Origin of the sequence: Nostoc sp. (assembly GCF_036917355.1) — a bacterium.
Lineage (GTDB): Bacteria > Cyanobacteriota > Cyanobacteriia > Cyanobacteriales > Nostocaceae > Nostoc.
In genome coordinates, this window is the sequence record NZ_JBALDP010000069.1 from 57672 (window position 1) to 115342 (window position 57671).

42 protein-coding genes (1 of these 42 only partly in view) are annotated in these 57671 nt (G+C 41.8%); 14 read left to right on the forward strand and 28 right to left on the reverse strand.

What is annotated here, in order from left to right; all coding sequences use genetic code 11:
* Positions 1 to 194 precede the first annotated feature (194 nt).
* Together V7K53_RS22285 and V7K53_RS22290 are read left to right on the forward strand one after the other, a co-directional pair.
* Positions 195 to 488 carry a DUF433 domain-containing protein gene (locus tag V7K53_RS22285; protein ID WP_104909407.1) on the forward strand — a complete coding sequence of 98 codons (294 nt, stop codon included), beginning with the start codon at positions 195 to 197 and terminating at the stop codon, positions 486 to 488.
* Between the two features lie 104 nt (positions 489 to 592).
* A complete protein-coding gene (locus V7K53_RS22290; RefSeq protein WP_335199821.1) occupies positions 593 to 748 on the forward strand; it encodes a DUF5615 family PIN-like protein in 156 nt (51 codons plus the stop codon).
* 171 nt (positions 749 to 919) lie between these two features.
* Here the strand turns inward: V7K53_RS22290 and V7K53_RS22295 are convergent, their stop codons facing one another.
* The 3 genes from V7K53_RS22295 to V7K53_RS22305 form a co-directional block, all read right to left on the reverse strand.
* Positions 920 to 2806, reverse strand: a complete 1887-nt coding sequence (locus tag V7K53_RS22295) for a S9 family peptidase (protein WP_335199729.1) — start codon at positions 2804 to 2806, stop codon at positions 920 to 922.
* Between the two features lie 489 nt (positions 2807 to 3295).
* Positions 3296 to 4753, reverse strand: coding sequence for a RecQ family ATP-dependent DNA helicase (locus V7K53_RS22300; protein ID WP_335199730.1), 1458 nt, complete (start codon positions 4751 to 4753; stop codon positions 3296 to 3298).
* Between the two features lie 276 nt (positions 4754 to 5029).
* Positions 5030 to 5773: a metallophosphoesterase gene (locus V7K53_RS22305; protein WP_335199731.1), complete on the reverse strand. Its 744-nt coding sequence runs from the start codon at positions 5771 to 5773 to the stop codon at positions 5030 to 5032.
* Between the two features lie 408 nt (positions 5774 to 6181).
* On the opposite strand from V7K53_RS22305, the gene V7K53_RS22310 reads away from it, so the two are divergent.
* On the forward strand, positions 6182 to 8638 hold the full coding sequence (locus V7K53_RS22310; protein ID WP_335199732.1) for a HEAT repeat domain-containing protein: 2457 nt from the start codon (positions 6182 to 6184) through the stop codon (positions 8636 to 8638).
* Between the two features lie 146 nt (positions 8639 to 8784).
* Here the strand turns inward: V7K53_RS22310 and V7K53_RS22315 are convergent, their stop codons facing one another.
* The 4 genes from V7K53_RS22315 to V7K53_RS22330 form a co-directional block, all read right to left on the reverse strand.
* Entirely contained in the window at positions 8785 to 9465 is a 681-nt protein-coding gene (locus V7K53_RS22315) for an ester cyclase (RefSeq protein WP_335199733.1), read from the reverse strand.
* A gap of 186 nt (positions 9466 to 9651) precedes the next feature.
* Positions 9652 to 10158 (reverse strand): GNAT family N-acetyltransferase, encoded by a 507-nt coding sequence (locus V7K53_RS22320; RefSeq protein WP_442940507.1) that lies wholly within the window; start codon positions 10156 to 10158, stop codon positions 9652 to 9654.
* Positions 10159 to 10338: 180 nt separating this feature from the next.
* The gene (locus V7K53_RS22325; RefSeq protein ID WP_335199734.1) at positions 10339 to 11943 is read right to left on the reverse strand and encodes a 2-isopropylmalate synthase; all 1605 of its coding nucleotides are present in this window, start codon (positions 11941 to 11943) and stop codon (positions 10339 to 10341) included.
* Between the two features lie 102 nt (positions 11944 to 12045).
* The gene (locus V7K53_RS22330) at positions 12046 to 12567 is read right to left on the reverse strand and encodes a LabA-like NYN domain-containing protein (RefSeq protein ID WP_041565194.1); all 522 of its coding nucleotides are present in this window, start codon (positions 12565 to 12567) and stop codon (positions 12046 to 12048) included.
* Positions 12568 to 13305: 738 nt separating this feature from the next.
* Here V7K53_RS22330 and V7K53_RS22335 point away from each other — a divergent pair.
* Positions 13306 to 15660 (forward strand): CHASE2 domain-containing serine/threonine-protein kinase, encoded by a 2355-nt coding sequence (locus V7K53_RS22335; protein ID WP_335199736.1) that lies wholly within the window; start codon positions 13306 to 13308, stop codon positions 15658 to 15660.
* 298 nt (positions 15661 to 15958) lie between these two features.
* Here V7K53_RS22335 and gorA read toward each other — a convergent pair whose 3' ends face one another.
* Positions 15959 to 17305 carry a glutathione-disulfide reductase gene (gene gorA / locus V7K53_RS22340; protein ID WP_335199737.1) on the reverse strand — a complete coding sequence of 449 codons (1347 nt, stop codon included), beginning with the start codon at positions 17303 to 17305 and terminating at the stop codon, positions 15959 to 15961.
* 332 nt (positions 17306 to 17637) lie between these two features.
* Positions 17638 to 19938 carry a tetratricopeptide repeat protein gene (locus V7K53_RS22345; protein ID WP_335199738.1) on the reverse strand — a complete coding sequence of 767 codons (2301 nt, stop codon included), beginning with the start codon at positions 19936 to 19938 and terminating at the stop codon, positions 17638 to 17640.
* A gap of 274 nt (positions 19939 to 20212) precedes the next feature.
* Between V7K53_RS22345 and V7K53_RS22350 the strand changes: the two genes are divergently transcribed.
* The 4 genes from V7K53_RS22350 (at position 20213) to V7K53_RS22365 (ending at position 25210) form a co-directional block, all read left to right on the forward strand.
* Positions 20213 to 21064, forward strand: coding sequence for a peptidoglycan-binding domain-containing protein (locus tag V7K53_RS22350; RefSeq protein ID WP_335199739.1), 852 nt, complete (start codon positions 20213 to 20215; stop codon positions 21062 to 21064).
* A 457-nt stretch (positions 21065 to 21521) separates the two neighbouring features.
* A complete protein-coding gene (locus tag V7K53_RS22355) occupies positions 21522 to 22052 on the forward strand; it encodes a pentapeptide repeat-containing protein (RefSeq protein WP_335199740.1) in 531 nt (176 codons plus the stop codon).
* A 672-nt stretch (positions 22053 to 22724) separates the two neighbouring features.
* Positions 22725 to 24302: a DUF1565 domain-containing protein gene (locus tag V7K53_RS22360; protein ID WP_335199741.1), complete on the forward strand. Its 1578-nt coding sequence runs from the start codon at positions 22725 to 22727 to the stop codon at positions 24300 to 24302.
* Positions 24303 to 24433: 131 nt separating this feature from the next.
* Positions 24434 to 25210: a hypothetical protein gene (locus V7K53_RS22365; protein WP_335199743.1), complete on the forward strand. Its 777-nt coding sequence runs from the start codon at positions 24434 to 24436 to the stop codon at positions 25208 to 25210.
* Positions 25211 to 25242: 32 nt separating this feature from the next.
* Here V7K53_RS22365 and V7K53_RS22370 read toward each other — a convergent pair whose 3' ends face one another.
* Positions 25243 to 27312, reverse strand: coding sequence for a tetratricopeptide repeat protein (locus V7K53_RS22370; RefSeq protein ID WP_335199745.1), 2070 nt, complete (start codon positions 27310 to 27312; stop codon positions 25243 to 25245).
* Positions 27313 to 27797: 485 nt separating this feature from the next.
* Between V7K53_RS22370 and V7K53_RS22375 the strand changes: the two genes are divergently transcribed.
* Complete coding sequence (locus tag V7K53_RS22375; protein WP_194043036.1) at positions 27798 to 28058, forward strand: hypothetical protein; 261 nt, start codon at positions 27798 to 27800, stop codon at positions 28056 to 28058.
* A gap of 9 nt (positions 28059 to 28067) precedes the next feature.
* Here the strand turns inward: V7K53_RS22375 and V7K53_RS22380 are convergent, their stop codons facing one another.
* Together V7K53_RS22380 and V7K53_RS22385 are read right to left on the reverse strand one after the other, a co-directional pair.
* Positions 28068 to 32546, reverse strand: a complete 4479-nt coding sequence (locus V7K53_RS22380; RefSeq protein ID WP_335199747.1) for an NACHT domain-containing protein — start codon at positions 32544 to 32546, stop codon at positions 28068 to 28070.
* A 374-nt stretch (positions 32547 to 32920) separates the two neighbouring features.
* Positions 32921 to 35260 carry a PhoX family protein gene (locus V7K53_RS22385; RefSeq protein ID WP_335199749.1) on the reverse strand — a complete coding sequence of 780 codons (2340 nt, stop codon included), beginning with the start codon at positions 35258 to 35260 and terminating at the stop codon, positions 32921 to 32923.
* A gap of 265 nt (positions 35261 to 35525) precedes the next feature.
* Between V7K53_RS22385 and V7K53_RS22390 the strand changes: the two genes are divergently transcribed.
* Both V7K53_RS22390 and V7K53_RS22395 read left to right on the forward strand, forming a co-directional pair.
* Positions 35526 to 36479, forward strand: a complete 954-nt coding sequence (locus V7K53_RS22390) for a glycosyltransferase family 2 protein (protein WP_335199750.1) — start codon at positions 35526 to 35528, stop codon at positions 36477 to 36479.
* Between the two features lie 196 nt (positions 36480 to 36675).
* Positions 36676 to 37545 carry a class I SAM-dependent methyltransferase gene (locus V7K53_RS22395; protein WP_335199752.1) on the forward strand — a complete coding sequence of 290 codons (870 nt, stop codon included), beginning with the start codon at positions 36676 to 36678 and terminating at the stop codon, positions 37543 to 37545.
* Between the two features lie 166 nt (positions 37546 to 37711).
* Here the strand turns inward: V7K53_RS22395 and recG are convergent, their stop codons facing one another.
* From recG to V7K53_RS22430, 7 genes are all read right to left on the reverse strand, one after another.
* Positions 37712 to 40255, reverse strand: coding sequence for an ATP-dependent DNA helicase RecG (recG, locus tag V7K53_RS22400; protein ID WP_335199754.1), 2544 nt, complete (start codon positions 40253 to 40255; stop codon positions 37712 to 37714).
* 67 nt (positions 40256 to 40322) lie between these two features.
* Positions 40323 to 41186 carry a hypothetical protein gene (locus V7K53_RS22405; protein WP_335199756.1) on the reverse strand — a complete coding sequence of 288 codons (864 nt, stop codon included), beginning with the start codon at positions 41184 to 41186 and terminating at the stop codon, positions 40323 to 40325.
* Positions 41187 to 41429: 243 nt separating this feature from the next.
* Positions 41430 to 42374, reverse strand: a complete 945-nt coding sequence (tsf, locus tag V7K53_RS22410) for a translation elongation factor Ts (protein ID WP_335199758.1) — start codon at positions 42372 to 42374, stop codon at positions 41430 to 41432.
* A 238-nt stretch (positions 42375 to 42612) separates the two neighbouring features.
* On the reverse strand, positions 42613 to 43407 hold the full coding sequence (rpsB, locus tag V7K53_RS22415; protein WP_190913288.1) for a 30S ribosomal protein S2: 795 nt from the start codon (positions 43405 to 43407) through the stop codon (positions 42613 to 42615).
* A 217-nt stretch (positions 43408 to 43624) separates the two neighbouring features.
* On the reverse strand, positions 43625 to 43792 hold the full coding sequence (locus tag V7K53_RS22420) for a hypothetical protein (RefSeq protein WP_335199759.1): 168 nt from the start codon (positions 43790 to 43792) through the stop codon (positions 43625 to 43627).
* A gap of 365 nt (positions 43793 to 44157) precedes the next feature.
* Positions 44158 to 44919 (reverse strand): Uma2 family endonuclease, encoded by a 762-nt coding sequence (locus V7K53_RS22425; protein ID WP_335199760.1) that lies wholly within the window; start codon positions 44917 to 44919, stop codon positions 44158 to 44160.
* Between the two features lie 50 nt (positions 44920 to 44969).
* Positions 44970 to 45767 carry an HAD family hydrolase gene (locus tag V7K53_RS22430; protein ID WP_335199761.1) on the reverse strand — a complete coding sequence of 266 codons (798 nt, stop codon included), beginning with the start codon at positions 45765 to 45767 and terminating at the stop codon, positions 44970 to 44972.
* 105 nt (positions 45768 to 45872) lie between these two features.
* Between V7K53_RS22430 and V7K53_RS22435 the strand changes: the two genes are divergently transcribed.
* Positions 45873 to 46697: a hypothetical protein gene (locus tag V7K53_RS22435; protein ID WP_335199762.1), complete on the forward strand. Its 825-nt coding sequence runs from the start codon at positions 45873 to 45875 to the stop codon at positions 46695 to 46697.
* A 74-nt stretch (positions 46698 to 46771) separates the two neighbouring features.
* Here the strand turns inward: V7K53_RS22435 and V7K53_RS22440 are convergent, their stop codons facing one another.
* From V7K53_RS22440 to V7K53_RS22455, 4 genes are all read right to left on the reverse strand, one after another.
* Positions 46772 to 47479 (reverse strand): DevA family ABC transporter ATP-binding protein, encoded by a 708-nt coding sequence (locus V7K53_RS22440; RefSeq protein ID WP_335199823.1) that lies wholly within the window; start codon positions 47477 to 47479, stop codon positions 46772 to 46774.
* 128 nt (positions 47480 to 47607) lie between these two features.
* A complete protein-coding gene (gene devC / locus V7K53_RS22445; protein WP_335199763.1) occupies positions 47608 to 48762 on the reverse strand; it encodes an ABC transporter permease DevC in 1155 nt (384 codons plus the stop codon).
* A 164-nt stretch (positions 48763 to 48926) separates the two neighbouring features.
* Positions 48927 to 50351 (reverse strand): HlyD family efflux transporter periplasmic adaptor subunit, encoded by a 1425-nt coding sequence (locus tag V7K53_RS22450; protein WP_335199764.1) that lies wholly within the window; start codon positions 50349 to 50351, stop codon positions 48927 to 48929.
* Positions 50352 to 51277: 926 nt separating this feature from the next.
* Positions 51278 to 52015: a phycocyanobilin:ferredoxin oxidoreductase gene (locus tag V7K53_RS22455; protein WP_335199765.1), complete on the reverse strand. Its 738-nt coding sequence runs from the start codon at positions 52013 to 52015 to the stop codon at positions 51278 to 51280.
* A gap of 201 nt (positions 52016 to 52216) precedes the next feature.
* Between V7K53_RS22455 and V7K53_RS22460 the strand changes: the two genes are divergently transcribed.
* A complete protein-coding gene (locus tag V7K53_RS22460; RefSeq protein WP_335199766.1) occupies positions 52217 to 52447 on the forward strand; it encodes a hypothetical protein in 231 nt (76 codons plus the stop codon).
* A gap of 35 nt (positions 52448 to 52482) precedes the next feature.
* Here V7K53_RS22460 and V7K53_RS22465 read toward each other — a convergent pair whose 3' ends face one another.
* The 5 genes from V7K53_RS22465 to V7K53_RS22485 form a co-directional block, all read right to left on the reverse strand.
* Positions 52483 to 53079: a Maf family protein gene (locus V7K53_RS22465; protein WP_335199767.1), complete on the reverse strand. Its 597-nt coding sequence runs from the start codon at positions 53077 to 53079 to the stop codon at positions 52483 to 52485.
* 95 nt (positions 53080 to 53174) lie between these two features.
* Positions 53175 to 53720: a photosystem II reaction center PsbP gene (gene psbP / locus V7K53_RS22470; protein WP_335199768.1), complete on the reverse strand. Its 546-nt coding sequence runs from the start codon at positions 53718 to 53720 to the stop codon at positions 53175 to 53177.
* 323 nt (positions 53721 to 54043) lie between these two features.
* Positions 54044 to 54373 carry a ribulose bisphosphate carboxylase small subunit gene (locus tag V7K53_RS22475; RefSeq protein ID WP_069072884.1) on the reverse strand — a complete coding sequence of 110 codons (330 nt, stop codon included), beginning with the start codon at positions 54371 to 54373 and terminating at the stop codon, positions 54044 to 54046.
* Positions 54374 to 54418: 45 nt separating this feature from the next.
* Positions 54419 to 54826, reverse strand: a complete 408-nt coding sequence (gene rcbX, locus V7K53_RS22480; protein WP_335199769.1) for a RuBisCO chaperone RbcX — start codon at positions 54824 to 54826, stop codon at positions 54419 to 54421.
* A gap of 177 nt (positions 54827 to 55003) precedes the next feature.
* Positions 55004 to 56434, reverse strand: a complete 1431-nt coding sequence (locus V7K53_RS22485) for a form I ribulose bisphosphate carboxylase large subunit (protein ID WP_163930558.1) — start codon at positions 56432 to 56434, stop codon at positions 55004 to 55006.
* A gap of 907 nt (positions 56435 to 57341) precedes the next feature.
* Here V7K53_RS22485 and V7K53_RS22490 point away from each other — a divergent pair.
* Positions 57342 to 57671, forward strand: partial view of a ligand-binding sensor domain-containing protein gene (locus V7K53_RS22490; RefSeq protein WP_335199770.1) — the 5' portion only. Its footprint extends 777 nt past the window's final position; the window shows 330 of its 1107 coding nt (coding positions 1–330); its start codon is at positions 57342 to 57344; the stop codon falls past the right edge of the window.

The following is a 57671-nucleotide window of genomic DNA, read 5'->3' on the forward strand; positions in this document are numbered from 1 at the left end:
TTAGTGTCATTCACTAACCACCATGCGTGAGACTTTATTTAACTATTCCTGAATGACCGGGGATATCTGCCAAAGGTTTAAATCTTCCACCTAAGTATTTGGCGAGAAACTCTTCAGCGATCGCACCAGCCTTCTGCTAACCAAAACTATTGGTAAACTAGAGGCAACGCCAGTTCTGCTGAGTGATTTGTTCTATGTTCGCTGAAACCTCCTCACGCTACGTTACCCGTAACCCTGAAATTTTGAGTGGAGAGCCAATTATTATAGGTACTCGGACATCTGTTCGTGCCATTGTCGGTTTGTGGCGATTGGGGATTATGCCAGAAGAAATCCTGAACCATTTGCCACATCTGACGCTGGCACAAGTGTTTGATGCCTTGAGTTTTTATCTCGATCATCAAACCGAAATTAATGAATATATTGAGCGAAACCGAGTACCCGATGAATTAATACACCCATCTGTAAAAGCTATATTGGGCACATCGTGACGATTTTTGCTGCACTTTACAGTGATGAGGATATGTCAGCTTTGGTTGCTAGATTGTTGCGTAAACGCAAAGCGGTTTGTCGCTAGACATCGCGCGGTCTGGATATCACAACTGTTGCTGAACAAGCAACCCTCGGCAAAACTGACCGCGAGCAACTTGAATTTGCAACTTCTGTAGGCAGATGTATTCTGACACATAACCGTGTCGATTTTGAGCGGTTACATCTCCAGTATATAAATGAGAATAAAGAACATTTTTGAATTATCGTTGTGCCTCAGAAAAATGCTTATGAAGTCGCGCAACGGATTGGCATTCTGGTCAGCACACTAACGGCTGATGAAATTAGGAATCAGTTGTTGTATGGATAAATTCTTCCAAATTAAAAATATTCAGGTGGTCAGTGAATTACACTAACCACCATGCGTGAGACTTTATTTAACTATTCCTGAATGACCGGGAATATCTGCCAAAGGTTCAAATCTACCATCTAAGTATTTGGCGAGAAACTCTTCTGCGATCGCAAAAAAGTGCAACCGATTTTCTGGTCTGGCAAAACCATGTCCTTCATCTGTATAAAGTGCATATTGCACAGGTAAACCAGCTTGCTGCATTGCGTTGACAATTTGATCGCTTTCTGATTGTTTCACTCGCGGATCGTTTGCGCCTTGACCGATGAGTAAAGGTTTTTGAATTCGGTCAGCAAAAAATAAAGGCGATCGCGATTTCAGAAACTCCTCTTCTGTCTCTAAATTACCAACGCGATGATAAAGCATTGCCTTCAATGGTTCCCAATAAGGCGGTATAGTTTCTATCAGCGTAATTAGGTTACTTGGTCCAACAATATCCACGCCAGCCGCAAATATTTCTGGTGTAAAAGTTAATCCTACTAGAGTGGCGTAACCTCCATAAGAACCGCCCATAATCGCAATCTTTTGCGGATCGGAAATACCTTGTTCCACCAGCCAGTTAAAACTATCAATTAAATCATCGTGCATTTTGCCAGCCCATTCCCGATTCCCAGCATTCAAAAATGCTTTACCGTAGCCAGTAGAACCGCGAAAGTTGACTTGCAGCACGGCATAACCTCGGTTAGCTAGCCATTGCGTTGTGGGAGAGAAACCCCAAGTATCCCGCGCCCAAGGACCGCCGTGAACCAGTAGTACTGTTGGGAGATTCTGCGTAGGTATTCCTACAGGGGTTGTCAGGTAACTGTGAATAGTTAAGCCATCCCGCGCTTCGTAAGAAATCGGTTGCATTGAAGCTAACTGCAACGTTTCGAGTTTGGGTTGGTTACTAAAGAGGAAAGTGCTAGTTTTGGACTCTCGGTTGTAGGCATAGTAATAAACTGGGCCATCGTCAGTTCTATAAGCTACTAACCAAGTTTTATCTTCCAAATCGCGGCTAATTATGGAGAATTCTCCAGGACGCACCTTAGCGATTTCGTCAAAATCAGTGGTGATACTGCGATCAATTACCTGCCATTCCTGTTTATCTTTGTAGAAAGAAACTGCTTGGATAACTCGCGTCAATGGGTGAATAATTATCCCCACGACATCATACTGCTCATCTTCAGCAATGACAGTTTCTTGACGGCTATCTAAGTCAACAGCTAGCAGACGTTTGGCATTAGCATCGTGATTGCCTTGAATATAAAGGGTTTTACCATCATCTGAGAAGCTAACAGAATTCCCTTCTTCTTCCGCTCCCCAGTGGCGAAGAATTTCCCACTGTTTATCTGGTTTCTGTAACAACAAATCGTAACCACCATCGGGTGTGCTAGCTGTAGCTGCACGTATTTGAAAATCAGCGTCAGATGTCCAGCTGATAATATTACCGGGGTTATCGGTGTCGAACTCAACTGCACCATTTTTAAGGTTGATGCGGTAAACGTCAAACTTTTGAGGATTGTTCAAGTTCAACGCTACCAGCACTTGATCTGGAAATTTCGGTTCCAGTTCCACAAGTTCTGCTTTTACACCCTGGAATGGCGTTAAGTCACGCACAATCTTGGAGTGAATATTAACCAAGTGGAGGTGAAAGTTCTCGTCGCCATCTGAGTCTTGCATATAAATCAACTGGTCGGCGTTATAAGTCCAGAAGAAAATGCGGATACCGCGCTTTTTATCGGCAGTTAGTATCTGGTCGTCTTCTTGTCCTATAGTTCGCAACCATACCTGCAAGACATTTTTTTCATCAGGGGCGATATATGCCAAGTACTTGCCATCAGGGGAGAGTTGTGGGCTAGTTTTTTCGGGATTCCCAAACAGAATTTCGCGCGGAATCAACGGTGGTAGGGAGGGGGCTTGAGCAGATGACATCTTTTTATCCTCTACTTAACTACCTTATTGTCACTTGGTGGTGAAAATGACAATTCATCCTATTGGATGAACCTCATTGGAGAACAAGGGATAAGGTATTGATCTCCTGAACAAGTCTTTGATACTCATAAACGAGGCTTTTAGCTCCGTTCATCCACCTTTTATACTCGTGAACGAGGCTTTTAGCTCCGTTCATCCACCTTTTATACTCGTGAACGAGGCTTTTAGCTCCGTTCATCCACCTTTTATACTCATGAACGAGGCTTTTAGCTCCGTTCATCCACCTTTTATACTTGTGAACGAGTCTTTTAGCTCCGTTTATCCATCTTTGATACTCGTGAACGAGTCTTTTAGCTCCGTTCATCCACCTTTTATACTCGTGAACGGGGCTTTGATACTCATTGACCAGAAATAAAAAGGTACAGAGCAGGTAAATTTATTTATGAGGTTCAAAATTTTTGACTTTTGACACTTCGACTCTGCTCAGTGTTAATTTTTAAGGGGCTGACGGCAATTGTCGCAATGTCCGCAACGCAGGTTAGCTGCTTCTTTGTCAAAACCAAAGGCATTTAACAAAAACTGCCAACGACACTGCTTAGTTGTTAGGTATTGCTGCATCTGTTTAGCAGCGTGTAATTGCGTCGGTGGCTGATTTCCGGCTTTTTGCCCAATGCTGTAATGGAAAGGATCGAGCCAGTTTAGCTGACCGTTGCTATGGAGTAAAGCTAGTGCCGTTGCACCTTCGGGAAATTGTCGAGTTACTGCATTCACTTCTCCCTGTTTTGGTAATTTTTTCACAAGTTGCTGCGCTATTTGTTGTTGCGATCGCATTTGTTCTTGAAAAAACTCCTGTCTTTGCTTATCCCCTGAATCTAACCACCCCGTAGGTTCACTCACCAACGTTAACGCTTCGGCGGGTTTCCCATCCCTTCCAGCGCGGCCAATTTCTTGCACATATTCAGATAGCAGATGCGGCGCGTGAAAATGTGCTACCCAGCGAACGTCGCTTTTATTTATCCCCATACCAAACGCACAGGTACACACAACAAAGGGGATTTTGCCACTTAACCAGCTTGCTTCTACTTCACGGCGTTCTGTTGCACCCAATCCTGCATGATAACTAGCTGTAGCGTAACCCATCTCTGCTAACCATTGGGCTAAATCTTCACTATCTCTCCGAGTGCGAACATAAACTAATCCCGATTGTTGCGGTCTATTTTGAATAAACTTTAATAATTGTTGTTTCCTACCTCGTGGTGTCCAAGCGATGCGAACGCTGGGATGTAAGTTCGGACGGTAAGGATTCAAGCGAAAAATCTCTGGTTGCTGTAATTGTAAAACTGTTTGAATAATTTTTTGGGCTGAGGGGTCAGCAGTCGCGGTAAAAGCGGCGATGCTAATTTTTGTTCCTGGTGGTTTTGATTTGAGCAATGCCGGACGCACTGCCCCTAATCTGCGATAAGCTGGGCGAAAACTATCACCCCACTGCACCAAACAATGAGCTTCATCTAAAATCAAACCATTAATTTGCAATTGCGGGTGGCATAATCTTTCCCACACTGGGACACTTAGCAAAGTTTCGGGCGATAAATAAAGTAATCTTAGCTGTTGGCGTTCTAAAGCTTGCAGAGTTGCACGGCGTTGAGATGAAGATAATTCACTATGTAAAAGTGCTGCTTTTTGGTGGCTTTGTAGTAATTCCTGAACTTGGTTTTCCATTAACGCCACCAAAGGCGAAACTACCAAAGTTAATCCTGTTTGTAGCAATGCGGGAAGTTGAAAACAAATCGACTTACCGCCACCTGTGGGCATAATAATCAGCGCATCTTTCTGTGCCAATAAACTGCTGACAATTTCTCCCTGTGGTGGACGGAAATCTTCATAACCCCAGATTTTTTTAAAAGCAGTGCGGACTTCTTGCCAAGATTTTGTTGTAGGCTGATTCATAATCAATAACTAGATGCACCCATATCATTAGACTTCTTGCAGAAGAGGGGAAAAGGGTAAGGGGTAAAGGGTAAAGGTATGGAATTTTCCCTTACCCTTTAACCTTTTCCCTTTAACCTTTCCCCAACATCTTGCAAAAGTAACTAACTTTTGCAAGATGTCTATTGAATGCTGAATATAGCCTTTGTTATCCAGCTAATGGTTCAGTAATTTCATCATCTTAACTAAACTGTATTGAGGTAGAAAGCGGGTTCCTCCTGGCTCCTGAACTGTTTATTAAATCTCTACTGATAATCCTGGATTGAAATAATTATTTGGTTCATCTGGATAACCACGCGGATTACAAATAACGCGAGTCAAACCGATTTGATAATCTAATTGATTGTGAATGTGGCCATGAATCCATAATAATGCTCCAGACTCCTCAACTAAAGTATCAAGATTTGAAGCATAAGCAGCACTTAAAATATCTTCTTGATATTGAAAAGGTATAGACTTTGCACTAGGAGCATGATGACTGATAATTACATTTTTCCCAGACAAGCCAGATAATGTATTTTTTAACCAATTAACTGATTTTTTACAAATTAGAGCTGTGTCAATAGTTCTTAACTTTGAGTATTGAGGACTTAATCTAATTCTCTTGTAATCGTTCATGACTTGACTAGCTTCTACACCTGCCATACGTGGCTCACCAAACAGTTTAAAATCAGTCCATAAAGTACAACCTAAAAAATTTACACCCTCAATGGTAACTAAATCATTCTCTAGAACATGAACATTAGTTCCTAATGAATAATCTTTCAGCTTCTCAACAAGCCTTGGATAAGCACTTCCATAGTATTCATGATTACCTAATACATATATCACTGGTTTATTGGGAATGTTTTGAATTGCCCATTTAATTCCTCTTTCTCTTAAATCAATATCTCCAGCTAAAACAACAATATCTGCATTTATATCAGGAGTGTTAAAGGGTTTAAATTCAAGGTGCAAATCACTTAATATGTGAATTTTCATGCTAATTCCATAAGTGAATAATTACTCATTCAGCAGACTCCTCAGCAATTAGACGGTAAACCGCAATTGTATTTTGTAATTGCTACCCATAACCATCGATATTTACTTTCCTCGTACCAAGGTGTTTCGTCAAGGTGTTGTTAGGCACAAACAAAAGATGCTCATGGACTTTATCGACGTTATGGATTTAAAAATTTGACAGAACCAGAGAAAATTACGATGCGTTTAAATCCCAATGCTAACCAAGCTTGAGCAAAGCGGGGGTAAACCAGTGCGTATGCGTAGCCCGCACTTCGACAAGCTCAGTGACCATCGTAGACATCGCTAACCCACATTGACAGTTAGATTACAATCTTAGGTATAGTTTCTCTGACTGGAGTTGTTCATCGGGTGATTCAATCCGATTCAATGACAAAGCATACCAGACAAGTATTACTTAGTGCGCTCAAAGTAGTTGTCTTATGCCTGACACTGTTCCTACTATGCACAAGCAATAGTTGGGCGCAAATCACTACTGACAGCAAAATTGCTCCCCTGATTGAGAAGCTGATAGATAACGATGCCCACATCAGAAGCCTTGCAGCAGATGCATTAGTTAATATCGGTTCGGCAGCAGTGCCATCTCTGATTGAAGCTTTGAAAAATCAGGATATTAATCTTCGTTGGCACGCCGCTTCGGTTTTAGGAGATTTGGGTGCAGAAGCAGCACCAGCCGTTTCTGCTTTAAGTGCGGCATTACAGGATGAAGATGGACAAGTCCGCCTGTACGCCACTTTAGCTTTAGGAAATATTGGTACAGCAGCCAAAGCAGCAGTTCCATCGTTGATGGCGGCATTACAAGATAAGGAGCAATTCGTTCGCATTTATGTTCCTTCTGCACTCAGAAAAATTGGTGTAGAAGCGAAAGTAGCTGTCCCAGTATTAACTGCTGCCTTAAAAGATAAGAACCCCACTGTACGTTACAATTCTGCCTACGCTTTGGGTGCAATGGGTACAGAAGCAGTATCTTCTGTCCCGAATTTAATTGCCCTGTTGAATGATAGCCAGTTTTATGTGCGTTTAGGTGCTATCAAAGGTTTAGGAGGAATAGCGGCAGGCTTTCAAGACAAAGCAAATGCTTTACCTACCTCCAAGTTGCAGAAAGTCATCTCAGACTTTGAAGAGGTATTGGCAACTATACAAAAATACAAAGATAAATTCACAGAGACGGACATTAGGCTGATACGTCGCCCTCTCAATGCCCTGAAAGCAGAAAAAGAAACTCGCCTCTTTGATAGAGTTCTAGAATCGCTATTTAAGCATAAATTACTCTTGGGAATTGCCGCTTACCTTATCTTATTGCCTTCTATTTGGTTAATTCTCTTGCGGATAGCCCCTTTATGGTTGTTGAAAATTAACAACGCCCTCAAACCTTACACAGATTTTTCTCTCCCATTTATCAGTGTTAATGTACCTCTGCGATATGTGCTATTTGTTGGCTGGTTTCATTACCATCCCAGAGTATTAGATGCGTGGGTAGCTAAATATATCAAAGCAGCCCGCGAACAATTTCCCAAAAAGGATACAGTTAGCAGTCGCGCCTGTTACATTCCCATTCCCGTTGTTCTGGATGGTACAACAGTTCCCCAACTGATGAATGAGAATTTGCGCTCAACTTTTGAGAAACAACGTAGCTGCCTAGTAATTGGTGGGGAAGGAGGTGTAGGTAAAACCAGTTTAGCGTGTCGAATCGCTGGGTGGGCAATGGCTGAGGATGAAGACCAACAACTCTGCAAACATTTGATGTTACCTGTGCTTTTAGAAGAAGAATTTCGGGTAACTGAAGGTAAGTCGCCGCTTTTAGAAGCTATCAGAGGACAGTTGCAAGCTTTAATAGATGAACCAGAGCCGATTTGTCAAGAATTACTGTTACGTTTGTTAAGAAAGAAACGCATTCTAGTAATTGTAGACCGGTTCTCAGAAATGAATGCCACTACACGAGAAGCAATTGAGCCGGAGTCGCCAGAGTTTCCGGTGAATGCGTTAGCGATCACTTCCCGAATTGAGGAAAAGCTGGGGCGGGTTAATAAGACGATAATTAAACCCTTGCGGATTGAGGCGAATAAACTATCGTCCTTTATGGAAGCTTATCTCATGCAGCGAGGTAAACGCGATCGCTTTACCGATCAAGAATTTTTTGACGCTTGCAACCGCCTATCTCTCATGGTCGGTCAAAATAATATCACTGTCTTGCTAGCTAAACTTTATGCTGAACAGTTAATTGCCAGTAAAGACGTTACATCTAATATTTCTGCGTTACCAGAGAATATTCCTAATTTGATGCTGGGTTATATCAATGAACTCAATCGTGATGTTACAGACAATCAATTTGATGACCGCACTGTTCATCAAATTGCCAAAACCATAGCCTGGGAATGCTTGCAGCAAAGTTATCAACCAGGAACCGCCAAGCGTGCAGATGCGGTTGCTGCATTAGCAGCTTTGGGTATTGATGACCCCGAAGCACACCTCAATTATCTGGAAAAGCGCCTGCACCTGATTCAAACTATCGGTTCTGCCAAAGACAGAATCCGTTTTTGTCTCGATCCTTTAGCTGAGTATCTTGCAGGTTGGTATTTAATCGAATTGTATGGCAATAACGATGGCAAATGGCGATCGCATTTTTTCAAAAAGGCAGACGATTTAGTTAAAACAGGCGCACCAGATGCCATCAAAGGCTTGTTGTTGGCAGTGCGAGATTGCTACTTATCTGAGGTTCAAGGTAGCAAAGAAACGGACTTTGTACCCCAAAAGTCGGGTAAACTGGCTGGATTTACACCTTCACTCAATACACCAGCTACTACTGTGCAAACACCAATACCATAAACGACATTTTTCAATTTATTAAAATTTCTTCGCATTCCCTTCTATTGCAGACTTTCGATGATTATAATCACACAATCGGCACTCACTGCTGTTTGCTAAGAGCGCCGATGAGCGTGCTATTCGACAGACTTATAACTCAATCAAAATTAGTGATTATTCTGATTTTGAGAACGGAAAGGACAACCACCTGCCGTTAATTTCTGAAGAAAGATATTATTATCAAAATAATGCTCTAAAGACTCAATCTTCAAATCATCAGTGACGCGAGCAATACTAACTCCGACAATTTCGATTGTTTCACCTGTGGGTGCATAGTCCTTATAGGAACCATTAAATGTTCCCCAATGTCGCCACTTAAAGGTAACATTAGGCGGCCCCGAAAGGACTTCTGTTAATTCCCAAAGGAAGCCATTAGGAAAGGCTGTATGAAAAACTTGAAATGAAGATTCAAAGGTTTCTGTTTCAGAGTCATATTGCTCAGTTTTACCCAAAAACAGGTTATAAGTACCTTCATCTGCAACATCCTGAGCAGTGAATTGTTGTCCGCCATTGGTACTCATCTTAAACTTATCAGCAACAATCGAAAGCCACTGTTGAGGATTAGATTTATTAGAAGCTTCCATCTCAAAAGTGCGGACTAAGTTTTGAGCGATCGCTTCTAAAGAACCTTCTGGATGTTGAAATTTACTCTCTTGATGAAGAAATTCATTGGTGTATGAATAATCCGGGCGTTTTCCTTCTCGCCACTGTACTTCTTCATCATGAGCAATGACTATATCTCTATCTTGTACCCAGAGTGGCAATTCTGTAGTTTTTTCGCTACTCATACAAGCTGACTGATTATAAACATCGTTTCTCAGAATAAAGTTTTATGCTTATCAAGTAAATCAAAAAATCCAAAAAATTAAACAATATTCATAATTAAATCAATATTGCACAAATGCGAACACAAGCAACCACAGATCCATATTGAGCTAGAAACTTAACAACTACAAGGCAAAAAATTGCTGTACTTAAATCAAATCTAATTGCATTGCATTCCCTTCAGAAAAACCAAGGCTGGAGTAAACTGGTTTACCTAATGGCGAGGCGTTAAGAACTACTCGCGTACAACCGATCGCTTTTAAATATTCAATTGCTCTATTAGTTAGCGATTTGGCAATTCCTTTTCTGCGATAAGACTCTTCGACATAAACGCCCCAAATATATCCAAATTTGCGGTATTCATCTTTTAAAATATTCGGGTATAAACCTGCAAACAGTTGACAACTTACAGAACCCACAATTGTATTATCCATCTCTGCAATAAAAGCCTGATAAAATAAATTTCGACGTGCTTCTTCTATAAATTGGAGGGTAATATTCTGCCACTCCAGAAGAATATTACTCTCATCAACTCCAATATCTAGCCACATTTGGTAAAAGTGTTTTACAATCAGTGAATCTTCTTTGGTGGTGGCTTCTCTGATAGTTATATGTTTTTCTGTTAGCATAATTTCTAACAAATTTTTGGAACTCACAAATAACACCAATTTGAAAAAAGAATGCGACAGATACATACGGACATACCTTTGTTCTGTCTGGCTTTCTTAATTTTTTAATTTTTAATTTTTAATTTTTAATTGATATAACTCCTCCCCAAAGTTGGAGAGGAGTTTGTTAGCATCAGCTAAAAACTGGCAGTTTCACAGATTCCGATCTCAGACTTTCTGTGCAGTTACTTCCTCTGGCTTTTCTTGAGTTTGCAAAGATGCATACAACCTATTCAACGCATTTACATAAGCTTGTGCGGATGCCACGATGATATCTGTGTTCGCTGCATGACCAGAAAAGACTTTAGATTCATAACGTAAACGAATCGTCACTTCGCCAAGGGCATCAATACCGCCTGTTACTGACTGCACAGAAAACTCAATCAACTGGTTGGGTACATTCACCACACGGTTGATGGCTTTGTAAACTGCATCCACTGGCCCAGTACCGATCGCAGCATCGGTTAATTCTTCACCTTCTGGGGTACGCAGGGTAACTGTAGCAGTAGGGCGGGCGTTGCTACCGCAGGAAACTTGCACCAACTCTACCCGGAACAAATCGGGTGCTTGTTGGATTTCATCATTAACGATCGCTTCCAAGTCCCAATCAGAAATATCTTTCTTTTTATCTGCTACTTCTTTGAATCTAACGAAGGCTTTATTTAATTCAGTATCCGACAGTTCAAAGCCCAATTCTTTCAACCGAGTACGGAAAGCATTTCTCCCTGAATGTTTGCCCAAAACTATTTGATTGTCTGTTAAGCCAATCAATTGGGCATCCATAATTTCGTAAGTGAGTTTGTTTTTTAACACACCATCTTGGTGAATTCCAGACTCATGGGCAAAGGCATTCGCCCCCACAATCGCTTTATTTGGTTGTACCAACATTCCCGTTAAATTAGAAACTAAGCGTGAGGTTTTATAAATTTGTCGGGTGTCGATATTTGTCAGCGATTCTTGAGAACCTTCTGGTCTGCCGAGATAAGGGTTAAAATATTGCCGCCGCACGTGCAACGCCATTACTAATTCTTCTAGTGATGCATTGCCGGCACGTTCGCCAATGCCATTGATGGTACATTCTAGTTGCCGTGCGCCGTTTTTTACGGCTTCTAAGAAGTTAGCAACTGCCAAGCCTAAATCATTGTGACCGTGAACGGAAATAATCGCTTGGTCGATGTTGGGGACATTTTCGATAATGCCCTTAATCATTGCTCCAAATTCGCTAGGAGTTGTGTAACCAACAGTATCGGGGATGTTAACTGTTGTTGCACCAGCTGCGATCGTTCGCTCTAACACTTGGTACAGAAATTCTGGATCGGTACGAGCCGCATCCATCGGCGAAAATTCGACATCTGTCATGAAGGATTTAGCATAAGCTACCATTTCTTCGGCGATCGCTAGCACTTCTGCCCGTGACTTTCGCAATTGATACTCTAAATGAATATCAGAAGTCGAAATAAATGTGTGAATTCTGGCATTAACTGCTGGTTTTAATGCTTCCGCAGCCGCTTCAATATCTGCTTTAATCGCTCTTGCCAAACTACAAATTACCGGGCCATTTTCTGTCCCGACAATTTGAGCAATTTTCTTGACTGCTTCAAAATCTCCAGGACTAGCAAAGGCAAAGCCTGCTTCAATTACATCTACACCTAGACGCGCTAATTGCTTGGCAATAACTAGCTTTTCGTCTATATTCAAAGTCGCTCCCGGACACTGCTCTCCATCTCGCAATGTTGTATCAAAAATGATGATTCGATCTGTTTTGTTTGTCATTTGCCGTTTGGTGTTTGGTGTTTAGTGTTTACTTTTGGCTTAATATATCTTCAACCCTAGTTTTTCTTTTACTCTTATTTTTGTAAATAATTGTTAAAGCTACTAACCTTCAGTTTTTTCTATTTGATCTCTGATATCATTTAAATCTATATATCTATCAGTAGCATTGCGTAGTTCTCTAGCAATCATTCCTTCAGTTGATACTACCGTAATATGTGTATTTTTTGAGCGTAATAGTTCGATTGCTCTTTCAAAATCTCCATCACCACTGAATAATACTACTCGGTCATACTGGTCTACTGTATTAAACATATCTACAACAATTTCAATATCTAAATTCGCTTTTTGCGAGTAACGACCGGACGTATCATCATAATATTCTTTCAGAATTTTAGTTCGTACTGTATATCCTAGACTAATTAAAGCGTCTCTGAAACCTCGCTGGTCTTGTGGATCTTTTAAGCCAGTGTACCAGAAGGCATTAATTAAAGTTGTTTCTGATTGCTCATGTTTGAAGTATTCTAAGACTCGTCGCGGGTCAAAAAACCAGCCATTTTTTTGTTGAGCATAGAACATATTGTTTCCATCTACAAAAATAGACAGACGATTCATTGGAGAACCCATACAAATTTACACCTAATAATATATATGAATTTAGATGGAACAATAGATTATAGCAATTTTCAAATGCCTTGTTTGCTAATATCTATAACGTAGTTCTTTATCTATAGCTTTTATCCTACCTCTTTCAAGACATAAAAACGCCTGCAATATTGAAGTTGAGATCCTGGGTGTTAACCTGATTCACCTCCAGCACTGCAAGAGCCACTCGGCATCAAAATCTACCCATAAAATTGACCCAGTAACAGCATTCATCGCTGCATAACACTAAAGTTTACTCCTAAAGAGGTATAACATAGGCTTAAGGTAAGATATAAATGAATGCCTATCTTTCGGTAAAACTGTCAGTATCAGAACACGCTTTCTGGAGATTACCAACATTGCACCAGAGACAGAAGACAGCCTTGGGACTGCTTCTGGTATAGCACCCAGTTAGTAACGTAGTTGTTGGTTAGGTAAGGGTAAAATCTTGCCACAACCAAATTCACAGGTAGAGTATATCCGGCTCCGATCTATGAGACAATCACTACTTGTAACTCATTCAACAGAAAAAGAATAAATTAAGTAGTGGTTGAGTAAGAATTTATTAGGGGCTGGCTCTGCCAATAAAAATTTGTTGATGAATAGAAGATACTTTACAAATGTATAAGATTATCATTTAAGTCTTATTTCAATGTGCTTACACTAAAATGCGGTCTGAATAAATAAAAGTGTTGGACTAAAATCAATCAGTAACACGATATGGCAGAAGAACCTACATCTACCTTAACTAAAAACTATGTCTCTACTGCCAATAGACTGTCAAGTAAACCAACAAAAGTGACTTCAACAGCATCTGCTCGCCACTCCCGGTGGATGGTTCGCTTAGGTCATCTACTGGCAGGTACTTGGGCAATTGGGGGCGCACTATTGAGCGCTTCTGGTGGAGAATTGGTTCAATTGATGGAAAATCAGGTGCTTTCTGGCTTTTTTCAACTGCGCGGGCCGATTATGCCTCCAGAAAACATTGTAATTTTAGCAATAGACGATCAGTCAATATCGGTTCCCGAACAGTACTATAAAACCGATCCGAAACAGTATGCCTACTTAGAAACACTGAAATCTTATCCTTTTAAACGGGCCGCATACTCTCAGGTAATAACAAAATTAATCGAAGCAGGTGCCCGCGCTGTAGCATTAGATGTAGTTTTTGATACAGCAAGCAGTTATGGAGTGGCAGACGATCGCCAATTTCAGGCAGTATTGCAAAAATATGGCAATAAAGTTGCCTTAGCAGCCATCTACGAAAATTCCCAGACGCACCAAGGGTCTTTTACGCAACTAACAGACCCACAACAAATGTTTCGTACAGGGTCAGTATCCATTGGCTCAGTTAATTTTCCTTTAGAAATAGATGGAAAAGTTCATCGATTAGCGAGTGAGTATCCCAAGTTATTAGGTGAAGATAATTTATTTACCAAAAAGCGACTCTCTTTTGATGAAGCCGCGCTGAAGGCAGCACAAGTAAATTATCCCCGACCAAAGGGCGATCGCATTTATTTTTGGGGGCCTGCGGGTACGTTTGAGCAAAAACCTTTTTGGCACGTACTCGACCCACAAAACTGGAACACCTATTTACAGCAGGGAAAGGTGTTCAAAGACAAGATCGTGCTAATTGGTGCAACAGATAAGTTACATAATGATTATTATCCAGTTGCTGGTAATAATAGCACTGAACCGATGTCGGGCGTGGAAATTCACGCCAATGCGATCGCAACTTTGATGTCAGGCAAAGCGATCGCCCCAGGAATTAAGAGTCTACCATTGCAGGGTTTGTTTGTGCTCATGCTAGTGGGCAGTGCAGCCTTGATGATTAGCAGACGCAAGCGTAGTATCCATAGATTTTTCTATAGCCTCGCCCTGTCTGGCGCTTGGGGAGGAATTAGCTATGGGTTATTTGTCTATGGCCAGTTAATTTTTCCCACTAGCGTACCAACGATCGCGATCGCCATGACCGGAGTTTGCTATTTGGCAACCTCAGTCATCAGAGAAAGCATCAGAAAACGCCAATTAGTAGACATTTTTCAGAAGTATAAAACTTCACCTGTTGTTCAAGAGATTATCAGCCAACAAGATGACTTTCAACACCTAATTCAGCAACGAGATTTAGCCTTATCTGGGAAAGTTTTGGCGAGACGCTACAAAATTGTCAAAGTTCTCGGTTCCGGTGGATTTAGTGAAACCTACATTGCCGAAGATACCCAACGTCCTGGAAATCCGCGATGTGTTGTCAAACAATTAAAACCAGCCAACACCAAACCAGAAGGATTGCAACTTGCCAGACGTTTATTTCACTCAGAGGCACAAACATTAGAAAAATTGGGAAGGCACGCTCAAATTCCGCAACTTTTGGCGTATTTTGAAGAAGATGAAGAATTTTATTTAGTCCAAGAACAGATAATTGGTCATCCTTTAAATCAAGAACTTCCAGCAGGTAGAGCAATTGAAGAAATTGCCGCGATCAAAATTATCAAGGACTTATTGCAAACATTAACATTTGTCCATGACAACCACGTGATTCATCGAGATATTAAACCTAGTAATATCATCCGGCGACACTCAGACGGAAAACTGGTATTGATTGACTTTGGAGCCGTTAAGGAAGTCGGCATCAAACAGCTAGATCGTCAAGAGTCAACCCCTTTCACCATTGGTATTGGTACTCAGGGTTACGCACCAAGCGAACAATGTTTTGGGCGTCCACAGTACAGTAGTGATATCTATGCAGTTGGCATGGTTGGAATTAAAGCCTTAACTGGTGTAGCACCCCGCGAGCTAGATAGAAATGCTGATGGGGAGATCAAATGGAGCGATCGCATTCAGGTAAGCCAATCCCTAGCTAAGATTCTCAGTAAAATGGTGCTGGATGACTTCAAAGAGCGATATCAGTCTGCATCAGAAGCTCTTAAGGATCTCGAAGCTCTTAAGGATCTTGACAATTTGGTAAATTCCCAACACAGACACTATATCCCAGAAGATGACTTATTAATGAATACTTTAGACGATTTAGGCATTCCCACAAAATCTTACTCAGAAGGACAAGAGACTTCCAAATAAAAAAATCTCCAATCGCTGTGGAAGCTGTTCTTAAGTAGGCAAAGCAAAATCTGATAGTTGTATTGGATACAAAAAGTTGAATAATTTATACTAATTTGAAAAAATAATGCGACAAATAGACCATTTGTAGAGACGCGATTCATCGCATCTTTACCCAAGGATGCGTTGCTATCATTAATTGAACTAGTATTAATTTTTGGACTTATCAAAGTATAATCAGGCACGAAAATAGGCAGATGAGAAGAAGGATTTCCCCCTTCTCTGCTTTTGGCTTTTTCACTCAGTCCTGCACATGATTTTAATTTAACGACAGAAATTCTTCTCCTGTTGTGGGGTGAATGCCTATAGTTTGATCGAAATCTTGCTTGGTAATGCCTTTGCGAATTGCCACGCCGAGGCTTTGAATGATATCTGCAGCATGTTCTCCTACCATGTGAGCGCCTAAAACTTGTCCAGAATCAGCATTAAGCACTAACTTCATAATGTTTGGCTCATTTTGTTCGATCATCTGATACAACAGTGGCTGGAATTGAGTACAGTAGCATTCTACAGATTCACCAAATTTTTTCCGTGCTTTCGCTTCCGTCATCCCTACACTAGCCGCTTCTGGACGGCAAAAAACAGCAGTGGGCACATAATCATAATTCAGTTTTTGCGCCTTGTTCCCAAAAACTGTATCGGCAAAGGCAATACCTTCTGCCTTCGCCACTGGAGTCAATTGCACGCGGCTGGTGCAGTCACCCACAGCAAAAATATTTTCTTGACTGGTGCGGCTGTATTCATCTACTTTGATTGCACCATGTTCGCCAAGTTCAACATGGGCATTTTCCAAACCTATATTCTTGGTATTTGGAGCATAACCTGTGGCAACTAAGATGGTATCTGCTGTAATTATTTCTTGGCTCTCACCAGTAATAGTTAACAACAAACCCTCGTCTGAGTATTTGATTTCTTGAACAGTGCTGTTGGTGAAAAACTTAATTCCGCGTTTAATTAACCCCTGTTGTACAGCAGAGCAAATGTCATTATCAAACCCCGATAAAATCATCTCGTCTTTTTCAATCACCGTCACCTCACAACCGAAAGCGTGCATCATACTGCAAAATTCCACACCAATGTAGCCACCGCCAATAATTGCTAAACGTTTCGGCAGATAGGGTAACTGGAACATCTCGCGGGATGTGATGGCGTATTCTATACCGGGGATATTGGGCTTAAGGGGTTGCCCTCCCACAGCAATTAAAATTTTGTCTGCTGTAACTTTGCGTCCATCAATATTGATAGTATGGGCATCGATGAAACTGGCATATTGGGAAATTAATTCAATTCCAGCTTTTTGCAATTGCTGAAAATAGGATTGGTTAACTTTGTCAATATGCTGATGTACTGACTTAATAAATAATGTCCAGTCAAAGTATGTTTGACAGTCACTCCACCCATAACTTTGTGCGATTTGATTTTTGAGGGCGAAGTCAGCAGCGTAGACAATCAGCTTTTTTGGAACGCAGCCGCGATTTACACAGGTGCCACCAACGGCTTCTTGTTCGGCAATGGCGACACGTACACCATAACTAGCTGCTTTTTTAGCTGCTGCCAATCCTCCAGGCCCAGCACCAATGACAAACAAATCGTAATCAAATGTCATAAAAATCTGTTCCTCTTTCACTTTTTGGAATGCAGAGCTATTTCATCCCTTATAGTTATTCGAACAAAACCTCATCTACTGTCTTTGGGTGGACAATTTGGGATGAAACCAGGCTAATATTTAGCAGATTGCTGCATTAATAGTCTTAGATCGAAAAGAATAGCGATCGCCCAATGATTACTAAGTTATATTACACTTTATTGACAAATAAAGCATCTTGTTAAATACAAAAAAATTAGAAGTGCGATCGCTGACGGCGAGATATAGCCCATAGCCTAATTTGGGCAGCAGCCATACTAGAAAACAACTGGAAATGCGATATTTGCAGATAATTATGGGCAATCTAGTAAAGTTTGCATCTCCTCTGCATCCCTTGTCATTCCCAAACGCTCAAAACTATTAATAGCCTGAGTGGATAATTGGCAAGCTTTTTGGACACTTCCCCACTTTTTCTCCCAGCGCGCAAGAGAACGTTGATAACGAGCTAGACGCCGTTTATTGTTGCTGCTTTTGGCAACAGTTAAGCCTTGAATTAATAGCTTTTGAGCTTCATCGCGATCGCCTTGTTCGATGGCAATATCAGCAAGCCAATTTTGAGCAGAATTAATCACCCGATGCCAATTAATTTTTTCTGCACTTTTCATCACATCTTGAAATAGTTTCTTGGTTAAAAGATATTCCCCTTCTGAATACAAGATTTCAGCCCGATGGTAAAGAACGGGAATAAAATAGCGGATGTGCTGTCGCTCGTCTAGATTCGCATTGATCGCTAATTTTTCTTCTACCATTAGCCAGTGACGCGCATCTGGATAATTATTCTGTCTGATTCGCAGTCTAGCCATACTTTCGGCTAAGTCAGCTTGAACGCATGAATCTGCACGGTCGCGTAAAACCCATGCCCGCTGCAATATTTCGTCTGCTTGTGTAAGACTCTGGGGCGAACACTCCCGAATTAGCAGCCAGGTTTTGCGGATCATGAATTTTACTAAAGATGACCATTCACCACGTCGTTCTGATTGTTCTATCAGCCATTGCAACCAATCGAGGCGATCGCCCCAATAAGCATAGAGATTGGCGTAGTGGTTCAAGAGCAACCACAAATCCCTAATTTCTGCATAATGGTCTTGGTTTTTACACCAATAAAGTACTGCCCGTAAATTTCCTTCCTCTTCCTTTAACCTGTTGTAATGTATCCATTTTTCCCAATCTTCTCCGCCGTAACTGTAAGCAAAATCTAGATACCATCTCACCCAACGCATCCGTGCTTCCCTCTCAAAATCTGGGTAAGCGGCTAATTGTGCTAAGGCATACTCACGAGTTAGAGAGAGCATCTCGTATCGCTTAGTCTCTGGGTTCAGATTCACTAACGAGAGTTGCTGCAAACGTACCAAGCCATTATTGACAGAATCAGGATCGGATGTCAGTCCAGCAACTTCAGCCACAGCAGCTTGGATAGGAGCGTCAGGAAAAATCGCCAGTGACATGAGTAACTTATGTGATGGCTCTCCCTTCATACCTTGCACTGATTTCTCAAAGCAAAAACGAGCCACATCGCCTGTAGCGGAGGCTAATAACTGCTCCAATACGAAGTTCAAAGAGTAGCCACTAGAAACTTGACCGAGTGCGTAGACAATAGCGAGAGGGATTCCTCCAGTGCGATCGTAGAGCAAGCTAGAGTCTGCATCTTGGATAGTTATACCTTTCTCTTCAGCTTGTTGCTGAATCAACTGCAAACCATCATTCAGGGGCAAGTTTCGCAGACTGATTGGCAGCAGGGCAATTCGTTCGCGGGTAGTAATTACTACTTTGACGCAAATGGGTAAATTGTATAGAAATTCTATAACCTCATCCCTGTCCTCTATAGTCTCCATATTGTCCACAATTAGAAGCGTTCGCTGTTTAGAAAGACATTGGCGTACACGCTCAAATTGATCGTTGGGAGGAGATTGAATAATAGTAGAGTCGTTTAAGGCATTGGCAATCACCCGAAAAATCTCGCGCAGGTTACGCTGTCCTTGCTGCCGTTGCAAAATCATATCGGGAATCAGTTCCTGTTGTTTGGCTGAAGTGAAAATAATTGCATCAAATTTAGGTGCATCAGAACTGTTTTCGTTACTAGCTTCTAAGCACAGATAAGCAGCTGCTAACACCAGCGCCGTTTTCCCTACGCCACCAATGCCATGTACTGTAATCATGTGAGCGCCATGCTTTGGCGAAAGGCGTTCCAGTAGCTTTTTCATATCTGCCTCGCGCCCAATAAATTCTGTGTATGTTGGTGATGGCAGATTGTGGGGGACAGCAACACCTTTGCGATATCCATGTCTTTCTAGAATGCAAATAAGGTTGCTTGACCTCACGCTGTTGTCTGGTTCTCCTGTCAAAGTTTCAATATCTCGATAGATATTGCTCAATACCACTCTCACACCAGCTTGATCTCTGTACAAGTCCTGACTTATCTTTGTCAAGCTATACCCACACAGCAACCCAAGTAACAGGTCTTTCTTAGCATTTTGTCTGTATCGCTTTTGAATTCTAGACTCCAAGTCAGTCAATAAACGATCTATATCCCAGTCTTGTAAAACCTTTTGATACCAGGTTTTAGACAGATTCCCACCCTCCGACTCATCTGACATAAATATCGCCCTATTAGTCTTTGATTAAATGTTGTATTACGAACATTTTAGTTGTATTACGAACATTTTAACGGACAAAATTTTCAGATATTGTATCAATCTATTTGACTTACAAAACATTAACATGTTGTTAACTTTGCAACTGGCTATTAATAGTAAATATTCGTATATTAGTATCTAAATTGATTTTTTTCTTTAGTAGGTAGGGAGTTACTCCAGATAATGCCTGCTTCTAATTTATAAAACTTCTCCAAACTGTTTACTCAACAAAACTATGAAAGATACAACATTCAGGTTGTTAAGTATCTTATTTAGACTAAAACAATCTCGGCGTTATTTCCCAGAAGAAAAACAAGTCTGTGTATTCAATAAACGTCCCATACTGTACCGAGATTTTTCACCAAACTCTGCACAGGAATCGATCAATGAACTGCAAGAGCGACTGCAAGCTCAGGGTTTTCTCTCAAATACTACTGGTAAATTTGACATAGAAACAGAAGAGGCTGTAATAAATTTTCAGAAAGCCAATAATCTTCAGGTGGATGGAATCGTTGGGCCACTGAGTTGGGCTTGCCTTTTCTACCCAAGGCTTTATCGTAATCAAAAAAGTATGTCTCCAAAATCACAGGATGCTGTTAAGGATCTGCAAACTATTCTCAATGAAGAAGGATTTTTCAAAAAAGAACCCGACGGGTATTTTAGTCGTGAAACTGAAAGAGGCGTTAAACGCTTTCAAAGAACTTATGGGCTAAAAGATGATGGTATCGTTGGGGCTGCAACTTGGGCTGTACTTTTGGGAATGCGACAAAAAATAGACAACAACAGCTTTCTCCAGTTAGTTTATTTTCTACCACCCAAATCCTGGTTTTTATGGGAGCAGTTTTTAATGATCTCTTTCATTATGTTGGGTATTTATTCTAGCCCCATAGGAAGAGATGCTCCTGAATGGTATATAGCCTTAGCAACTGCTTATGCACTCACCTGTATAGTGCCTTTTCTCTTGGATTGCTTACCCTTGAAGCCATCGAAGCAGCCAAGCTTACCGCTTTTGCAATATGCTCCCTATGTGTTAACTGGTATCTTTTGGAAACCAATTATCAATTTCATGGGGGGATTATTTAATTAACCATTCGGTAGTTGAATAATTGATGAGCGATCAAATTTTTGTGTTGTGTTTGTAAAAAAGTGCGATCGCCTACGCTCGGACGGAAGCGATCGCACTTTTAAGCCAAAGCATATAAATAACAGCCTAATCTTCAGTTACAATCTCATCTCAGACTAAAATTTCTCACAAATGATTTAGGACTGCTATAGACGAACACACAATTGAGTATAGCGATCGCTTTGCACTAATGCTGAAATTTTTCAGGTGGGCAACATCCCTCCTAAGTATGAAATTAGCTCATAACTCTAGGTAGTAGCGCCAGTAGTTAAGAATAGCTAATATAAATTGAAGTGATTATTCAAAATTTACTTTGGTTTAATTCACCACAATGATTCTCAGTTGCGCGTGCTGTGAATTTACTGCCTGTGTGGGTAAGCTGGATAGCCTCAATTAAACGTTCCTTAGCACAGCGACAGATATGAAAGCAGATCAACTCCTGAAAAACTATGCCGCAGGTGTCAGAGACTTTACTGGTATTAACTTGAGCGAGGCCAACTTAAGGGAAGCCAATCTCAGTGGCGTAATTTTAGATCGAGCAATTTTAGATGGAGCTAATCTGAGTCACGCTAATTTAGCTCACGCTAGTTTGATTGAAGCAGACTTAAATGGAGCAGATTTGAGCAATGCGGATCTCAGTAGTAGCAACTTAAGCGGAGCAATTTTGGATGGAGCAATTTTGGATGGAGCAGCTTTGGATGGAGCTAATTTGAGTCACGCTGATTTGACGGTTGCTAAATTGATTGAAACTAGCTTGAGTGAGGCGGATTTGCAGGAAGCAAACTTGATAGCGGCGAATCTAGATGGAGCAGATTTAAGTGGTGCAGACTTAACTGTAGCCGACTTATCCCAGGCAAATCTCACTCAGGCAGATTTGAACCAAACAAATTTGAGCGGAGCCAATTTGGATGGAGCCAATATAGAAGGAACTATTTTGGATGAGCATGTTTAATCTCATTTTCTTACAGAGCAAGGGTTCTGGGTTGCTGACTCAATACATTAACCAAAATAGTACCTCGGAACACTGAGATTAAAACTCGAAACTTGGGCTTCATTCTATGTTTGTTTGATTACTTAATTAAACCCGAAGAACTTCACACGTCAGATGCTCTACTTGGGAAGACTCCAGACGCTCGCAGACTCGCTAACGCTCTTGGAGTCTCCTCTTCTCCCAAAAGAAGAGGCTAGCGCCAAGGGAGAAGACCGCGCTGGTTCGCTTAATCTCCTCTCCACAGACGCGACAGCTTACACAGAAGTTTTTTAGAGTTGCAATGGCATTGTTTCGACTAACAATGCCATTGTTCCGGCTGACAATGCGATTGTTTCGGCTAACGGACTTCCAGTTAAACAAATATTCTATTGTAGGGGCGCAAGGCATTGCGCCCCTAAAAATATACAAATAATTTGGGATAATTTATTTTTTGCAATTCCCTAACAATACCATTGAGATGAGAACTTGGAATGTTGCACAAGAGTCTATAACTTTTGTGTACATACGATCTGCTTGTCAGAAAAAGTCAGGTGGATATATTTTCTATACACAAGGATATTACTGTGAAAAAGTTTGCTACAAGTAGTGTTATTTACGATTGTCATAATTAAAACAATTGACTCTCAACTATCAATGGTGAACTCTACCCTCGTTGTCACACTCTATGTCAACCCTATGACAGGGAATGATACCAATACTGGTTCACGGTTGAGTCCTTTTAAAAGCCTCACCCGTGCTTTAAAAGTAACCAAAATCCTGACGATAATTCATCTGGAGTCGGGGACTTACAACGCCGCTAATGGTGAGGTGTTTCCACTAATCGTCCCTAGAGGAGCGACAGTGGTGGGTAATGAAGCTAACAAAGGTGCAGGGATTGTAATTTGTGGGAGTGGCGAATTTCAAAGTCCCAGTTTTGGTATACAAAATATTACGCTGCTCTTAGTAGATAATGCCAGTCTTTTAGGTGTAACTGTCACTAATCCCTCAGCTAAAGGTACTGGTATCTGGATTGAATCGGCTGCACCTACTTTAAGTAACAATACTCTGAGCAACTGTGGGCGGGAAGGTGTGTTTACCACTGGTACTGCCAAACCCGCAATTTTGGATAATGTATTTGTGCAAAATACTGCTAGTGGGTTAATAATGGCAGGTCATAGCCAGGGAGAGGTACGGCGGAATGTATTTCAAAGAAACCCTTTAGGCATAGCAATTAGTGACTTTGCCGCTCCAAAGATCGCCAATAATAAATTATCAGAAAATCGCACAGCGATCGCACTTTCTCGCAATGCCCAACCTGTGCTACGTCAAAATCTCATTGCTAAAAATACTCAAGGTGGTTTATTAGTCAATGGCAATGCAGTCCCCGATTTAGGTAATACCGAAGATCCAGGTGATAATATTTTTCGCGATCATAGTGAATTTGATTTATATAATGCCACTACACAAAAGCTAGTTCTCGTAGGTAATCAATTAAATCCGTCTCTAGTCAAGGGTTTGGTAGAATTACTCCCAACTAATCGAGTAACGATTAACACCAGTCCCTCTGATACCTCGACAGAATTCCCACTTCAAAAACCCCCCTTGTCCCCTTTTCCCCTTGTCCCCTTGTCTCCCCCTCCCCTTCCCGCCTCTCCCGAACTAAACGGACATTGGGCAGAACCATTTATTCAGGCATTAGCGAGGATGGATTTAACTTATGCGTTTGCCAATGGTAGCTACCAGCCAGATAAACCCATGACTCGCGCCCAGTATGCAGCTTTGGTGGCGATCGCTTTTAACCCATTTCCTAAAATCCCGACACCTGATTTTACGGATGTACCCAAGGATTTTTGGGCTTATAGCGCTATCCAAATCGCGGCTAGCGGTGGTTTTGTTGGCGGATTTAGCGATCGCACTTTCCGCCCCGATCGAGGTGTACAACGGCTACAGGTGATTGTCTCCTTAGTAAACGGACTGGGACTACCAGCTGTCGATCGCGATGTTTTAGAAATATATAGCGATCGTCATACCATTCCCGACTACGCCCAAACAGCCGTTGCCACTGCTACACAACGGGAAATCGTTGTCAACTATCCAGATCCGAAAGTGCTTGCACCTTTACGTTTGGCAACACGTGCCGAAGTTGCAGCGATGGTTTATCAGGCATTAGTCGCCATTGGGCGAACATCTGCGATTAAATCAGTCTATGTGGGGTTGCATTCTAGAAGTTGACAAGTAGAATAAGGAACACTGCCTATTGGCTTGACAACTCTTGGAAAAATAAACCATGTAGTTAAAAGCACGCTAGGCTAATATGCGATGGGTGACAAATCTTAGACCTATTGCCTAAAGCTAATAGCCCCATGTTAACAACACTTCCAGACACCTCTGCCAACTTGGCGATCGCCTTATTAATTAACTATAGTTTCGATCTCAGTGGGTATAGTGCCAATGAGCTAGTTGAGCGTTGGCAAACGCAATATCCCCTTAATTGGCTACACCTGGCAGTGATTGAGGCACTATATCAAGGTCGTTATAAAGCCGTTTCCGTGCAGCAAATTTTAGTATTTTGGCAGCGCCGGGATCAGGCTACATATCATTTCAACATGGAATTTGAACGGATGATTTGTAGCAAATTTCCCCAAAGCTTAACCTCATCGGCTGCGCCAGCTCTACCACCAGCCAAGAGAAAACCCACTCTAGAGCAAGTGACGAGTCCTCAATTACCACCAGCTAAGATTCGCAATGGCTATCAACACAGCAATACAGCGACTCTCCAACTGAAAAGTTATGAACCAAAGACATCTTTGAGTGAAGAAGAAGCAAAGCAGAAAGATAGAGACAATAAAACTGTCTTGAAGTCTCCGCTTTCTGGGAAATTTACCTCTTCGGCAACCCTTGAGCGATTATCTGCTGTCAGCCAGAGGCAAACTTCACAAGAAAGCCCAGCGCCTGCGCCATCACAAAACCATCATCAACGACAGCCAAAACTGCTCCCACCTGCTCCTATTCATGCCCCAATCGGGCAATTTACCCCCGAAACAAGCGATTGCTCTGATTCTTTCACATCTAAACTCAAAGCCATGTCTGGGGAGCAGGGGAGCAGCACTTCGGCTACGCTCAGTGACCGGGGAGAATAATTAATGACAGACGACAAATGACAAACAACTTTTTATTCTGCAACTAACAGCTTAAAGCGCTCATCGTCGGCAATATCATCAAAATCGAGGTCAGTTGCTGCGTCTTCTTTATACCTGGGATTGAGTTCAATCGCTTGTTGTAAAGTTAACAGGGATCGGTCAACTTGTCTTTGTAGTGCGTAACAGGCTGCTTTGTTGTAATAGGCACTGGCATAATCTGGCTTAATTTCTAAGGCTTTGTTAAAACTAGCGATCGCTTCATCATCGCGTCCCAATCTTACCAATGTATAACCATGTTTATCCCAGATTTTGGGAGAATTAGGTTGGAATTCCAGCGCTTTCTCAAAGGAGACGATTGCCTCTTCATATTGCTCTAATGCTACTAGGGAAAGACCGCGATTTAACCAGGCAACGGCATCGTCAGGTTTGATTTGTGTAGCTCGATCAAAGGAGGCAAAGGCTTGCTGATGTTGTTGTAAGTTTCCAAAAGCAACGCCGCGATCGCACCAAGCTTGATGATAATCTGGCTGAATCGCAATCGCTTTATCATAAGATGCGATCGCATCTTGGTAGCGTTTTAATCTTCCCAGAGTTAGACCAAGTTTTAACCAACTCAGAGGTTCATCAGGTTGGATTTTCACTGCTTGGTTGTAAGCTGCGATCGCATCTTCATAGCGCCTTTGAGAAAACAGATCGTCTCCCTGTTTTACATACTCATCAGCAGTGAATTCCGGTTGTTGTGGCTGTTCCTGTATTTCTTGTTCAAATTCAGAATTTACCACATCTAGAATCGATTCTGGCGTAATTTCAGTTAGTTCTTGAAGAATCAGATCCTTTCTTTCTTGGGCATCCAATTGTAACTCCGAAAGTTGAGAAACAAACTCAGTTTCTAATCTTTCTAACTTCTCTAAAATGAGAATTTTTTGTTGTTGAGCATTCCATTGTAATTCCGAGAATTGCGAACTAAACTCAGAACCAGATTTTTCTAAATTCTCAATGATTAGCTCTTTGGATTTTTGAGCATCTAACTGTAATTCAGACAATTGAAATTTAAATTCTGACTGTAATATTTCTAAACTTGCAATAATTTTATTTTTTTGTTCTTGAGCATCTATCTGTAGTTCAGATAATTGAGATTTAAGTTCCTGCTCAAATATAGTTAAACTGTCAACGGCAATCTCTTTTTGCTTTTGAGCATCAACCTGTAATTCAGATAACTTTTCTACAAATTCTGACTGGAACTTTGCTAAACTCTCAAAAATTATATCTTTTTCTTGTTGAGCATCAGACTGCCATCTAGAAAATTGAGATATGAACTCAGACTTTGATATTTCTAAATCAGCAACGCCTACTTCTTGCTGTTGTTGCACACCTAACTTTAACTTAGACAGTTCTTCTGCGATCGCAGATGCCAATTTTCCTAAATTCTCCAGTGCTATATCTTTTTGTTGTTGAGCATCAAACTCTAACTTAGATAACCCCGAAGCAAATTTTGACTCTAAACTTTTTATATTTTCTTGAGATTTTGTGAGTTCCGCTTCTAATCTACTTAATACCTGCGCTTTAGCTAAATCTAGATCGGATATTAGAATAGATACATTTTCTTGTTCATTTTTAATTTTTTGTTGTAAAGTAGTCCTTTCCTGTTCTAATTCATAATTTATTTTTTTTGCATCTTGAATAACATTTTCAGCTTCTTGTTTAACTGTGGTTAGCTGATTTTGTAATTTTTCCATTCCCTGGACTTGTTGCATTGCCCTATCAACAATTTCCCGAATTATCACCCGTCGCAACAGCCATAACAAAGCAATGACTGCGACTGGAAAGAGACTTAGTATAACTAGCCAAACATCAAGTAAAATAGTTGTGCGACTAAAAGTGCTCTTAAAATCAGATTGGACTTGCTGTTGAATTCGTTTTTCTGCTCGTAGTCGTGCTAACTCTTCCCGTTCTGAATTCGATAACACCGGAGTCGGAGTTAGTGCTGGGTTGGGTGATGGTGCAGATTGTCCACTGGCAATTCCAACGGATAACAATAAGGGTAAAAATACAATCGTGCTTTTTACAATTAAAGCGAAAACAGCTTGATTTTTGCTCTGCATAACAACCATCTGAGTCTGTTGGTCAGTTTTTGAAGCGGCTTGCCTCTCTCCAATCTATAACAGAATTAAGTGGTTAAATGTTGTAGAGGCAGTGTAAAATTCTGAGCAATGCTTAATTACTTCGTTTCCTCTTCCTTACTGTACGTACAACGTTAGTTAGAGAGTGTAGTCAACTTTATGACACTTTTTGGTAAAGTACGCACTGTAATATTAGTACGCTGTGACTACTGCTAAAGATGTTGAAAGTCAAGCAGTAAAAAGAATAATTTATCAATCAGTAGAAGACTAAATGCGAAAGCATCGAGGCTTTGTTAGACCATCCACCGAACAGGGTTCAGACTTTGTTTTTACAGATAACAGGGCGTTGAAACTAGAAGTTCTACCTGTATGGGAAGTGTCATGTGTGGTTACTTCGCATTAACATTAGATTATCTACGGTAAGTAGATTACTTGTTCTCAAATTAACTTAACAAAGGCGGTAGAAAATGGGTCGCATAAATCCTTACACACTGCAATTGCAGATTACCCGAATGTTTGAGCAAGGGCAATCATTTTTTGCCACAACCAAGGTACAAGAATGGTTGAAAGAACGTAAACATAATCCAGAAGATTATGACATTATTTTCCATAAAAAACCTGCACCTCCTGGTTCCAAAGAAGTGATGGTTGTGGAAATTGAATTACGCCGCAAAGATGGACAACCTGTAGATCCGTGGTTGCAGGAACAAGCAAATCTTCATGCCTGATTTTTGCAACTATAGCAGTCCTAAATTATTTGTGTCTACTGCACCTAATGCTTTGAGCGAGGCAATTTCTGCTTCGGTTAGCCCTGTAACACCTGTGATGTTCATGTGATCGTAGGGTCTTTCATATTCTAAAGTTTTCATGTGTTCTGCTTTAATGTGCCAAAGTTGAACCTTGCAATCAATAGAGCCACCAGCAAGTATTGCTCCATCTGGACTGAAAGTCACTGAAGTTATACTCTTGGTATGCCCCTCCAATATGTTGCAGCATCTGCCACTTTTGACATCCCATAACCTGACTGTGTAGTCTTCACTACCACTAGCAATGTTCGTCCCATCTGGACTGAAGGCAACTGAATTTACACTCTTGGTATGCCCTTCCAAGATATTGCAGCATTTACCACTCTTGACATCCCATAACCGTATAGTTGTATCGAAACTACTACTAGCAATGGTCGCCCCATCTGGACTGAAGGCAATTGAATATACTCTATTAGTGTGCCCCTCCAAGATATTGCGGCATTTACCACTCTTGATATCCCACAACCGTAAAGTTTTATCGTGACTACCACTAGCAAGGGTCGCCCCATCTGGACTGAAGGCAATTGAATATACCCAACTTGTGTGCCCTTGCAAAGTGTTGCGGTATTTGCTACTGTTGACATCCCACAATCGCACCGTGTGATCTTCACTACCACTTGCAATAGTCGCCCCATCTGGACTGAAAGCTACGCAATACACCGCATTTGTATGTTCCTGCAAAGTGTATAAGCAATTGCCACTGTTGACATCCCACAATCGCACCGTACGATCAGCACTACCACTTGCAAGTATTGCCCTATTTGGGCTGAAAACGACCGAAGTTACACTATCAATATGTCCCTGCAAAGGTTTGCGGTATTCTTTGCCACTATTGACATCCCACAACCGCACTATGTGGTCTTGGCTACCACTAGCAAGGGTCGCCCCATCTGAACTAAAAGCGACTGAAGTCACCCTATTAATATACCCCCACAAAGTGTTGCGGCATTCACCAGTGTTGATATCCCACAACCGTACCGTGTGGTCAGCACTACCACTAATAACGCTCGCCCCATCTGGACTAAAAGCTATGGAACGCACCCAACTGGTATGCCCCTGCAAAGGTTCGCGGCATTCTTTGCCACTATTGACATCCCACAACCGCATCGTGTGGTCTTGGCTACCGCTAGCAAGGGTCGCCCCATCTGGACTGAAAGCGACTGAAGTTACCCAATTAGTGTGTCCCTCCAATATGCGGTATTTACCAGTGTTGATATCCCATAACCGTATTGTGTAGTCAGCACTACCACTAGCAAGGGTCGCCCCATCTGGGCTGAAAGCCACGGAATGCACCCAACTGGTGTGTCCCTGCATAGGTTCGCGGTATTCTTTGCCACTGTTGACATCCCATAACAGTATTGTGCGGTCTTCGCTACCACTTGCAAGTATCACTCCATCTGGACTAAAAGCTATGGAACGCACCCAACTGGTGTGTCCCCGCAAAGGTTCGTGGCATTCACCAGTGTTGACATCCCACAATCGTATTGTTTGGTCATCACTACCACTAGCAAGCATCGCCCCGTTTGGGTTAAAAGCGACTGAAGTTACCAAACTGATGTGACCCTCGAAAGTGTTGCGGCATTCACCAGTGTTGATATCCCACAACCGTACCGTGTGGTCAGCACTACCACTAGCAAGGGTTGCTCCATCTGGACTAAAGGCTATGGAACGTATCCAATTAGTATGACCTTTATAAGTCAAAATTTCTCTGCCACTAGCAGTTTCCCACAAGCTAACCACACCATTGCTACCACCTGTTGCAAATAGTTTCCCATCAGGGCTAAAAGCCACTGCCCAAACAGCACCCAATATTTTAGCAAAAACTGAATTAGCCAAATTCGCCTGTGTAAAATTGACACCACATAGGCTGGCTTTAGTGAAATCAGCACCTAGAACTACGGTACGTGAAAGGTCTCTGCTTTTCAGCCCAACCTTATCAAGTTTCACCACCAGTGTTGCTGCATTGCCACCAACATAACCGACTTCCTCCTCACTTTTTCCCCGTGTAGATTCAATCAGTTCAATAATCGTCTCCTTTGTCTCGATATCAATCATCGACAACAGCAAATCCGTCATAACTTTTGTCAAAGGTACTTTACCAAAAGTATCTCGCAATTTCTCCAATGGCTCCCTTCTAAATCCCCTTAAAGGTGGTATTTCAAAATAATTTTCAGTCTCATCTAATTGACGCAAAAAATAACTAGACCATGTATAATTTTCAGGGATTTTGCTCTCATTCAAACAAGATTGCTTTTGTGCTAATTCTGTAAAATCCGATGCTAAAACTCCCAGCTCGGCCGCAAATTTATATGCGACAAAAAACTCTAATAGTGATCTATGTGAGGGAGTATAATCACCATCCACATTACGAATCAGCATTGTCTGCCCCATCATGTCATGATGCCAGTAGTCTAAATTCTGTTCCTGAGCAACGGAACTAAATAAACGCCTAATTCTCTCAGGGAAAAGCCGATAATTTAAGCTCATTTGGTTGGTAAAAAGCATTTCCCAAGACAGTTCACATAAAAAATAGAGTTTATCTGCTAGAGAAGTAAAAGTACGCTCCGCCTTAATATCTTGTTCCATCTTCCGTCGTACTGCATACAGGTAAACTCGTGACATATCCACAGGTTTATCTGCTTCAATCTCTGGTAATGCCTCCAAAATTAACTCAGTCATCACTGGACGACGGGCTAAGTCTAATAATTTTGGGTTACGCATTATCCGTTTGACTACAGTAGTTTCTGCAAAGTACGACAAAATCTGCTGTATTTGGTCATTATTGAATTTCTCTAATTCCAAGACTTCAAACTGGGGTTGGTCAGCTGTCAAATTTGCTGTTGATGCTTGTAACTCTGCATTTAACAAAGCCTTTACTTCCTTTGCTTCCGGAAAATATTCCGTGCGACAAGTGAGAATTACTTTAGCACCAGGAACTACTACCTTCGCCAACTCCCAGAAGTTGTTAATCATCTCCTGTTGGTCAACTCTAGCTGCCATTTCGTCAAAACCATCGAAAATTAGCAGCAGTTTACCCATAAGGTTGAGTTGGACAAAAGCATCATAGTGCGGTATTGGAATTTTGTGTTGGCGAAAGAAAAACTCAGAAAACAGGGACTCGATACTCACTGCCTTGGCATAGTCCCGCAGAGGAATTACTAAAGGCAAGCGAGGGAGTTCAGTTCCCCGTTTTTGAGCATCCCGATAACGTTGCAATGTCACCCAAGCGTAGTGCAAGGCAAACCAAGTCTTACCAGTCCCAAATTCACCTAGTATAGAAATATGCTCTTTGGCTGGGTCATCAAGCCAACGGTCAATATACCCATCAATCCAACCTTCTTGCTCATCGTAATGGCTAACTGCTATCTGGCGCTTGGTAACTGGGTCAATTTCTTCTTTGTTACAAGCAAGAGGCACATATTTGGTATCAATTTTTTTGCGTTTCACTTCAGCTTCTAGCCAATCGAGATATCCGCTGAAGTCGGCATCCTGAGCTAAAAGTTCATCAAAGGTGTAGCATCCCAAGTTATGATTTTCCTCTTTTTTAACCTCGTCACGCGCTGCCCGTGAAATGCGACGGGCTGTTACTAACCAGCCACCATCGGTGCGTTGTTGTTCTACTGACTGGCGTAAAGCCATAACATCGCTTATTCCTGCTTCTCCAGCAATCCCACGTATGAGAAAACGCTGATATCCGTTGCGCCAGATTTGGATATTTACAACCCACTCAAAGTAACCATCTTGCCAAACTTCATACTTTTCAAACCTATATCCCAACGTCTCAAACCAGCCACGCATTTGTTGGGCGAGGGATATGGCTTGACAATTATTTTCTGTAGCAGCATAAGCCTCTGGTAACGCAGGATAATTCTCCGTCGCTAACCGTGCTATTTCTGTACGGATTCCTTCTAAATTTGTCAGTCTGGTAAGTTGTTCTTGAATGCCAGCAATTCGCTTGTGTAAAGAACCAAGTTGATGACTCATCAAAACATCCGCAGGTGTGCGGCTGCGTTTGACAACCTCAATAAAAACAGTGGCGAATTCAGCTACTTCTCGCCGAACATCAAGCCCTAAATTGCGGATTTCATGATCTATTGCATAAGTATCAAGAAAAGCATCAACTTCAGACAAGAGAATTGAAGGGTTATTGTGGTCGAATGCTTTACGGAAGGAATGTTTTATTTCTTTTCGCCGGAAAATTTCAAGCCAAGTCTTCGGTTTAGCAGTACCGTATTCTACCAAGGTGTAAGCATACACACCAGTAAAATCGCTGGGTGGATGCTCAGGGTCAAGCTTAAATCGCTGTAGTAGCTTAATTACAGTCTCATCGCGCTGAACTTTGTCCTTGATAAATGGACTAGCAATGCTGGCGATCGCTTGAATTATTTGATCTATAGGTGGTAATAGCACAGGGCTTTTGTATAAAAGTATGTATACAGCCTGTCAATTATAATCATTCTGATAGCCTGTGACAAAGAAAAAATACGGATTTATTCGTAGATTATCACAACTGTTTACTATTTAAATTACATTTTAAAAGTAAGTGTAAACACTGAATAATTGCACAATACACACTCTTGACAATAGAAGCCAATAGCTAAAGGATGAAATCAACAATGAAACAATGTCTGATTATTAGTTAGGATGTTGGGTTTTATATTTCGACCCTACCTACAAATTTTTTTGCATCAATTTGGTCTTGCCACACTAAAGTAATTTTATTTTTACTAACATATTCCACTAGTGGACTAGGATGCCAATTAAAAATGATCCAAGATATCAGGTTAAATAAACTTACTGCGAGAATTTTTCGGGCGGATACCAATTACAGACGGTCGGGGAACACCTGTAGCTTGCTCCTTACCACCATCAGTTTTTGAGATATTACTCGGCCAACTACTGCCACGAGGTAAACTCCGAGTTTGATTGAATGTACTACCATTCAAATCTAGTAATTCAATGCTGCGACTCAGCATTGTGCCATCGTTAATTGGACAATCTTCACCAGGATGTTGTACTGAAATAATCAGTGTATTTCCGACAAAAGTTGGCCCGGTCATCTCACAACGCACTGGCCCATGAGCAAATGGTATTACCTGTCCGGCATTTGCACCACTGGTAGGGATATAAAACAGCCAGTTATTACCGAATACTCCGGTAAAATCAGAAACATTACCACTAACTGTATGATCGATTTTGGTTTGCTTACCTTCAGCACCTACATTAAAACCGTTGTGAGTGTCGGTAGACATATCCGTAACACCCCAAACATTTCCCTGATTGTCAAAAACTAGATTGTCAACATTGGCAAAACCAGCACCATTAACTGAACCGGCTTCGCCACCTTGGGCAAATCTCTGCCATCGGAAGGTTAAACCTGTGGCATCGGCACTATCTTCAATAATTTTGTACAGTCCTCCTGATTGCTGAGTAGCCTTGGCATCTGTGCTTAACTTAGCAACTTGAAAAATCCGCGAATCAGGATAACCATCACTTCCCGGCGCACCATCAGTATAGGCAATAAATACTTCTTTAGTGGTTGGATGCACTTCTATATCTTCGGGACGCGCTGTAGGAGTTCCCCCGACTAAGTTGGCAGCTAAAAAGGCATCGCTTAGAATAGCACCTTGGCTAGTGTAGAAGTCAGAGAGTTTCTTATTTTGATAATCAGGTAGTGCTTTTGCTTCGTTAGTGCGATCGCATTTAAATGTACCACCATCTTTGGTTTCACTTGCAATACCATTGCGTCTTGGTAGTGGTAAAAGACCTTCTTTTTGTACTTTCTGCAATGCAGCAAATTCTACAGAAGATAGAACTGTCGGCGTAATTGGATTGGTAGCAGTAGTTAAAAGTAACGGTATCCATTTACCTGTACCGTCTGGATTGTAACGGGCAACATACAATGTACCGCTTTCCCATAAGCTACTGTTAGTTTTACTGGTGGGTGAAGAAATAGTGTTTGCGCTGACAAATTTCCAAGTATGTCCCCCACGTCTGTCATCACCCAAGTAAGCAACCAATTTCTTACCTTTTTCAACGCGCAGAGCAACATTTTCATGGCGAAAACGACCCAACGAAGTGTGTTTGCGGGGACGAAATTTCGGATTTTTGGGGTCAATTTCTACAATCCAGCCGTATTTTTCGCCAACTAATCCAAAAGCCTTGCCAATCGTTTTCTCTGTATACTCTGTCTGAGTACCATTAGCTTTGACTCCTTCTGTAAAGCTATTTTGGAAGTTCTCTTCCGCAGATAAAATCGTTCCCCAAGGAGTTTTACCGCCAGAACAGTTGAAAGCTGTACCAATAATTTTGTTGCCCAACTCATCAGAGGAGAGATTAAAAACTTGGCTTGCAGCTGGGCCAGTTCCGATTAAATAATTTTTGTCACCTTTTTGATGATTGCGACTTCCCCAAGCTGTGATAGTTTTGTAGTCATCATTGCGTTGGCTATTGATTCCTAACCCAGATAACCCATGAATGCGGCGATTTTTGGCATCTTTGACTACAGCAAAACGTTTATTTTTATTCTGGCAAGAGATACGAACGATTGAGCCGCCTTGATTATATAAAAATTCCCCTTCAACTTCAATATTTCTGCTGGAGGGTAAAGCCCAACCAATGACGTTTTCAAATGCGTCGGGCAGTCCTTTCAGATCGGATGAATCTTCTATGACTAAAGTAGAAAATGGAAAACTAATATATTCATGATTTACCCATAAATACCCGACATCATTAGTTTTCCCAAGGGGAATAAACCCAGTGAAATCGTTGTTGTAGCCGAAATAATCATCTTTGTTAGGAAATACGCGATCGCCCCAACTGACAATTACATAACGTTCGTACTCTGGTGGCACTATCACATCATCAATAACGTTATAGTTACCTAACTTAATATCCGCAGATACATTAACTACTTCTCCCTGACCAATTCCTGTTGGCAAGAAATTTTTCTGTTGTTGATAAATTGGTAGGGGATGTGGTAAGCGTACAGGTGTAAAGCTAATACTGGGCGTTTTTGCAACTGCATCACTAGCAAAACTATTTAGAGGTTTGTCTCCCAGAATAGCAGCACCAGCACTGCCAGCAAGAAATATTAAAAGTTCTCTCCGACTTAATTTAGACATTCAATTTTCCTCTGTGTGGCAGAAAAAATTAGTAGAAATAAACTCTAATTTCTGAAAATTTACTGTATTTGAAATACCTAATAAGTTTTTAAGAATAAAGGGATGTTTATTTTATTACTTACTCTATTTGACAATGATTAAGCTGAGGTTATAAGTTAATTAACTAAAAATTATCACCTCCTACTATTTCCTTAGCCAAATCAAGTAAGGAACAGTGTCAGCGCCCCATCTGTCCTATCCTGGAGATGGATAAATCAATAGTGTTGTGGGTGAGACTGTGTTTTTCAGCGTTGTGATACCGACTTATAATCGCCAACCGATTTTAGAAAAGTGCCTCCGCGCCTTGGAGTTGCAGGAGTTAAGTCAGCCAAGTTCGGTTACTAATTACGAGATTGTCTTGGTAGATGATGGTTCTACTGATGGCACATTGGAGTGGTTAGCAGCACACAAAGAAGAGTTTCCCCATGTGCGCTGGTTTCAGCAAGATCATGCTGGCCCAGCTGCGGCTCGAAATTTGGGGGTAGAACAGGCGCAGGGAGACACAATTATCTTTATTGATAGCGATTTAATAGTGCTGAAGAATTTCCTGCAAGCTCATGCTGACGCCCTAGTGGAGGGGAAAGAGAAATTGGGGAGCGATCGCTTTTTCACTTACGGTGCAGTTATTAATACTTGTAATTTCAACAATCCAACGGCTGAACCCTACAAAGTAACAGATTTTTCAGCCGCTTTTTTTGCTACGGGAAATGTCGCAATTCCCAAACATTGGTTAGATAAAGCGGGACTTTTTGATACTAGTTTTCAACTCTATGGCTGGGAAGATTTAGAATTAGGTGTGCGCCTGAAAAAACTAGGTTTAACACTAATTAAATGTCCAGAAGCAGTAGGATATCACTGGCATCCAGCATTTAACTTAGAACAAATTCCCCGATTAATTGACCAAGAAATTCAACGCGGACGTATGGGAGTTTTGTTTTATCAAAAGCATCCCACATGGGAAGTGCGAATGATGATTCAAATGACTTGGCTGCATCGCTTACTTTGGGGAATTTTGTCACTTAATGGTGCGTTAAATGAACGGACAATGGCTCCGTTATTGCAATGGCTAATTAATTTAGGTAGACCTCAATTAGCTTTAGAAATTGCCCGAATTTTCCTCAATTGGTATAACGTAAAGGGTGTCTATGAAGCCTATGAACAAATGCAGCAAGTATTGTGATTTAAACACCTTTGGTAAGTACCACCGTGTAATTCACCGTGTAAAGATGCAGGATGTCGGGTAATAGGGATTAAGCGACATAGGGTAAAAAGCTTCTGCTCTAAAGCATTTAGCGCCAGATTGACTTGCAAGCGATAGAGTCAGGTAATTTTCGGGAAACATATTAACAGACGACTCGTTACACTTGACCTGAAAAATGAAAAATCATCGCCACTGTAAACTTCCAGAGAATTGGGATAACCATGAACAATGGAATCAGTATTGGGCTAATCAATCAGATGCGCTCCCCCAGCCTCAAGTTTGGTCAACTTGGCGCAATGAATCTGAATTGAGATTTTTAGACTTCGTGAGGAATCAATCACAACGCAAGGTTTGGTTTGCAGGCTGTGGAATCAGTTTTGCACCTATTTTTTATGCCTATGAAGGTTGTAATGTGCTTGCTAGTGATGTCTCTGTTGTGGCGATCGATTTTTTGCGGCAGGTGAATCAGCAGGGGATAACATCTTTAGTTTCTAATGCTGAAGAAATGAATGCTGACCTTAAATTGGAGCAGAGCCAAGCAACTAATCTGCGTTTTCTAGTTCATGATTTTCGTGAACCGTTGGATGAATATGATTTTGATGTAATACTCAACATTAAAGCGTATCAAGGTCTTCCTACAACCAGTATGAAGCAAGCTGCAACTACCTTTTATAACGCTCTTAAAACAGGTGGTTATGCTATCTTCGATACTCAAAATGTTCAAGGAGATTACCGCAATCAAATTGAAGATTCATTGCTTGATGTAGGTTTCTATATCCCATTTCACAAAAGTGAACGTTGGTATAGAGAGCAATTGAACTCAACAGGAATTGTTTATGTAATGGTGCTTGGTGGTCCCATAATTCCTCAATGGGGGCAATATGGTGATGATGATTGGAATACTAGAGCATCTCAAGACCAAGAAATTCTGTATTCATTTCACAGTGAATATCAAAAGCAACGGGAACAAGAGTCAAAAGAGGTTCAGGAAATATTAAAAGGCAAGCAGACGAAAATAGCCTATGTTGTCTACAACACAGGTTGAAGCTCCGACTGGGCAATAGAGATGCACAGCACTGGTTCTCATAACTCTTGCTCTGGGTCGTTTGCGGCAACTACAGTAAGAACCTCCAGGGGACTTTCAAGGAATAAATTAGTTTTAAAAGTTAGGAATGCATAGTCAGTTTCTCTTTTAAACTAACTAAGATATGTTATGTCAAAATCGCTCCACCCATCAATCGCTCATATCGATACTTCAACTCTTCTTTCATTAAATACCAACGCTCTAAAGTAACATCCATTTCTATTATTTTTTCCGCTGCTTGCCGTGCTAAAAGTAAGACTTCCTCATCCTCAACCAAACTTGCTAAGGTAAAATCTGGCACTCCTGATTGACGAGTTCCCAGTACTTGCCCTGGCCCACGAAAACGCATATCCATTTCAGAGATGAAAAAGCCATCCTGAGATTGTTCCAACACCTTCAGGCGTTGTTGAGCATCAGGACTTCTGGAACTGCTCATCAACAGACAGTAAGATTGAGCCGCACCACGACCGACGCGCCCCCGCAGTTGATGCAGTTGTGATAAGCCAAATCGCTCCGCATTTTCGATGAGCATTACTGTAGCATTAGGTACGTCTACACCGACCTCGACAACTGTAGTAGAAACCAAAACCTGCGTTTGGTTATCACGGAATTTGGTAATAGATTCGTCCTTCTCGGCTGAACTCATGCGACCGTGTAGCAGCCCTACTTGAAAGTCGGGAAAAACGCTTTCTTGTAACTTTTGATGCTCGTCAACAGCCGATCGCAAATCTAATTTTTCTGATTCTTCCACCAAGGGCAAAACCACATAAACTTGTCTACCTTGGACAATTTCTCGGCGAATCAGGTCATAAGCATGGTTGCGTTGCTGACCTGACAATACTGTTGTCTGAATCTTTTGTCGTCCCGGTGGTAACTCATCAATCTGGCTCACATCTAAATCCCCGTGTATCGTCAGTGCTAAGGTTCGGGGAATTGGGGTAGCTGTCATAGTTAACACATGAGGTTGATTGCCTTTTTGCTGCAAACGTGCCCGTTGTTCTACCCCAAAACGATGCTGTTCATCGATCACTACTAACCCTAATTGTTGGAAGTTTACAGGGTCTTGAATCAACGCATGGGTTCCTACTAACAAAGGTAATTCACCAGTTCCTAGCTGAGAATGTATTTGTCTTCGTTTCGCAGCTTTAGTGGAGCCTGTAAGTAATTCCACTGGTAAATGCAGTAGATTAAACCAGCTAACTAACTTGCGATAATGTTGTTCTGCTAAAACTTCTGTGGGAGCCATCAGCGCCGCTTGGTAGCCAGATTGAATTGCTGCAAGGATAGCCAGCACAGCGACGACTGTTTTACCAGAACCGACATCACCTTGCACCAAACGATTCATTGGCACAGGTTTTTGTAAGTCGTTGAGAATATCGTTGAGAACTCGTTGCTGTGCGCCAGTGAGTTGAAAAGGCAGTATTTCGTTAAATTTCTCTACAAGTTGACCGCGTGGGACAAGGATGGCGCTGGTTTGAATCGCTCTTGCTTGCTGTTGACGTTGCAGTAATCCAAGTTGTAGGTAGAAAAATTCATCAAAAACTAGGCGACGACGGGCAACTTGTAGGGCAGCGCTATCGCTGGGAAAATGGATATTAGCGATCGCATCTTTCAATTCCATCAAACCATACTTCTGCCGCAAACCACTTGGCAAGGGGTCTTTCAGGTTAACCGCAGCAGGCAAAGCAGCAATTACCGCCTGTCGCACTGTATTCGCCACCACGCCTTCAGTTAGTCCATAAATTGGTACTACCCGCCCAATATTTAATGATTCAATCGTATCTCCTGGACTTGCCAAAACCTCTAGTTCTGGATTATCTAGTGTCAAGCCGTATTTACTTTCTTTCACCAATCCACAGGCCGCCAGAATGCTACCTACTGGATAACGGCGTTTTAAACTTTCTTGCCAAGCGCGGCTGCTAAAGCGCGTACCTGCGTAAAAACGGCCAATTTTGATTTGACCGCTGTTATCTTTTACTACCAATTCTAAAATTGATAATTTCTGATTTTTAGGGCTAGAAAAGCAGTTGCAACGCTTCACTGTAGCCACTATTGTCACCGTCTCACCCGCCTGTAACTCGCGGATATTCACCTGACGCGCATAATCAATATGGTCACGAGGATAGTAGAAAAGCAAGTCGCGGACGGTATGTAAACCAAGCCGTGCCAAATTATCAGCTTTTTTAAAACCTATTTCTGGTAAATCACTAAGTTTTTGCTCAATTTTTGGTGCAAGTCTCCGACTCACCTCAGTAACAATTGGAGATTTTGGACTTCGGCTACGCTCAGTCGAACGATTTTGAGTTTTGGATTTATAAATTCTCCCTTGCTCCTCTGCTCCCCCGCTCCCCTGGTTACTGAGCGCAGTCGAAGTATGCTCCCCGTCCTTCCGCTGCTCCTCTTGCTGTAGTTGGGAAAGATACCTACGAGTCTCTGCTACTAAATGCTGCCTTTCTTCCAGTGCTAGATGTGGATAACTAGCAAATTGCACCGCTAATCCTTGCCAACGGCGGCGTTCAATTTGGGGTAAGCCTGTTGGGAATTTGCCCAAAGTTAGGCTCAGAAATTCACTGAAACGGTATTCTCTGCCCATCAAGTCTGTAAAGCCACGTTCAGCTTCTATTGCCAAGGCTTTATGCAATCGTATCCAATCTGGTTTTTCATTAGTCATTGGTCATTGGTCATTGGTCATTAGTCATTGGTCATTGGTCATTGGTCATTTGACTCTCGACAAATGACTAATCCTCAAACCAACTAGCGCGCCATGCAGCTTCCGCTTCAGCGATCGCCTTTTCTTTATATCTCTTTTTATACTCTCGTCCTAGTTTGTTTAGCTGAACTAAAATACTGCGGATTCGCTTGCGATCGGAGGAAAGTGTCACATCAGCAAATTCAATTTCTCCTAGCCGCAGGTTAATAGCCATAATTTGAGTCAGTCCAGAATCTTCTGACTGTTGCTCATTTTCAATTTCAATTACTAAGTTTAATAAATTGGGTGGCCCTGGCATGACCTCAGCAGATGCTTCTGATGCTGCCGCTGCTGCTGCTAAAATCGGTTCTGGTAATTTTTTCGGCAATACTCCAGCTTTTTGTAACAAAAGATTAGCATCATGCGAAAGTTTTTTCAGTATATCTTGCGCAGCTTCTTCTAATTTCTGTTGCCATTTTGCTAGTTCTATCGGATCGGAGGTGTTGGCAGTGAGATACTGAGAACTAGAAGTGTTCAGAAATAGTGAAGATGAAGAGGGTGTTACTTCCTCATCCATCTCATATTCCTCATCTATATCGTCTTCCTCATCCACCTCATCTTCCGCTGATTCTTCACTTGTAAGATAAATGAGCAACTGTTCAGCTGCCAGTTGACCCAACTTACGGATGGCTTGTTGCAATTGTTGGCGCTGATTCAATGACAAATGCAAAAAGTTTTCGGGATATCCTTGAGTGCAGAGGTGGTAACTTGCGAGAATCAACTGTTTGCGTACAGCTAGCCCTAAGGTATTTAGATAACTAGCATAAGCGCTTTGTAGTTCGATTGCGATCGCCCGGATCGCTTCTTGGAGTGCTGCAATATCCTGCTCAATTCGCTCGATTGCTCTTGCCATATTTTTTCGCTCTTGCCCATCTGAACCATTACATAGTACAAATGTACAAACTTATTTTAGGATAACTTTTCAGAGAATTTTATATTTTAAATTAAATGCGAAATTTTCTGTCTTTACTAAATAAAATACAGGTCAGGCTATTTGCTTGACCCGTACTTTAAACAGTTAGGAATTAAGAATTATAAGTTATGAATTATGAAGTTAACTTCCTATTAACTCCTAACTCCTAACTCCTAACTAATATTACTTAGTGCCCATTTGTGCAGCGACTTCATCAGCAAAGCTGATTTCTTGCTTTTCAATGCCTTCGCCCAGTATGTAACGGACAAAGCGAGTCACTTGAATCTCTTCGCCTAATTGTGCCTTCACTTGCTTTATCAAGTCTTCCACAGAAATACTTTGATCGCGAATGTAAGGTTGATCGAGCAAAGTTAATTCTTTCAAGCGTTTTTCAATCCGTCCCTGAACAATCTTTTCTTTGATGTTTTCAGGCTTGTTCGCCAAATCATCCTTGCCCATTTCAATGTCTTTTTCCTTTTGGGCAATTTCGGTGGGGATTTGATCTACGCTCACATACTCGACATTGGGACAAGCTGCAACTTGCATTGCAGTGTTCCGTGCCAAGGTTTGGAACTCTGAATTAGCAGCCACTGACTCAGTTTGGGAACCCAGTTCTACTAATACACCAACTCGACCGCCAGTGTGAATGTAGCTATCTACTACACCTTGTGTGCCTTCTGCTATTGCAAAATTAACAAAGCGGCGCACTTGGATGTTTTCACCAAGAGTGGCAATAGTTTGCTTGATGGATTCTTCTACAGTCGCACTTTTATTCTCAATATAGGGTTGAGCCAGCAAAGACTCAACACTATCAGCTGTCGCTGCTTGCTTTGCTAGATTCTTAACTAAAGCTTTAAAAGCCTCGTTACGAGCAACAAAGTCGGTTTGGCAGTTGACTTCTATGAGTACACCCACTCGACCTTCAGGCTGAATGTAAGTCTCTACTAGACCTTCTGCCGCAATGCGATCGCTTTTTGCTCCCGCCTTAGAGATGCCCTTTTTCCGTAGCCAGTCTGCGGCTTCTTCTACGTTGCCTTCAGTCTCTATCAGCGCCTTTTTGCAGTCCATCATGCCAGCACCAGTTTTTTGGCGTAGCTCTTGGACGAGTTTTGCAGATATTTCCGCCATGTTCCCTCAATTCCTAACTTGACCTTGAGTTGTAATCACTCACCTAATTTAGTACTGAGTACTGAGTTTTGTTAGCGTTAGCTCGGCGTTTAGCCCGTGCTGAGTTTTGAGTGTTCAGTTATCAATTTTATTCTTCATTGACAAATCACAACTTACAACTTCAAAAATCAAGACTCAGCACTATTGAATTTGCTGAGTCTTTCTATCTTACTCAGCACTCAGCACTCTTAACTCAGAACTATTCTTCTGTTTCCTCGTCGGGAATTACGGCATCAGTATATTCGGTTTCTTCGTAGTCATCGTCATACTCACTACCGTCGTAATCTTCGTAATCATCTTCAACATCCAGCTGACCATGACGACCTTCATAAATGGCATCTGCCAATTTTCCGACTATCAGCTTAATTGATCTGATAGCATCGTCGTTTGCTGGGATGGGGATATCTACTACATCGGGGTCACAGTTTGTATCCAACATGGACACAATGGGAATATTCAGCTTTTGGCATTCTTGAACTGCGTTATATTCCCGGCGTTGGTCTACGATTACCACGATATCAGGCACTTTTCGCATTGTTTTAATGCCGCCCAAGTATTTCTGAAGCTTCGTCATTTCCCGACGTAGCATTGACGCTTCTTTTTTCGGCAATAAATCTAGTGCGCCAGTTTCTTCACGGCGTTCTAAATCTTTCAGACGGTCAACCCGTGTTTTGATGGTTGCCCAGTTGGTCAACATTCCGCCCAACCAGCGTTGGTTAATGTAGTGGGAACCACAACGGCTAGCTTCTTGGGCAATAATTCCAGCTGCTTGACGCTTGGTGCCGACGAAAAGAAATTTCTTCCCTTGTTCTGCGTGCGATCGCATGTAGTTGTAAGCATTATCCATCAACTGGGCAGTTTGCACCAAGTCGATAATATGCACGCCATTGCGGGAAGTATAAATGTAAGGAGACATTTTTGGGTTCCAACGCCGGGTCTGATGCCCAAAGTGAACCCCTGACTCCATCATTTGAGCCAATGAAACTACTGGCATATATTTTTCAACTCCGATTCGGGTTAAACCTCCATCCAAGTGTATTTCCCAATCGGGAAACACCCGAATTCTTAGATGTGCGAGATTAGTTAACCATACTAGGTTAACATATTCCGGAAGAGTTGTAGTTGCTTGACCGAGTGAGGTCAAAAAAATAGTGCTGCCTACTCAACAATCGGGCAGCACTTAGTAATGAAAATCTTGCTGTTTTAAAGGTCTACTCGCGGTTTTCTCGATCTTGGGGTTTGGGTTTTTGTCGCCGTTGTTCGATCTGATCGTCGATGGTTTCTCTCATTTTGCGATCGGCAGCGTCCATCGCAGAATACTTAAAGCGGTTGATTATGCCACTGAACAAGTTGCCAAAGAATCTTTCAATTTCTTGCATAATTTTATACCTCACTTTTTAAAGGCAAATTCTTATTAATCTTGGACTTTCTAGTGGAAGTAGGAAATAAAACGCTAATCTATCCTTGAAGTATCTGTTAATCTCTTAGCGTCTCTGGGTGCTTAAAGGGCTGGCGGTTTATTTATCCTTTGATTCAGTTTTACTTGGGAAGGACTGTATAAAACAGTCTTCTCAATTAAATTAGTATTGTTGAGACTTACTAGATTGAAACGCCTTAGAGATTCATCTATTGTATTCTGTCTCAGGTAATAAATGTAGCAAAAACACAGGTAACAAATTGTCTACTAGTTCATAACACCTACTACGTCTACGACGGGCGTAGCTATAGCAATTTCTGGTGCATGTTACTCAATAGTGTCGGGGTCTACATTGAGCGATCGCAACCTTGCCTTTAACTGTTCTATCTGCAATTCTGCCTGTTCAGCTCGTTGGTGTTCCTGTTCAGCTCGTTGGCTTTCCTGTTCAGCTCGTTGGCGTTCCTGTTCTACCAGTTCTTCTGCTTGCTGTCTTGCTAAAACTTCCTGCCTTAAAGCCTGTGCCAGTTCACCAGGGATCAGTAATTTTTCCCCTGTATCCTCTCGATAAAACCCAATTAGCCTTCCCTCAACCACCAACCGCAGTTGTAACGGTTCACTGCGTCCATCCTCTATAGGTTCGTAGATTTCTCCCCGCAGACGATAGCCACGTAACTGTTGTTCCACCCACTCGCCTTTCGGGTCAAATAGCCAGTATTCCTTGACACCTAGCTGCTCATAGAGGGTCTTTTTGAAGATTTCGTCTTGTCCCTTTGTCCCAAAGGATGTCATTTCAAAAATAACTGTGGGTACTTGCCCCTCTTCCCAAACTTTATAGTTGTCCCGACCGCCAGGTGCAACATCAAAAATCACCATTACATCTGGGGCTACCCGCAATTTGGGAAAGCCCTGTGCATAGTAAAGAAATTGATTTCCCAATACTGTTGCCTGACGATTTGCCAAATACTGTTTCAGGACTTCTAAGGTAGTTAGTAAAGCATAAAGGTGGTCGTAAGTTTCTGCCACTGGTTGACCATCAGCACTGGGGTAAAATATTTCTGATTCGACACTAACAGGTAAAGTAGCAGTCATGGTTGTAAAATCAGTGCTACGAGATTATTGTAGAACAACTCTACTTCTCTCTAACTTGAGATATGCAAGCTTTTCAAAATATAACTAGATAACTCACAAAATCCTTCCCCTTCGGCAGCAGTGGTAATGTAAGCAGGCTGATATTTTAACTGATTCACATATTCCAGAACATTTGCCACACCTACAGAAACAGGAAAATAACGCCGATCAAATAAACTTTCATCATTGGGACTATCGCCAACAGTGACAATTTGTTCTGATGAATACTGGGGCAAATATTCACGCAATACCTGCAACAATCCCACGGCTTTATCTTGTCCTTGGGGTTTAATGTGACACTGCACATTGCTATAGGTAAATCCCCAACCCATTTGTTGACAGAGATTATCTAGGGTTTGTAGTTCGTCTTCACGCAAACCAGCTACATCAAAAGTCCAGTCGGTGACGCGAAAGGGATTATCAGCAGATTCTTGGATTTGGGGAAATTTAGTTTGTAAATTCTCAAAAGTTGTAGCCAAGTGCTGGCGATGTTGAACTAAATCAGGAATGGGTGTTAAAACTACTGGTTTCTGATTTCCAGGTGGAAAGTACAAACCGCCATTTTCTGCCATCGCACCTGCCACTGGCATTAAGCTACTCAATCCACTTACCCACCCAGCAGAACGTCCGGTGACAATTAGTACTTTAATGTCAGCTGCGGCTAAATCCTCTAAAGCTTGCAGCAGTGCAGGAGTAAATTTTCCTCGTCTAGTCAGGGTGCCATCCATATCTGTGGCTATCAGACGAATATTGCTCAGGCAAGTAGATGAAACCTCAGATAGGGAAGCGAGGCTCAAATCTCTGGACATATACGGTTTGTAAAAGGCTTGTAAAAAATATTAATGATACAGCAATATGGGATTGAATATTTGGGCATCCTAAACATCAGGAGTCAAGTTTTTCAGTTTCCCACCATGTCCACTTCAATGTTTCTTGCCCAATCCTCCGGGAAAAAGACTACTAAAAAGGCATCCCAGGAAGTGCCAGCAAGTAATCCTCAAATACCATCATTATTGTTGGTAACTTCTGGAGGACTGGCTTTAGTGGTGATTGCTTTGATTGTGTATACTAAACTCCAGAAGGATAAGCTGGATAAAAAACTTAAGTTTGAACAATTCCGCGCCAGAGAACTAGAGAAAAAGTTTAAGCTGGCGCTGGAAACAATTCGCAAAATGGAAACTAATCCTGATTTGGTGAATTCACGGGACTTTAACCTGGATTATCTGCGGATGCGGATGTCAGAGGAGGTGTTTCATTTTGCAATTCTTAATCAAATAAAAATTCAGATCAAAGAAAAAATTTCTCAAGCCCTGCGTCCAAGTCAAGCCCAACAAGGATCGGTTGGAATTGCTAATAGCGCTGGACGGCAAGTAGATGAAATTTTTGATGTCGAGTATGAGACTGGTAGTCCAGGTAACTCTGCCAAGCGAGTGCTGTTTCGGATTCAAATCAAGTTAATGAAGTTACCGACGCAAGCAACGTCTGCGACTATTAGTCAAATTATTGATTGTATAGAAACTTACCTAAGCCCTATAGAAGACGAAGATAGTTGGCAGCCAATAATTCAAGGTCGGATTGCTACCATGCATTGGGATCAAAAGGCTAAACCTACGCCTTTACTAGTACTGGAACAATCGAATGAAGGGGTGAATGTAACTTTCCGTACTAGTCGTCAACCAAACACTCCAACTCCACCAAAGTCATCTGGAATTAAAAAATCAGGCTCGGCGAGACAATAAATTATGGTTGTGATTAGTCAATTGGTCATTGGTCATTGATCGTTCACAAAGGACAAATGACTAATGACTAAAAATCATGACTGAATAAATGTATTGGGGGAATTACGGGTTAAAAGACCATCTTCCATTTCGACGATGCGATCGGCTATGTCTAAAATGCGGTTGTCGTGTGTCACTAATAAGATAGTAGTTCCCTGATTTTTGGCTAGACTCTGCATTATTTCCACAACATCGCGTCCTGATTGTTTGTCTAATGCTGCTGTTGGTTCGTCCGCTAGTACCAAGGGGGGACGGTTCACTAAGGCGCGGGCGATCGCAATTCTTTGTTTTTGTCCACCAGAAAGATTGTCTGGGTAGTAATCAACTCGTTCTTCTAGACCAACAGACCCCAGCATAGCTTTTGATTTAGCCATTGCTTCTGCTTGAGAAATATTATCGTTCAATTCCACTGCCATTTGCACATTTTGCTTGGCTGTTAAGAACCCTAGCAAATTGTGAGCTTGGAAAATATAACCAATGTTGCGTCGCATCTGCACTAATTTGTTTTGACTGACGCCAATAAGTTCTTCACCTAAAAATTTTAAACTTCCTTCTTGTACAGACCGCAAACCACCAATTAAGCTTAGTAATGTTGTTTTACCTGAACCTGATGGCCCGGTCATAATCACAATCTCACCTGGATAAATGTCTAGGTTGATATCAAATAATATCTGTTTTCTCAGTGCACCTTTGCCATAGAAGTGATTGAGATTTTTAATGGCGATTACAGGTTCTTTTTCCATCATATTTTTGTTAGTTATAAATTATTAGTCCCAAAATTTAACTGTAGTGACTGTCAAAAATTAAATTTGCTTAGTTTTTATCATAAGTCAAACTTATTATTAATATCTTTTAATTAATACAATATTAATTAAAAGATATCTGCTGGATCGGCAGAGCGTAATTTTCTAACTGCGATCGCACCAGAAATAATGCACATCAGCATAGTCAGAATTAATACCATCGTCGCTCGTTCAAAACTCATAAAAACTGGTAAAAGTGTTGCATTTCTGGCACTGTCATACATAAATAAGGCAAAAACTATTCCAGGAAAATATCCTAAAACTGCTAATAATAAAGCTTCTTGAAGAATGACCGTCAATAAATAGTTTTGTGTGTAACCTATCGCCTTGAGGGTAGCGTACTCGGCTAAGTGATCTGCAACTTCTGTATAAAGAATTTGATAAACAATCACAGTCCCCACAATAAAACCCATGACAGTCCCTAATGTGAAAATAAAGCCAATAGCTGTACTATTCGCCCAGTAGCTCCGCTCAAAATCAATAAATTCTTGTTTAGTTAAAACATTCACTTCATTAGGTAAATACTTTCGTAATTGCTGGGCAACAACATTAGCATCTGCTCCCGGCTTTAATCTAATTAGCCCAATATCAATTAATCCTTTTTGACGATTGTTGAATATTCGCAGAAAGTTGATATCGCTCGTAATTAAATTACCATCTGCACCAAATGATGCACCTAATGTAAAGAGTCCTTCTACTTTAATTCGCCGCCTTCGCACTTCTGCTGTTACAGGCTTGCCTTGGTCATAATTAGCAGCAATTGGCCCATACTCTACCCTAGAAGAACGGTCAAATAGAACTACATCAGGTAGTTTAAGTTTATCTAAATTTTCTTGAACTCCAGGTAAGTTAACTAGGTTAGTTTCTGGGTTCATTCCAAAGATTAGAATACTCCGAGGACGCCCGGTTACAGGATTTTTCCAGATTGTAAAATCCAAATATATCGGATGTACTGATTGAACTGCGGGTAATTCTAAAGCTTTATATAATCGCCGTTGCGAAAAGCTTCTCATCGCCAATATAGCGTTAGATTGACTATTAATTAAAACAATATCGCCTTGCAAGCTGTTATGGAATCTAACGTTACTATAATACAGAGCATCCCGAAAGCCGAGTTGCATAAACATTAAAATATCGGCAAAAGCAATTCCTGCTAAAGCTACAGCTAGGCGAGTTTTTTCCCTTGTCAGTTGTAGCCACGACAGAGGTATTTTTTGATTCATATAGGCGTCTCAACAAGTGTAGCGATTTTGATTTTCAACCCATTATGGTGACACCCGTACCGAATTGATAGAATGTTTAAATTTGATTAAACAGACTATTAAAGAATATTTTGAATCCAAAATATCAAATTATGGATTAGGATTACTGCTCACCTACAACTTAATTAATTATTAATATCGACAATAACTTTGGCGTAAGTTAAACCAGAAACTTTCTGGCTATCTTCTGGAGACAGAGCAATTTTCACTTCTACAACTCTGGCATCTACATCTGCGGCTGGATCTGTATTCAGCACATCTTTTTTACCAATTTTTCTGCCAATTTCAGTGACAGTTCCCTTTAATTCGCCGCTAAATGCGCCGTTATCACTGGTGATAGTAGCATTTTGACCAAGACGTACTTTACCAATGCTGTCTTCGGCAACTTCAGCAATTACAAACATTTGGTTAGTTTGGCCAATTTCAGCAATGCCATTTGCGCCGATCGCTTCACCCGATTTGGTATAAACTTTTAAAATCTCCCCAGCGATTGGTGCTTGAACGTAGCTTAATCTTAGTTCTGCTTCGGCCTTTCTAACATTTGCGATCGCATTACTAACTTGGGCTTGCGCTACTTGCACATCGGTAGGACTAACATCTAAAATTCGGCTTAGTTTGGCCTTTTCTTCATCGATTTGTCTTTGCAAAGTTGCGACATTTTTATCGCGGTTAACTTTAGCTTCGATTAACTGCTGTTGCAAAGTTGCTAAATTTTGTATTTGGTTGGCTCTAGCCTCAGCAAGTTGCTGCCGCAAGGTTGCCAATGTCTGCTTTAGGGTAGCTTGGCTTTCAGCCACCTGCTGATTAGCAGTTATTGCACTCAAGCGTCTTCTGTCCCGCTCTTGCTGAGAAATAGCACCTTCTTTGTATAAATAATCATAGCGTCCGGCATCGACTTGAGCATTGCGCTGTTCGGCTTGAATGCGCACAACAGTTGCTCTAAGAGCATCTCTTTGCCCACTAAGTTCAGCTTCTAGGCGATTCACAGTTGCTTGTTGGACAAGTTTATCACCACTTAACTGAGCTGCAATCCGTGCGATCGTGGCTTGCCCTGCATTCCTTTCGCCAATTAACTGCGCTTGTAGGCGAGCAATAACTGCTCTTTGAGCTTGAATATCTCTTGGAGAGCCAGCCCTGACTTGCGCTAAATTCGCACTGGCTTCTTGGACTTTCGCTTTTGCCTCTTGTAATCCAGCTACTTGGGTATCGCGGTTGTCCAAAATTGCCACAATTTGACCTTGCTTTACCCGTTCACCCTCTCTCACTAGAAGTTGCTGAATTCGTGACGATGGCGCTAATCCTGATGATGGGGCGGACAATTTAACAACTTCGCCTCGCGGTTCCAAACGCCCTACAGCACTAATGCTATTGGTAGATGGCATTACGGGTGCGGATGTAGTTAGTTTTCTTAACTGCTCGATTTTGGCCGTACCTAGTATCCCAGCGGCGATTACTACTGGCACGGCTACAGCGATACCCCACCAAATCTTAGGTTGTTCATGATTTAGTGTCTGTTCACTTGGCTTCGGCTTTTCAGTCACCCTTGACATAGTATGTTGCCCATTTACCTGAATTGTGCTGATGGAAGTAAAAATAAAAAGGTTTTTAATCAACAGCCAGCTGTTAGGACAAACAACAGTGGTTTCAAGCTGGGTATGGCTTAAAAATCCATTGTGTGATGAACGTTCAACACTATGGCTTTACAAAATGGTGTTTTCTATAGCCGCTCATTATGTATGCAATACACTTTGACCTCTCTCCAAACCTCTCTTTTAAAACGAGGAGGCTTGGAGGCTTACTAGGGCGCGGGGTTAGGTCTGTATTGAAACTGAGAAACGCTATAGTAGCTGACTATTCAATAACTCTGAGTATTATTGAGACATGAGTGCAATGGGAGTTAGCAGAATTCACAAGCAGTATGAATTTTTTATAGAGACGCGATATATTGATTGCATCTCTATAAAAAATTCTAAATTGGTATGATGCGGTACTTTACTGCTACATTCACTACAGCTATAGTTAGTCACAAAATTCAAAAGAAACATCAAAAATAGACTGTTGCCTTTGTTGGACACAATCTTGCTAAAAAAGTTAGTCTTCCTTAAGTCAATCAACGATTAACTAACTAAAAAATATCTGTTCACCCTGAGCGAAGTCGTTGGCGTGGTCACTGAGCGTAGTCGTTCGCGCAGCGTCTCGTAGAGAAGTGCAGCCTCTCGTAGAGAAGGGTCAATTTAAACATTCCTAACATCAGAGTTTCCTTAACTTTCTGGTCAATGAGTTAGCTGTCTCTAGTTGTTTGCACCTACCAAGACAACAAACCATTTTGTGATATTCGCTTCAAAGACCTTACTATTCTCCCTGTTCTGTTTTGGAACTCCATAAAACTCTCGTTGAATGAATTCTACATTTATCCATTAGCTGAAAACGTAGCAGAGCCTACAGATGGAGGAGATGAGGGAGATGCAGAGGATAATTAAGTTGGCAGGTCGAATAAAACTGTGGTCATGTAATTTTCTGCCCAAGCTGGGCCAAAGGCTTTTTCTAGGACGCGTCGCGTTTTATCGTTTTGCTGCTGTTTGGTGCAGTAGTTGTGTTGTCCGGCGAGATTTTGGGTGACTTGTTCAACTGAAACAGGATGTGAGGCGATCGCTTGGGTACAATGAATGTCTAAAAATTCTCGCACCCGCGAGAGAAACATTGTTTCTTCTTCAGGGGAACTGGGGCGGACAAAGATACAAAAATCTGAAAAAATATTTCCCCATTCAGGTAATTCACGGGGTTGGGAAAAGTTAAGCACTGGTAGCTGTGTCAGCGCAGAACTATAAGATTCTGGTAAGGTGCGTTCTACTCGGATAGGAGAAAGGTCTGCGATCGCAGCACTAATTTGACCTCTACCCCCAACTAAATCACAACCAAACATCGGCAGGTTGTATTCTGGACGGGGAAACATGACGCAGTGCAAAATATCCAGCATATTGCCGATTTTGGCCAGTTCCAAGTGCATTTTCCGAAACTGGGGCGTTTGATAGCAACGGTTTTCAATCGTCAGTTTTTCGCCTTCTAATCTACCTTCCACATACCCCAACTCATTAGGCAAATGGTAAGGGGATAAATCCAGGTGCTGATGCCAAGCTGCCTCAATACAATCAGCTAGCTGACGAATTAGGGGATGTTGTTGCTCGCGCAGCGAGGGCATAGAAGTAAATGACATATTCTAGTTGGGAATGCGATCTAGTGGCCAGTCTACAACTTGTCGTGCCATACCTGTTGTGGTCTGCAATATAAGCAAACACTTACACCCAGCCAACGTAAATTTATAAGACAGATACTTTTCACAAGTATTCTTTATTTTGTAGTCTAGGTTACAGAAATAATTTTAGATTAGTCCATTTGTGAAGGCTAATAGAAAGCTATGAAACTAGATTCTCATAGACCTGATTTTGCTATGCAAACAAGAAGGCACAATAATCTGGAAGGCTTACAGAGGTTCAGAGCTTCTACTTGGGTAAACCTTTTACAACTTCCCAACCCCTTTAGTTTTGACGAAGCACTTTTATTGTGTCCGGTTTCAGCAGATGAGTGGCTAGCCTGGATTCCAGATCATGGCGAAGCAATACTCAATATCAGGCAATTTAGTTATTAGTAATTTGTCATTGGTTAATAACTTTAGACAAATGACTATTGCTGCCAGAAATCAGTGACATCGTATCCCAATTCACTTAGCATCTGGCGCAGCAGGGGTAAACTGAGTCCAATTACATTGGTGTGACAGCCTTCAATTTTTTCTACGAAGAAACTACCAAAACCTTCAATGGCAAAGGCCCCAGCACACTTGAGTGGTTCACCTGTGGCAACATAAGCTTTAATTGCCTTTTCGCTCATTTGAGCAAAGTAAACTCTTGTAACTTGAGACTTGACTAAAGTACGATTTTGCTGATGGTCAATTAAGGCGTGACCTGTGTACAAGTCGCCAAAGTTACCTTGCATTATCTGCCAACGGGCGATCGCTTCAGAGAAGTCTGCTGGTTTGCCGTAAATTTCACCATTGATGGACAAAACTGAATCACAACCGATAATCAAAGCTGATTCAAACTGTGGGGCTACAGTTTCCGCTTTATACTGGGCAAGAGTTTTGACCAATTCTGCTGGTTCACTTAGTTCAATTTGCGACTCATCAAAGTCACTAGGTTGAACTATCGGTTCAATACCAACAGTTTGCAGCAAGCGGCGTCGGGCTGGGGAAGCTGAAGCAAGTACAAAAGGTGGGATTTTCATGAGATTTTAGAAAAATTTGTTAATTGGGCATTGGGTATTGGGTATTGGTGATTAAATATATTCTCCATCCCTATTTCCCATTCCCCATTCCCCAATTAATAAACAGCAAAAGAATTAACAACCTCATCAATCATCCGTTTAACTTTCTGCCAGCGTTTTTCAGGAATTGAGGCGTTGAAGGTAAAAAGTTTACCACGGCTCACAGCAACGCTGGCAATATTGTGTCGTTGCTGTTGATTGGGGAGTTTAACCTCATACTCTAAAAGGTAGTATGTTTTACCATCTACTTCTCGCTGGGCGGCATTGACTAATTCAGCCGAACGACCAGAGTCAGGAGGCGCGAGAGCCGCTTTTCCTAATTTGTATCCTACTTCTGTTGGGGTTCCCAATTCTGACAAAGTTTTGCCTTCTGGAACTGGGCTAATCACAACCGAAACATTTTCAGACACCTCAATCAAATCATGAAAAACTACATCTGGCCCATTGGCAACTTTAACTGGTAGCCAGCCGTTAGGATATAAAAACTGATAGCCATCACCACTGTCTACAAAGCTTTTGAGTCCAGCAGCAGCCGCAACATCCGAATTACTCAGACTGAAGCTCAACACCAATAGCAAAATTAATACAATTCGTTTCCACATTTCTACAGATTCCTTTGGGCTGGAGATAACACAAGGCTTGCATCATTTCTCGTCTTTATTCTCCCACCAACCGGGACGCTTCGGATAATAAATACATTAGATGGTGAGGTATAAATGCTTAAAGTTTCCAATGATATTAGTCTTTCCAGTTTGCTGATAGTGGAAAGCAAACATTGAGCTTCATGATGAATGAGTTTTATCATGAAGCTCAATGTTCCGTAACACCTAATTATAAAAAAGGAGAGGCAGATAATTCTACCTCTCCTATACGGGGATAGACAAATTACTTGAACTATCCCATGATTAATTCCAACTAACTAGACTTAGTATCTATTGGGTTTGTGAACAAGGAAGCTAAGAACTTGGCACTGCTTGATGTTGTCAAAACCCACAACACGGATATAGCTGTTGTTGAATTGAGAGCGGCATCCTTGAACTTCGCTCAATACTTCTTGAGTAGATTTAGCACCGAACAAAGGCAACTTCCACATTGTCCAATATAATTCTGTTGGCTCAGAAGTTTCGTTAAACTCGATCGCAGGAATGTAACCTTGATTCAAGATGTACTGGACTTGTTTAGCGATTTGAGCATCAGACAGAGGGGGAAGATAAGAAAGGGTTTCGTAACGACGCTCTTTTGGTAAAGTTTGCATAGCTTTTGATAATTGGTTGCGATTTTTACTAGTAGATTGACCGAACTAATTGGATAAGTTATCCAAATCCCGATCTGAAGTTGTTTGCTGTTCTGGTTCCAGACTGGGGTTAGATGTGTCTATTCGTGTGATGCGTTCTAAATGCTGGCGACGCTGCTCCATATTGGCTTGTTGAATGCCAGTGCGAACCATTTCTGGTAAAAATTCTGCAATTTCTTCCGCAATGTGCTCTCTGACAGTCATGATTCGCAAAGCCAAATCTGGTTTTTCTCGCAACAGTTGCTCAATGAATGACTCACCATTTTGAATTTTGCCAGACGAAAAGTTATGCAACCAAAGTTCTAATGGCGGATTAGTTTCGCCTAGCTGTGCCAATACTGTCCTTAGAGCCTGATAAGTCAGATAGCTTTGGAGAGTTTTGGCTGTGTCCTTCGCAATTTGCTTAAGATTCATGCTTGACCCCAGCCCTGAAGAGTTATGAGTTATGAGTTATGAGTTATGAATTAATGCAAATCCTAACTCTTGTACAGACGCGATTCATGAGCCAGCGCGTTGCGGGGGTTCCCCCCGTTGTAGCGACTGGCGTCGCGTCTCTACTTCTAACTCTTAACTCTTAACTGTTAACCCAGATCAGACGGTATCCATTGCTTCAAACTCGAACTTGATTTCTTTCCACAGTTCGCAAGCAACAGCCAGTTCAGGAGACCACTTGGCAGCTTCGCGGATGATATCGTTACCTTCACGAGCCAAGTTACGGCCTTCGTTACGAGCTTGAACAACGGCTTCCAAGGCGACGCGGTTAGCGGTTGCACCAGGAGCGTTACCCCAAGGGTGTCCTAGAGTACCACCACCGAATTGTAGTACGGAGTCATCACCAAAGATTTCTACCAGTGCGGGCATGTGCCATACGTGGATACCACCAGAAGCAACTGCCATTACACCAGGTAGAGAAGCCCAGTCTTGGGTAAAGTAGATACCACGAGACTTGTCTTGCTCAATGTAGTTTTCACGCAACAGGTCAACGAAGCCCATTGTGATGCCGCGCTCACCTTCCAACTTACCAACTACTGTACCAGTGTGGATGTGGTCGCCACCAGATAAACGTAGGGCTTTAGCCAATACACGGAAGTGGATACCGTGGTTCTTTTGACGGTCAATTACAGCGTGCATCGCACGGTGAATGTGCAGCAAGATACCGTTATCGCGGCACCAACGAGCCAATGTGGTGTTGGCGGTGAAGCCTGCGGTCAGGTAGTCATGCATGATGATGGGCATTTTGAGTTCTTTAGCGTACTCAGCCCGTTGCAACATTTGTTCGCAGGTAGGAGCGGTGACATTGAGGTAGTGACCTTTGATTTCACCGGTTTCTGCTTGAGCTTTGTTGATAGCTTCAGCTACGAACAAAAAGCGATCGCGCCATCTTTGGAATGGTGCGGAGTTAATGTTTTCGTCGTCTTTGGTGAAGTCCAAACCACCGCGTAAGCACTCGTATACAGCGCGTCCGTAGTTCTTAGCGGAAAGACCCAATTTGGGCTTAATGGTACAACCCAGTAAAGGACGACCGTATTTGTTTAACTTGTCACGCTCAACTTGGATACCGTGAGGAGGCCCTTGGAAGGTCTTGATATAAGCTACTGGGAAACGAATGTCTTCTAGACGCAGTGCCCGTAGAGCTTTGAAACCAAATACGTTACCAACAATTGAGGTCAATACGTTGGTTACAGAACCTTCTTCAAACAAGTCCAAAGGATAGGCAACGTAACAAATGTACTGGTTGTCTTCGCCGGGAACTGGTTCGATGTCATAGCAACGACCTTTGTAGCGATCGAGGTCGGTGAGCAAATCTGTCCACACAGTTGTCCAAGTACCTGTGGAGGATTCAGCCGCAACAGCCGCACCTGCTTCTTCGGGAGGAACACCAGGCTGAGGTGTCATACGGAACGCAGCTAGAAGATCGGTATCTTTTGGTGTGTAATCCGGTGTGTAATAAGTTAGTCTGTAATCTTTAACCCCGGCTTGATACCCAGATTTGCTCTGAGTCTTCGTTTGAGCGTAAGACATAATTTTATCCTTCCCTGAAATCACTCTTTTTAATTATCAAATCACGTTTTGTGCAACTTCCCCTCACCCCGCTCTTGCCCCCCTTGAGCGAGGGGAAGATCGGAAAATTTTTTTGTTAGGAGTTGCCTTTGGCAAAGGTTAGCAGTTTTTTTGCGGCGGACACTTTGGTAGCGGTGGTAGCCCTCCTCACCAGTGTTTCCCCTTCTAGGGGTACACGACCTAGCGCTTCTACTGTTTCCTCTTGCTAAAAATCAAAATTCTTTTTTACTTCTTCTTCGCACCCAACTAAACCTTCTCAATTTCACCAAAACTTCCGCCTTTTGTGGGCAGCATTTAGATAATTCCCCCATAAATCAGGGTATTCAGGGGATTGGGCTGGCTGGCACACATTCCCGCCTTTACACTCCTTATATCTTTCCCTTTGATGGAAAAGATACCAGAAAAGAATTTACTTGACAGAGATTTAGCAGAGTGGTGAGCAAAAGATAAAAGAATTGCACACCACGTAATTTGTAACTTGTTTCACAATATATCAAGAATTCGATAAGTTATTCTTTGAAAGTTTTTAACTTATCTATTTAATTTTGTTATTACATAAAGATTTAAACTTTTTGTTACAAATGCTTTACAAAATGTCATTAATAACTGTAAAGAACTGAAAAGATCGGGTAGATGGAGAAATCCCCAGTCCCTAGCGATGCACTGAGTTTCGGCTGCGCGGTAATCGAGCGACTTGCACTGAGTTTCGACTACGCTCAACTACCGCGGCGTCGAAGTGAGTCGAGATTCAACTACCGCTTGTGGTTGGCGTAACCTCTCCAAGAGTTGTGTCTCCAATCCCCAATGTTTAAAAAATCCCAGCAAGGGGAACACTGAAATTAACCCAAAGCCAGTTTAGGTAAATGCTATGGGTACTGTCTCCAAAGGAAATGTCACCGTGGTATTGTTTTACAAGCGTACTAGTTTATTAATTACTTCTATCTTGCTGGGGTTGATAGCTTTGCCAAATATGGGATGGGCGCAAAAAACCCCTGACATTAATTCATCCGATCTAACACCCGCTTACCCAGCTTCCGCACCGCCACCGCGAGTAGAATCTTTGCCCGATGAGCGGGGAGTTGAAGAAAATTCGCCAAAAACTGATTATCGTGTTGGTAACTTACTGGGAGATGTTACAGGTAATCTTTGGGTAGGTTCTTGGCGCGGACTATCGCGGATCGATCCGAAAACCGGCAAG

Excerpts from the sequence above, each read along its gene's own strand:
- V7K53_RS22285 (WP_104909407.1), top strand. The coding sequence starts at position 195 with ATGTTCGCTGAAACCTCCTCACGCTACGTTACCCGTAACCCTGAAATT.
- V7K53_RS22295 (WP_335199729.1), bottom strand. The coding sequence starts at position 2,806 with ATGTCATCTGCTCAAGCCCCCTCCCTACCACCGTTGATTCCGCGCGAA.
- V7K53_RS22300 (WP_335199730.1), bottom strand. The coding sequence starts at position 4,753 with ATGAATCAGCCTACAACAAAATCTTGGCAAGAAGTCCGCACTGCTTTT.
- V7K53_RS22305 (WP_335199731.1), bottom strand. The coding sequence starts at position 5,773 with ATGAAAATTCACATATTAAGTGATTTGCACCTTGAATTTAAACCCTTT.
- V7K53_RS22310 (WP_335199732.1), top strand. The coding sequence starts at position 6,182 with ATGACAAAGCATACCAGACAAGTATTACTTAGTGCGCTCAAAGTAGTT.
- V7K53_RS22315 (WP_335199733.1), bottom strand. The coding sequence starts at position 9,465 with ATGAGTAGCGAAAAAACTACAGAATTGCCACTCTGGGTACAAGATAGA.
- V7K53_RS22325 (WP_335199734.1), bottom strand. The coding sequence starts at position 11,943 with ATGACAAACAAAACAGATCGAATCATCATTTTTGATACAACATTGCGA.
- V7K53_RS22330 (WP_041565194.1), bottom strand. The coding sequence starts at position 12,567 with ATGGGTTCTCCAATGAATCGTCTGTCTATTTTTGTAGATGGAAACAAT.
- V7K53_RS22335 (WP_335199736.1), top strand. The coding sequence starts at position 13,306 with ATGGCAGAAGAACCTACATCTACCTTAACTAAAAACTATGTCTCTACT.
- gorA (WP_335199737.1), bottom strand. The coding sequence starts at position 17,305 with ATGACATTTGATTACGATTTGTTTGTCATTGGTGCTGGGCCTGGAGGA.
- V7K53_RS22345 (WP_335199738.1), bottom strand. The coding sequence starts at position 19,938 with ATGTCAGATGAGTCGGAGGGTGGGAATCTGTCTAAAACCTGGTATCAA.
- V7K53_RS22350 (WP_335199739.1), top strand. The coding sequence starts at position 20,213 with ATGAAAGATACAACATTCAGGTTGTTAAGTATCTTATTTAGACTAAAA.
- V7K53_RS22355 (WP_335199740.1), top strand. The coding sequence starts at position 21,522 with ATGAAAGCAGATCAACTCCTGAAAAACTATGCCGCAGGTGTCAGAGAC.
- V7K53_RS22360 (WP_335199741.1), top strand. The coding sequence starts at position 22,725 with ATGGTGAACTCTACCCTCGTTGTCACACTCTATGTCAACCCTATGACA.
- V7K53_RS22365 (WP_335199743.1), top strand. The coding sequence starts at position 24,434 with ATGTTAACAACACTTCCAGACACCTCTGCCAACTTGGCGATCGCCTTA.
- V7K53_RS22370 (WP_335199745.1), bottom strand. The coding sequence starts at position 27,312 with ATGCAGAGCAAAAATCAAGCTGTTTTCGCTTTAATTGTAAAAAGCACG.
- V7K53_RS22375 (WP_194043036.1), top strand. The coding sequence starts at position 27,798 with ATGGGTCGCATAAATCCTTACACACTGCAATTGCAGATTACCCGAATG.
- V7K53_RS22385 (WP_335199749.1), bottom strand. The coding sequence starts at position 35,260 with ATGTCTAAATTAAGTCGGAGAGAACTTTTAATATTTCTTGCTGGCAGT.
- V7K53_RS22395 (WP_335199752.1), top strand. The coding sequence starts at position 36,676 with ATGAAAAATCATCGCCACTGTAAACTTCCAGAGAATTGGGATAACCAT.
- recG (WP_335199754.1), bottom strand. The coding sequence starts at position 40,255 with ATGACTAATGAAAAACCAGATTGGATACGATTGCATAAAGCCTTGGCA.
- V7K53_RS22405 (WP_335199756.1), bottom strand. The coding sequence starts at position 41,186 with ATGGCAAGAGCAATCGAGCGAATTGAGCAGGATATTGCAGCACTCCAA.
- tsf (WP_335199758.1), bottom strand. The coding sequence starts at position 42,374 with ATGGCGGAAATATCTGCAAAACTCGTCCAAGAGCTACGCCAAAAAACT.
- rpsB (WP_190913288.1), bottom strand. The coding sequence starts at position 43,407 with ATGCCAGTAGTTTCATTGGCTCAAATGATGGAGTCAGGGGTTCACTTT.
- V7K53_RS22420 (WP_335199759.1), bottom strand. The coding sequence starts at position 43,792 with ATGCAAGAAATTGAAAGATTCTTTGGCAACTTGTTCAGTGGCATAATC.
- V7K53_RS22425 (WP_335199760.1), bottom strand. The coding sequence starts at position 44,919 with ATGACTGCTACTTTACCTGTTAGTGTCGAATCAGAAATATTTTACCCC.
- V7K53_RS22430 (WP_335199761.1), bottom strand. The coding sequence starts at position 45,767 with ATGTCCAGAGATTTGAGCCTCGCTTCCCTATCTGAGGTTTCATCTACT.
- V7K53_RS22435 (WP_335199762.1), top strand. The coding sequence starts at position 45,873 with ATGTCCACTTCAATGTTTCTTGCCCAATCCTCCGGGAAAAAGACTACT.
- V7K53_RS22440 (WP_335199823.1), bottom strand. The coding sequence starts at position 47,479 with ATGGAAAAAGAACCTGTAATCGCCATTAAAAATCTCAATCACTTCTAT.
- devC (WP_335199763.1), bottom strand. The coding sequence starts at position 48,762 with ATGAATCAAAAAATACCTCTGTCGTGGCTACAACTGACAAGGGAAAAA.
- V7K53_RS22450 (WP_335199764.1), bottom strand. The coding sequence starts at position 50,351 with ATGTCAAGGGTGACTGAAAAGCCGAAGCCAAGTGAACAGACACTAAAT.
- V7K53_RS22455 (WP_335199765.1), bottom strand. The coding sequence starts at position 52,015 with ATGTCATTTACTTCTATGCCCTCGCTGCGCGAGCAACAACATCCCCTA.
- V7K53_RS22460 (WP_335199766.1), top strand. The coding sequence starts at position 52,217 with ATGAAACTAGATTCTCATAGACCTGATTTTGCTATGCAAACAAGAAGG.
- V7K53_RS22465 (WP_335199767.1), bottom strand. The coding sequence starts at position 53,079 with ATGAAAATCCCACCTTTTGTACTTGCTTCAGCTTCCCCAGCCCGACGC.
- psbP (WP_335199768.1), bottom strand. The coding sequence starts at position 53,720 with ATGTGGAAACGAATTGTATTAATTTTGCTATTGGTGTTGAGCTTCAGT.
- V7K53_RS22475 (WP_069072884.1), bottom strand. The coding sequence starts at position 54,373 with ATGCAAACTTTACCAAAAGAGCGTCGTTACGAAACCCTTTCTTATCTT.
- rcbX (WP_335199769.1), bottom strand. The coding sequence starts at position 54,826 with ATGAATCTTAAGCAAATTGCGAAGGACACAGCCAAAACTCTCCAAAGC.
- V7K53_RS22485 (WP_163930558.1), bottom strand. The coding sequence starts at position 56,434 with ATGTCTTACGCTCAAACGAAGACTCAGAGCAAATCTGGGTATCAAGCC.